At 70.9% G+C, this 57,671-nt stretch carries 44 protein-coding genes, 1 tRNA gene, 1 rRNA gene and 1 pseudogene; 22 read left to right on the top strand and 25 right to left on the bottom strand.

Translation table 11 applies throughout. From position 1 onward, the window contains the following. Positions 1 to 443: 443 nt before the first annotated feature. Together ABZ098_RS29265 and miaA are read right to left on the bottom strand one after the other, a co-directional pair. Entirely contained in the window at positions 444 to 947 is a 504-nt protein-coding gene (locus ABZ098_RS29265; RefSeq protein ID WP_356596158.1) for a hypothetical protein, read from the bottom strand. Between the two features lie 108 nt (positions 948 to 1,055). Next, positions 1,056 to 1,994 carry a tRNA (adenosine(37)-N6)-dimethylallyltransferase MiaA gene (gene miaA / locus ABZ098_RS29260; protein ID WP_356596156.1) on the bottom strand — a complete coding sequence of 313 codons (939 nt, stop codon included), beginning with the start codon at positions 1,992 to 1,994 and terminating at the stop codon, positions 1,056 to 1,058. 183 nt (positions 1,995 to 2,177) lie between these two features. Between miaA and ABZ098_RS29255 the strand changes: the two genes are divergently transcribed. Next, positions 2,178 to 2,507, top strand: coding sequence for a hypothetical protein (locus ABZ098_RS29255; RefSeq protein ID WP_356596154.1), 330 nt, complete (start codon positions 2,178 to 2,180; stop codon positions 2,505 to 2,507). Between the two features lie 24 nt (positions 2,508 to 2,531). Further along, positions 2,532 to 2,801, top strand: coding sequence for an antitoxin (locus ABZ098_RS29250; RefSeq protein ID WP_356596153.1), 270 nt, complete (start codon positions 2,532 to 2,534; stop codon positions 2,799 to 2,801). A 114-nt stretch (positions 2,802 to 2,915) separates the two neighbouring features. Here ABZ098_RS29250 and ABZ098_RS29245 read toward each other — a convergent pair whose 3' ends face one another. Continuing rightward, positions 2,916 to 3,623: a class III extradiol dioxygenase subunit B-like domain-containing protein gene (locus ABZ098_RS29245; RefSeq protein ID WP_356596151.1), complete on the bottom strand. Its 708-nt coding sequence runs from the start codon at positions 3,621 to 3,623 to the stop codon at positions 2,916 to 2,918. Positions 3,624 to 3,724: 101 nt separating this feature from the next. Next, positions 3,725 to 5,251, bottom strand: coding sequence for a tRNA (N6-isopentenyl adenosine(37)-C2)-methylthiotransferase MiaB (gene miaB, locus ABZ098_RS29240; protein ID WP_356596149.1), 1,527 nt, complete (start codon positions 5,249 to 5,251; stop codon positions 3,725 to 3,727). Between the two features lie 236 nt (positions 5,252 to 5,487). Between miaB and argG the strand changes: the two genes are divergently transcribed. After that, positions 5,488 to 6,942 carry an argininosuccinate synthase gene (argG, locus tag ABZ098_RS29235; protein ID WP_123992005.1) on the top strand — a complete coding sequence of 485 codons (1,455 nt, stop codon included), beginning with the start codon at positions 5,488 to 5,490 and terminating at the stop codon, positions 6,940 to 6,942. 436 nt (positions 6,943 to 7,378) lie between these two features. Here argG and rutA read toward each other — a convergent pair whose 3' ends face one another. Then, on the bottom strand, positions 7,379 to 8,467 hold the full coding sequence (gene rutA, locus ABZ098_RS29230) for a pyrimidine utilization protein A (RefSeq protein WP_356596147.1): 1,089 nt from the start codon (positions 8,465 to 8,467) through the stop codon (positions 7,379 to 7,381). 169 nt (positions 8,468 to 8,636) lie between these two features. Here rutA and ABZ098_RS29225 point away from each other — a divergent pair. Together ABZ098_RS29225 and ABZ098_RS29220 are read left to right on the top strand one after the other, a co-directional pair. Further along, positions 8,637 to 11,524 (top strand): annotated as a pseudogene (locus ABZ098_RS29225) (SpoIIE family protein phosphatase). Between the two features lie 98 nt (positions 11,525 to 11,622). Continuing rightward, the gene (locus ABZ098_RS29220; protein ID WP_356596145.1) at positions 11,623 to 12,093 is read left to right on the top strand and encodes a hypothetical protein; all 471 of its coding nucleotides are present in this window, start codon (positions 11,623 to 11,625) and stop codon (positions 12,091 to 12,093) included. On the opposite strand, the gene ABZ098_RS29215 is transcribed toward ABZ098_RS29220, so the two are convergent. Both ABZ098_RS29215 and ABZ098_RS29210 read right to left on the bottom strand, forming a co-directional pair. Then, positions 12,080 to 12,733, bottom strand: a complete 654-nt coding sequence (locus ABZ098_RS29215; RefSeq protein ID WP_356596143.1) for a response regulator transcription factor — start codon at positions 12,731 to 12,733, stop codon at positions 12,080 to 12,082. The genes ABZ098_RS29220 and ABZ098_RS29215 overlap by 14 nt on opposite strands. Further along, on the bottom strand, positions 12,733 to 13,680 hold the full coding sequence (locus ABZ098_RS29210; protein ID WP_356596459.1) for a HAMP domain-containing sensor histidine kinase: 948 nt from the start codon (positions 13,678 to 13,680) through the stop codon (positions 12,733 to 12,735). The genes ABZ098_RS29215 and ABZ098_RS29210 overlap by 1 nt, the downstream gene beginning before the upstream one ends. A gap of 160 nt (positions 13,681 to 13,840) precedes the next feature. Here ABZ098_RS29210 and ABZ098_RS29205 point away from each other — a divergent pair, with 160 nt between their 5' ends. The 3 genes from ABZ098_RS29205 to ABZ098_RS29195 all read left to right on the top strand — a co-directional run bounded on the left by ABZ098_RS29205 (position 13,841) and on the right by ABZ098_RS29195 (position 16,825). Continuing rightward, positions 13,841 to 14,326: a TrkA C-terminal domain-containing protein gene (locus ABZ098_RS29205; protein ID WP_356596141.1), complete on the top strand. Its 486-nt coding sequence runs from the start codon at positions 13,841 to 13,843 to the stop codon at positions 14,324 to 14,326. A 4-nt stretch (positions 14,327 to 14,330) separates the two neighbouring features. Beyond that, positions 14,331 to 15,545 carry a cation:proton antiporter gene (locus tag ABZ098_RS29200; protein WP_356596139.1) on the top strand — a complete coding sequence of 405 codons (1,215 nt, stop codon included), beginning with the start codon at positions 14,331 to 14,333 and terminating at the stop codon, positions 15,543 to 15,545. Positions 15,546 to 15,829: 284 nt separating this feature from the next. Beyond that, entirely contained in the window at positions 15,830 to 16,825 is a 996-nt protein-coding gene (locus ABZ098_RS29195) for a TAXI family TRAP transporter solute-binding subunit (RefSeq protein WP_356596137.1), read from the top strand. On the opposite strand, the gene ABZ098_RS29190 is transcribed toward ABZ098_RS29195, so the two are convergent. Further along, on the bottom strand, positions 16,815 to 18,197 hold the full coding sequence (locus ABZ098_RS29190) for a HAMP domain-containing sensor histidine kinase (protein ID WP_356596135.1): 1,383 nt from the start codon (positions 18,195 to 18,197) through the stop codon (positions 16,815 to 16,817). The two genes, ABZ098_RS29195 and ABZ098_RS29190, sit on opposite strands and share 11 nt — an antisense overlap. 381 nt (positions 18,198 to 18,578) lie before the next feature. Further along, positions 18,579 to 19,265, bottom strand: a complete 687-nt coding sequence (locus tag ABZ098_RS29185; RefSeq protein WP_356596133.1) for a response regulator transcription factor — start codon at positions 19,263 to 19,265, stop codon at positions 18,579 to 18,581. A 301-nt stretch (positions 19,266 to 19,566) separates the two neighbouring features. Here ABZ098_RS29185 and ABZ098_RS29180 point away from each other — a divergent pair, with 301 nt between their 5' ends. The 7 genes from ABZ098_RS29180 (at position 19,567) to ABZ098_RS29150 (ending at position 25,663) form a co-directional block, all read left to right on the top strand. Further along, a complete protein-coding gene (locus ABZ098_RS29180) occupies positions 19,567 to 20,343 on the top strand; it encodes an amino acid ABC transporter ATP-binding protein (protein ID WP_356596131.1) in 777 nt (258 codons plus the stop codon). Positions 20,344 to 20,404: 61 nt separating this feature from the next. After that, a complete protein-coding gene (locus tag ABZ098_RS29175) occupies positions 20,405 to 21,250 on the top strand; it encodes a glutamate ABC transporter substrate-binding protein (RefSeq protein ID WP_356596129.1) in 846 nt (281 codons plus the stop codon). 233 nt (positions 21,251 to 21,483) lie between these two features. Further along, on the top strand, positions 21,484 to 22,161 hold the full coding sequence (locus ABZ098_RS29170) for an amino acid ABC transporter permease (protein WP_356596127.1): 678 nt from the start codon (positions 21,484 to 21,486) through the stop codon (positions 22,159 to 22,161). Further along, positions 22,158 to 23,099: an amino acid ABC transporter permease gene (locus ABZ098_RS29165; RefSeq protein WP_356596125.1), complete on the top strand. Its 942-nt coding sequence runs from the start codon at positions 22,158 to 22,160 to the stop codon at positions 23,097 to 23,099. The genes ABZ098_RS29170 and ABZ098_RS29165 overlap by 4 nt, the downstream gene beginning before the upstream one ends. A 182-nt stretch (positions 23,100 to 23,281) precedes the next feature. Further along, positions 23,282 to 24,886 (top strand): FAD-dependent monooxygenase, encoded by a 1,605-nt coding sequence (locus ABZ098_RS29160; RefSeq protein WP_356596123.1) that lies wholly within the window; start codon positions 23,282 to 23,284, stop codon positions 24,884 to 24,886. A gap of 116 nt (positions 24,887 to 25,002) precedes the next feature. Then, the gene (locus ABZ098_RS29155; protein ID WP_309506048.1) at positions 25,003 to 25,050 is read left to right on the top strand and encodes a hypothetical protein; all 48 of its coding nucleotides are present in this window, start codon (positions 25,003 to 25,005) and stop codon (positions 25,048 to 25,050) included. Between the two features lie 76 nt (positions 25,051 to 25,126). Then, a complete protein-coding gene (locus tag ABZ098_RS29150) occupies positions 25,127 to 25,663 on the top strand; it encodes a cysteine dioxygenase (protein WP_356596121.1) in 537 nt (178 codons plus the stop codon). Positions 25,664 to 25,913: 250 nt separating this feature from the next. Here ABZ098_RS29150 and recX read toward each other — a convergent pair whose 3' ends face one another. Both recX and recA read right to left on the bottom strand, forming a co-directional pair. Then, positions 25,914 to 26,864 carry a recombination regulator RecX gene (recX, locus tag ABZ098_RS29145; protein ID WP_356596119.1) on the bottom strand — a complete coding sequence of 317 codons (951 nt, stop codon included), beginning with the start codon at positions 26,862 to 26,864 and terminating at the stop codon, positions 25,914 to 25,916. Positions 26,865 to 26,868: 4 nt separating this feature from the next. Continuing rightward, positions 26,869 to 27,993 carry a recombinase RecA gene (gene recA / locus ABZ098_RS29140; protein WP_356596117.1) on the bottom strand — a complete coding sequence of 375 codons (1,125 nt, stop codon included), beginning with the start codon at positions 27,991 to 27,993 and terminating at the stop codon, positions 26,869 to 26,871. Positions 27,994 to 28,338: 345 nt separating this feature from the next. Here recA and ABZ098_RS29135 point away from each other — a divergent pair, with 345 nt between their 5' ends. Together ABZ098_RS29135 and ABZ098_RS29130 are read left to right on the top strand one after the other, a co-directional pair. Then, positions 28,339 to 28,755, top strand: a complete 417-nt coding sequence (locus ABZ098_RS29135; RefSeq protein WP_356596115.1) for a hypothetical protein — start codon at positions 28,339 to 28,341, stop codon at positions 28,753 to 28,755. Continuing rightward, complete coding sequence (locus tag ABZ098_RS29130) at positions 28,755 to 29,549, top strand: hypothetical protein (protein WP_356596113.1); 795 nt, start codon at positions 28,755 to 28,757, stop codon at positions 29,547 to 29,549. The genes ABZ098_RS29135 and ABZ098_RS29130 overlap by 1 nt, the downstream gene beginning before the upstream one ends. Before the next feature lie 29 nt (positions 29,550 to 29,578). Here the strand turns inward: ABZ098_RS29130 and ABZ098_RS29125 are convergent, their stop codons facing one another. Then, positions 29,579 to 30,838, bottom strand: coding sequence for an AI-2E family transporter (locus tag ABZ098_RS29125; protein WP_356596111.1), 1,260 nt, complete (start codon positions 30,836 to 30,838; stop codon positions 29,579 to 29,581). A 124-nt stretch (positions 30,839 to 30,962) separates the two neighbouring features. Beyond that, positions 30,963 to 31,157 carry a DUF3046 domain-containing protein gene (locus tag ABZ098_RS29120; protein WP_123991986.1) on the bottom strand — a complete coding sequence of 65 codons (195 nt, stop codon included), beginning with the start codon at positions 31,155 to 31,157 and terminating at the stop codon, positions 30,963 to 30,965. Between the two features lie 80 nt (positions 31,158 to 31,237). Here ABZ098_RS29120 and ABZ098_RS29115 point away from each other — a divergent pair, with 80 nt between their 5' ends. From ABZ098_RS29115 to ABZ098_RS29100, 4 genes are all read left to right on the top strand, one after another. Further along, entirely contained in the window at positions 31,238 to 32,182 is a 945-nt protein-coding gene (locus ABZ098_RS29115) for a hypothetical protein (protein WP_356596108.1), read from the top strand. A 175-nt stretch (positions 32,183 to 32,357) separates the two neighbouring features. Beyond that, positions 32,358 to 37,283: an ATP-dependent helicase gene (locus tag ABZ098_RS29110; protein WP_356596106.1), complete on the top strand. Its 4,926-nt coding sequence runs from the start codon at positions 32,358 to 32,360 to the stop codon at positions 37,281 to 37,283. A 248-nt stretch (positions 37,284 to 37,531) separates the two neighbouring features. After that, the gene (locus tag ABZ098_RS29105) at positions 37,532 to 38,386 is read left to right on the top strand and encodes a DNA-formamidopyrimidine glycosylase family protein (protein WP_356596104.1); all 855 of its coding nucleotides are present in this window, start codon (positions 37,532 to 37,534) and stop codon (positions 38,384 to 38,386) included. Positions 38,387 to 38,418: 32 nt separating this feature from the next. Further along, positions 38,419 to 39,183 carry an SDR family NAD(P)-dependent oxidoreductase gene (locus ABZ098_RS29100; RefSeq protein ID WP_356596103.1) on the top strand — a complete coding sequence of 255 codons (765 nt, stop codon included), beginning with the start codon at positions 38,419 to 38,421 and terminating at the stop codon, positions 39,181 to 39,183. Here ABZ098_RS29100 and ABZ098_RS29095 read toward each other — a convergent pair. The 9 genes from ABZ098_RS29095 to ABZ098_RS29055 form a co-directional block, all read right to left on the bottom strand. Then, on the bottom strand, positions 39,131 to 39,463 hold the full coding sequence (locus ABZ098_RS29095) for a hypothetical protein (RefSeq protein WP_356596101.1): 333 nt from the start codon (positions 39,461 to 39,463) through the stop codon (positions 39,131 to 39,133). The two genes, ABZ098_RS29100 and ABZ098_RS29095, sit on opposite strands and share 53 nt — an antisense overlap. A 206-nt stretch (positions 39,464 to 39,669) precedes the next feature. Further along, on the bottom strand, positions 39,670 to 40,050 hold the full coding sequence (locus ABZ098_RS29090; RefSeq protein ID WP_007385114.1) for a helix-turn-helix transcriptional regulator: 381 nt from the start codon (positions 40,048 to 40,050) through the stop codon (positions 39,670 to 39,672). Between the two features lie 109 nt (positions 40,051 to 40,159). Continuing rightward, the gene (locus tag ABZ098_RS29085) at positions 40,160 to 40,705 is read right to left on the bottom strand and encodes a CinA family protein (RefSeq protein WP_356596099.1); all 546 of its coding nucleotides are present in this window, start codon (positions 40,703 to 40,705) and stop codon (positions 40,160 to 40,162) included. Next, entirely contained in the window at positions 40,702 to 41,538 is an 837-nt protein-coding gene (gene pgsA, locus ABZ098_RS29080; protein ID WP_356596097.1) for a CDP-diacylglycerol--glycerol-3-phosphate 3-phosphatidyltransferase, read from the bottom strand. Before pgsA ends, ABZ098_RS29085 begins: the two co-directional genes overlap by 4 nt. Further along, the gene (gene rimO / locus ABZ098_RS29075; RefSeq protein WP_356596095.1) at positions 41,535 to 43,028 is read right to left on the bottom strand and encodes a 30S ribosomal protein S12 methylthiotransferase RimO; all 1,494 of its coding nucleotides are present in this window, start codon (positions 43,026 to 43,028) and stop codon (positions 41,535 to 41,537) included. The genes pgsA and rimO overlap by 4 nt, the downstream gene beginning before the upstream one ends. Before the next feature lie 109 nt (positions 43,029 to 43,137). Then, positions 43,138 to 43,971, bottom strand: coding sequence for a helix-turn-helix domain-containing protein (locus tag ABZ098_RS29070; RefSeq protein WP_356596093.1), 834 nt, complete (start codon positions 43,969 to 43,971; stop codon positions 43,138 to 43,140). 245 nt (positions 43,972 to 44,216) lie between these two features. Beyond that, a complete protein-coding gene (locus ABZ098_RS29065) occupies positions 44,217 to 46,937 on the bottom strand; it encodes a DNA translocase FtsK (protein ID WP_356596091.1) in 2,721 nt (906 codons plus the stop codon). 118 nt (positions 46,938 to 47,055) lie between these two features. After that, positions 47,056 to 47,739, bottom strand: coding sequence for a response regulator (locus ABZ098_RS29060; RefSeq protein ID WP_328641248.1), 684 nt, complete (start codon positions 47,737 to 47,739; stop codon positions 47,056 to 47,058). 244 nt (positions 47,740 to 47,983) lie between these two features. Continuing rightward, entirely contained in the window at positions 47,984 to 53,455 is a 5,472-nt protein-coding gene (locus tag ABZ098_RS29055; RefSeq protein WP_356596089.1) for a HAMP domain-containing protein, read from the bottom strand. Between the two features lie 396 nt (positions 53,456 to 53,851). Here ABZ098_RS29055 and ABZ098_RS29050 point away from each other — a divergent pair, with 396 nt between their 5' ends. Continuing rightward, complete coding sequence (locus ABZ098_RS29050) at positions 53,852 to 56,605, top strand: SpoIIE family protein phosphatase (RefSeq protein WP_356596087.1); 2,754 nt, start codon at positions 53,852 to 53,854, stop codon at positions 56,603 to 56,605. A gap of 47 nt (positions 56,606 to 56,652) precedes the next feature. Here the strand turns inward: ABZ098_RS29050 and ABZ098_RS29045 are convergent. The 3 genes from ABZ098_RS29045 to rrf form a co-directional block, all read right to left on the bottom strand. Then, positions 56,653 to 56,728 (bottom strand) — tRNA-Thr (locus tag ABZ098_RS29045). Positions 56,729 to 56,803: 75 nt separating this feature from the next. Then, a complete protein-coding gene (locus ABZ098_RS29040) occupies positions 56,804 to 57,466 on the bottom strand; it encodes a DegT/DnrJ/EryC1/StrS family aminotransferase (RefSeq protein ID WP_356596457.1) in 663 nt (220 codons plus the stop codon). 114 nt (positions 57,467 to 57,580) lie between these two features. Then, positions 57,581 to 57,671 (bottom strand): 5S ribosomal RNA (gene rrf, locus ABZ098_RS29035); the annotation flags it as partial.

Genomic DNA, 57,671 nt, shown 5'->3' with positions numbered 1-57,671 from the left:
CGCAGGCCGGTGGTGCTTCCCCCCCCGACCCATGTGACTTCCCTGGCTGGTAGCGCTTGCGCCCCCAACCCGTACGGCTTCCGGCGCGAGCCGATGGGGCTTCCGCCGCGAGCCGATGGTGCTTGCCCCCCCCGACCCGTGTGACTTCCGCCGCGAGCCGATGGTGCTTGCCCCCCGACCCGTGTGACTTCCGCCGCCGACCCGTGTGGCTTTCGCCGCGAGCCTGTGGCACTTCCGCCGCAGGCCGGTGGTGCTTCCGCCCCGACCCGTGTGGCTTCCCTGGCTGGTAGCGCTTGCGCCCCCAACCCGTACGGCTTCCGGCGCGAGCCGATGGGGCTTCGCCGCCGGCCGGTAGTGTTTCCGCCGCCGACCCGTGTGGCTTCCGCCGCGGGCCGGTGGGACCGGTCGCGTGGTCCCGTCCCCGCGCCTCGGTGGGGGGTGCTTCAGCGGAGTCTGGCCACGCGCCACACGGCGAGTACGACCACCACGGCCACCAGCAGGATGTACCCGGCCACGACCCGCCAGTCCGCGCGGCGGTCGGACCCCCGCTGCGGCAGGCCCGGCCACGTGTAACCAACGCGGCGCGCGGCCATCATGCCCCAGCCGGCCGCACAGAAGCAGATCAGCAGGCCCAGCATCGCGATCACCGCGCCGCTGTCGCCGAAGTCGAAGGCCAGCGGGAAGGCGAACATCAGGGAGCCGACCGCGGCCAGCGAGACGATGGGGGCGAGCTGCCAGATCCGCAGGCGGCGCTGCGGGCGCAGCTCGACCTCGACCTCTTCGCCGCCCGGGAACATCTCCTCGGGCTCGGGGCCGTCGGCGGTCACACCGCCCTGGGTGTCGTCGGGCCCGTCGGGGCTCAGACGCTCCGCGTCCTGCTCCGGTTCACCGCTCTGTGCGGTGAGGGGCTCGGTGCCTTGTGCGGTGTCGCGAGGGCCGGCCTCCATCGCCACGCGCCCTCCCAACTCGGACTCCACTTGGTCGATCGAAGCTCGATGATGGCACGGCGCCGGAGGCCGGGATGACGGCCGGAGCGTCCCGATGCCAGGACGTGATCAGGCTGTAACCGGTCGTTCGACCAACGCCAGTGCGAGCTGCGGAAGTTCTGTGAGATGCGCCGCAGCCCCACTCAACCAATGCACCCGGGGATCGCGCCTGAACCATGAATCCTGGCGGCGCGCGAAGCGTTTCGTGGCACGGACGGTCTCGGCCCTTGCGTCCTCCATCGTGCACTCCCCCGAGAGCGCCGCGAGCACCTGCTGGTACCCGAGCGCGCGGGAGGCCGTGCGCCCCTCGCGCAACCCTCGCGCCTCCAGCTCCCGGACCTCCTCCACGAGCCCCGCCTCCCACATCCGGTCGACCCGGCGCGCGATGCGCTCGTCGAGCTCGGGCCGGGCCACGTCGACGCCGATCTGGACGGTGTCGTAGACGGAGTCATGGCCGGGGAGGTTGGCGGTGAAGGGTTTTCCGGTGATCTCGATCACTTCGAGAGCGCGGACGATACGGCGGCCGTTGCTGGGCAGGATCGCCTGCGCGGCCCCGGGGTCGGCGGCGGAGAGGCGGGCGTGCAGCGCGCCGGAGCCGCGCAGCACCAGTTCTTCCTCCAGTCGGGCCCTGACCTCGGGGTCGGTGCCCGGGAACTCCAGGTTGTCTACGGCGCCGCGGACGTACAGCCCGGAACCGCCGACGAGGATGGGCCAGCGTCCCTCGGCGAGCAGCGCGTCGATCCGGGCGCGGGCCAGCCGCTGGTACTCGGCGACGGACGCGGTGACGGTCACGTCCCAGATGTCCAGCAGGTGGTGCGGGACGCCGTCGCGTTCGGCGGGCGTCAGCTTGGCGGTGCCGATGTCCATCCCTCGGTAGAGCTGCATGGAGTCGGCGTTGACGACCTCGCCTCCCAGACGCTGGGCGAGGAAGACGCCCAGATCGGACTTTCCGGCCGCGGTGGGTCCGACGACGGCGATGACGCGGGGGGCGGGGGGTGCGCTGCTCACCGCCCCAGTCTCGCAAACCTCGGGGCACCACCTCGAACGAGTTACGTGACGGCCCGGGTCCGGCGTCGTTGCCAGTTGCGTGGTTTCCGCCGCCCTGTTCCGGGGGGCGGCGATCCGGACGGCGCAAACGGGCGCACCGGATGACGCGGGATTTCCCCCGCACGAGTAGCGTATGGAGTGGATATGGGCGTTTTCGCACGACTTCTCCGCAGGTCGAAGGCCACGGAGGAGGCGTCAACCGCCGAGACGCAGGCCGACCTCCAAGCGGCCGAGCCCGCGGCGGAGGAGGCGGCAGAAGCGAAGGGATCGACCGACGCCGAGGCCGAGGCCGGAACCGCGACCGAGGCCGAGGGCGAGACCCGGGTCGAAGTCACCGAGACCGCCGAGGGCACGGACGGAACGACGGCGACGGAGGCCGTCGAGGACGCTGCCGGCGAGGGCGTCGAGATTCCCAAGCAGCAGTCCGCCGAAGAGGCGGCCGATCATGAGGCCGGTGAAGGCGCCCGCACGTAACTGTCTCGCGTGGGAAGGTGAATGATGGGTCTCCTGGACAATGTGAAGGCCAAGCTCAGCCCGGCCAAGGACAAGGTCTCCGGCCTCGCGCAGCAGCACGGGGACAAGATCCAGCACGGCCTCGACAGGGCCGCGAAGGTCGTGGACGAGAAGACCAAGGGCAAGTACAGCGACAAGATCCAGACGGGCACGGGCAAGGCCAAGGACGCCATGGACCGACTCGCGCACCACGACGGCACCCAGGGACCGGGGGACGGCAGCGCGCCTCCGGCCTCACCGCCGCCGGCTTCCTGAACGACAGCACGGCACACCGACGGACGGTCGCGGGGCCCCACGCCTCCGGCCGTCCGCCGTTGCCGGGACCGTCCCGGAACGACTCGCCTACGGCCCTCAGGACTCCTACGGCCCTCAGGACCAGGTGGCGACCATGTACCCCACGCCGTACGGCGCGTCCTCGTACAGCAGTGAGCCGCCCAGCCCCGCCCCCTCGGCCGCGCCCGCGAGGACCTGCCAGCAGGCCCGGCCGGAGGCCTTCAGCGCGTACGCCAGCTCGGTGTCCAGCGCGCGCAGGGCCGCCACGTCGGCCTCGCCCAGCGCACGCGCGACCTCCGCGTCGAAAGGGGCCGCGCGCTCGTCGAGATAGCCGGGGGCCTTGAGCGTGCGGCAGGCGCTGGCGTCGCCCATCACCAGCAGCGCCACCCGCTCGGCCCGGGCGGCGATGTCCCTTCCGGTCTGGATACACCGCTCGGGCTCCAGAGGTTCCCCCACTCCGAGTCCCTCGATCGGGGCGTCGGACCAGCCGGTGCGCTCCAGCAGCCAGGCGGCGACGGCGAGGGAGGTCGGCAGTTCGCGCTCGGATTCCCCGTCCCGGCCCAGCCGTACCTCGACCTCCACGCCGAAACCGCGGAACGACCCACGGGTGCCCTCCGGCAGCACACCGCGCCCGCTCCGCCCGGCTGGGCCGACGACCACGAGAAGATCGGGCCGGGAGGCGGCGAGCACTCCCAGCGCATCCATGCACGCGGCACGCGCGGCATCCAGCTCGGGCGCGGCGCCCGCGGCGACCTCGGGGACGAGAAGAGGCGGGCAGGGGCAGACCGCGGCGGCGACAAGCATGATCCGGAGCCTATCGTCAGGGCCGCGGCGGCGCGGGTTCCGTGCTTCTCACCAGGTCGGCCGATCAGCAGGTCGCGCCGTCCCCGGCCCGCCCCGCTCGCTCAGTGCGCCGTGCAGCCGCCCGTGGCCGCCGGGAGCGGCTCCGGCACCCCGATCTTCGGCAGTCCGAGGAGCACGCCCGCCGACTTCGTGGTCTGCGTCGCGTTCCGCTTCTCCCACGCGTCTCCCGCGCGCGTGCGGCGCACGTCGAGGACGGCGCCCTCGGCGAGGAGGTGGTGGGGGGCCGCGTAGGTGATCTCGACCGTGACGACGTCGCCGGGGCGGACCTCCTGGTCGGGCTTGGTGAAGTGGACCAGGCGGTTGTCGGGGGCGCGGCCGGAGAGGCGGTGGGTGGAGCCGTCCTTGCGGCCCTCGCCCTCGGCGACCATCAGCTCCAGGGTGCGGCCGACCTGCTTCTTGTTCTCCTCCCAGGAGATCTCCTCCTGGAGGGCGACGAGACGCTCGTAGCGCGCCTGGACGACCTCCTTGGGGATCTGCCCGTCCATGGTCGCCGCGGGGGTTCCGGGGCGCTTGGAGTACTGGAAGGTGAAGGCGTTCGTGAAGCGGGCCTCGCGGACCACGTGCATGGTCTGCTCGAAGTCCTCCTCGGTCTCGCCGGGGAAGCCCACGATGATGTCGGTCGAGATCGCCGCGTCCGGCATGGCGGCGCGCACCTTCTCGATGATCCCGAGGAAGCGCTCCTGGCGGTACGAGCGGCGCATCGCCTTCAGGACGGTGTCCGAGCCGGACTGGAGCGGCATGTGGAGCTGCGGCATGACGTTCGGCGTCTCCGCCATCGCCGCGATCACGTCGTCGGTGAAGTCGCGCGGGTGCGGGGACGTGAAGCGGACACGCTCCAGGCCCTCGATCTTGCCGCAGGCGCGCAGCAGCTTGCTGAAGGCCTCTCGGTCGCCGATGTCGGAACCGTACGCGTTGACGTTCTGGCCGAGCAGCGTGATCTCGGAGACGCCCTCGCCGACCAGCGCCTCGATCTCGGCGAGGATGTCGCCGGTACGGCGGTCCTTCTCCTTGCCGCGCAGGGCCGGGACGATGCAGAAGGTGCAGGTGTTGTTGCAGCCGACGGAGATCGACACCCACGCCGCGTAGGCGCTCTCGCGGCGGGTCGGCAGCGTGGACGGGAACGCCTCCAGCGACTCGGCGATCTCGACCTGCGCCTCCTCCTGCACGCGCGCGCGTTCCAGCAGGACGGGCAGCTTGCCGATGTTGTGCGTGCCGAAGACGACGTCCACCCAGGGCGCCTTCCGCACGATGGTGTCACGGTCCTTCTGCGCGAGGCAGCCGCCGACGGCGATCTGCATGCCGGGCCGCGAGGCCTTGCGCGGCGCGAGGCGGCCGAGGTTGCCGTAGAGCCGGTTGTCGGCGTTCTCCCGCACCGCGCAGGTGTTGAAGACGACGACGTCCGCGTCACCGTCGGAGCCCTCGGGGGCGGGCACGTACCCCGCCTCCTCCAGCAGGCCGGACAATCGCTCGGAGTCATGGACGTTCATCTGGCACCCGTAAGTGCGCACTTCGTACGTTTTCGGAGATGAAACGTCCACTGTCGGGCCCCGGTCGCTGCTGCTGGTCATGGGTCAAGGGTAGGCGCTTGCGGACGATGCGAGGTCCGGCCTCCCACGGGCTCCGGCGGTGATCACGGGCTGCCGTCCCGCCGCGACGGAAGACGGCGGCGGGAGGCGCCGGGCGACCGTCGGGGCCGGGACTCCCTCGCGCTTGGCGATGCCCCGGACCCACGGATGACCTGAATCACGTGCGGGACGACATCAGGGGCTTTGCATGACCATACGCGGTGATGCATAATCTTCCTATGTCCAAGGTCCTCACGTCCCTCCCCGCCGGCGAACGCGTCGGCATCGCCTTCTCCGGCGGTCTCGACACCTCCGTCGCGGTCGCGTGGATGCGCGACAAGGGCGCCATCCCGTGCACCTACACCGCGCACATCGGCCAGTACGACGAGCCCGACATCGACTCGGTGCCCGGCCGCGCGAAGACCTACGGTGCCGAGATCGCGCGCCTGGTCGACTGCCGGGCCGCGCTCGTGGAGGAGGGGCTGGCCGCGCTCACCTGCGGGGCGTTCCACATCCGCTCGGGCGGGCGGGCGTACTTCAACACCACCCCGCTGGGCCGTGCCGTCACCGGCACGCTCCTGGTGCGGGCGATGCTGGAGGACAACGTCCAGATCTGGGGCGACGGTTCGACCTTCAAGGGCAACGACATCGAGCGGTTCTACCGCTACGGCCTGCTCGCCAACCCGAACCTGCGGATCTACAAGCCGTGGCTGGACGCGGACTTCGTGACCGAGCTCGGTGGCCGCAAGGAGATGTCGGAGTGGCTGGTCGCGCACCAGCTGCCGTACCGGGACTCGACGGAGAAGGCGTACTCCACCGACGCCAACATCTGGGGCGCCACGCACGAGGCCAAGACCCTGGAGCACCTCAACACCGGCATCGAGACCGTCGAGCCGATCATGGGCGTCAAGTTCTGGGACCCGTCGGTCGAGATCGCGCCCGAGGACGTGACGATCGGCTTCGACCAGGGCCGCCCGGTGACCATCAACGGCAAGGAGTTCGGCTCCGCCGTCGACCTGGTCATGGAGGCCAACGCCATCGGCGGCCGGCACGGCCTGGGCATGTCCGACCAGATCGAGAACCGGATCATCGAGGCGAAGAGCCGCGGCATCTACGAGGCCCCCGGCATGGCCCTGCTCCACGCGGCCTACGAGCGTCTCGTCAACGCGATCCACAACGAGGACACCGTCGCCCAGTACCACAACGAGGGCCGGCGCCTGGGCCGTCTGATGTACGAGGGCCGCTGGCTGGACCCGCAGGCCCTGATGATCCGCGAGTCGCTCCAGCGCTGGGTCGGCGCGGCGGTCACGGGTGAGGTCACCCTGCGGCTGCGGCGGGGCGAGGACTACTCGATCCTCGACACCACGGGCCCGGCGTTCTCGTACCACCCGGACAAGCTGTCCATGGAGCGCACCGAGGACTCGGCCTTCGGCCCGGTCGACCGGATCGGCCAGCTCACCATGCGCAACCTCGACATCGCCGACTCCCGCGCCAAGCTGGAGCAGTACGCCGGTCTCGGCCTGATCGGCACCGGCAGCCCCACGATCGGCGCCTCCCAGGCCGCCGCGACCGGGCTGATCGGCACCATGCCGGAGCTCCCCGAGGGCGGCGCCGAGGCGATCGCCTCCCGCGGCGAGGTCTCGGAGGACGAGGCCCTGCTGGACCGGGCGGCGATGGAGTTCGGCACGGACTGACACGCTGCGGGCGGACGCCCGACCGAGAGGCCGGTTCCAGTGCCGAACGAGGCACGGGGCCGGCCTCCCGGCCGTCCGCACAGGCCTCCCGAGCCGGCGCCGGGGCCACGCGCGGGTGCGCATGGACACCACAACCGACGACTGCCCCACTCGAGTCACGGCACCGGGCCCACGCGCGGGTGCGCATGAGTGCCACTGCCGACGACTGCCCCACTCCAGTCACGGCGCCGGGCCCACGCGCGGGTGCGCATGGACGCCACAACCGACGGCTGCCCCACTCCAGTCACGCGGCACGGCGCCAGCACGGGCTGCCGAGGAGAGGCTCGGACCGGACGGGCGCGGCGCCGCCGAGCCCCGGTACCCCTACCGCACGGTCGTGCGCCCCGCCACGCCCCCGCCGGAGACGGAACCTGCCGAGCCTCACAGGCCGGCCCCCTCAGCCCACCGCCACCCGCTCCCGCCCCTCCCGCGACCGCATCAACGGCTGGATCCGCGTCCGGAACTTCTCGATCCCGTCGAGGAAGTCGTCGAAGACCAGCATGATCCCCTTGGTCCCCTCGACCCCGGCGATCTCGTCGAGCATGCGCGCGACGCTCTCGTACGACCCGACGAGCGTCCCCATGTTGAAGTTCACGGCGCCCTCGGGCAGCACGATGGTGCGGGCCGTGGAGGAGTCGTCGGCGGTGGTGTCCGTGGCCGACTCCCCCGCCATGTAGGCCAGCGCCGCGCGGTCGGCGCCCGCGTGGTAGTCCTGCCACTTCGCACGGGCGGCCTCGTCGCTCTCGTCGGCGATGACCATGAACAGGGACAGCGCACCGACGTCCCGGCCGGTCTCCCGCGCCGCCTCCACCAGCGTGGCCGCGCTGTCCGCGAAAACGAGCGGGGTGTTCACGCCGCTGCCCAGGATGAAGTTGTAGTCGGCGTGGTCGGCGGCGAATCGCATGCCCGTGCCGCTCTGCCCGGCGGCCACGATGTCGATGTGCCCGTTCGCCGGGCGCGGCGACAGCACGCAGTCGTCCATCTCGTAGAACTCGCCCTTGAAGTTGCTGACGCCCTCGCTCCACAGTTCCTTCATCACCGTCACGTACTCCTCGGCGCGCGCGTACCGGTTGCCGAAGTGCTCGTCGCCCGGCCACACGCCCATCTGGGTGTACTCGCCGGGCGCCCATCCGGTGACGATGTTGACGCCGAACCGGCCGGGGGCGATGGAGTCGACCGTGACCGCCATGCGCGCCACGATCGCCGGCGGGAGGGCGAGGATCGGCGTGGAGGCGTACAGCCTGATCCGCTCGGTGACCGCGGCGAGGCCTGCCATCAGCGTGAACGACTCCAGGCAGTGGTCCCAGAACTCGGTCTCGCCGCCGAACCCCTTGAGTTTGATCATGGAGAGGGCGAAGTCGAACCCGTGCTCCTCGGCCTTTTGCACGACGGCCTTGTTGAGTTCGAAGGTCGGCATGTACTGCGGGGAACTCTTCGAGATGAGCCAGCCGTTGTTGCCGATGGGGATGAAGACACCGATGTCCATGCCGCTCCTCTTGATCGCAGACTGCCCGGTCCGACGGCACGGTACACGGCTGGGATTTCAGCAACTTCCTGTGAAACTTGGGGAGTTGGGGTGAGAGAGTGCCGAGGAACAGCCCGTCGGAAACGGTGAAGCAGGTTTCGAACGGAAACGGGAACGATAAGTTCCCTGCATGAACGCGCGGCTCGCTCTTCTCGGCACGGTCACCCCTGGTGCGACGGAGAGCGAGGTCTTCCGGCTGGCGCTCGGGCACGCGGTCGGTGAACTGGGCGCGCTCGGCGGGACCGTGCACCTGCGCGGCCCGATGTCCGCCCTGCGCCTGGTGTCGTCCGCCGGTCTGCCGCCCGCCCTCACCCGCTCCTGGGAGATCGTCGACCAGGAGGGCCCCCTGGCCCCGGCCCGCGCGCTCCAGCAGGGCAAGGGCGTGTGGGTACCGCTGTCCCAGGACGCGCCGGAGGAGGCCCCCTGGCCCGGCACCGGCCTCGCCGCGCTGCCCGTGTTCAGCGGCCGGCGCAGCATCGGCGCGCTGACGGTCCTGGCCGGCGAGCGGGGTGAACCCACCCCGGAGCACTGGGACTTCCTGCGGGACGTCGTCGCCTGGACCGAGGACCGCATGGCCCAGGCCCCGCCGCCCTCCGGTCCCCCACCGGCCGAGCCGAACCGGGAGCGGCTGCGGCACGCCCTCAAGGAGGTCCGGGTCGGCTCGTGGGACTGGGGCATCCACACCGGCGAGCTGATCTGGGACGAGGCCGCCCTGGAGCTGTACGGCACCCGTCCCGCCGACTTCAGCGGCCGCGTCGAGGACTGGATGCGGATCGTCCACCCCGACGACCTGGCGCCCACGCTCGCGGCGGTCGAGCGGGCGATCACCGGCCACGGCGTGTTCGAGGCCGAGTACCGCGTCCGGCGCCCGGACGGCACCTGGGGCTGGACGCAGGCCCGCGGCCGGACGACCTACGACGAGCGGGGCGAGCCCCTGCGGATGATCGGGGTCGGCTGGGAGAGCAACGAGTCGCGCACCGCCCGGGACGCCCTCAGCAGGGCCCTGAGACACATGAGCGACGGTTTCCTCGCGGTGGACGACGAGTGGCGGATCACCTTCGCCAACCTGGAGGCTGAACGCTTCCTCGGCTTCTCCGAGGAGGAGCTGTTCGGACGCCTGCTGTGGGACCTTCCGGCCACCCGGCAGGTCCCGGGTCTCAAGGAGAGCTGTCTGGGGGCGGGCGCCGAGGAGAAGCCCGCCGGGTTCGACGTGTACATAGCGGACTGCCGACGGCGGCTGCACGTACGGCTGGTGCCGGGGCCCGACGGCCGGACCCTCTACTTCCAGGACGTCACCGAGAAGCGCCGGCTGGCACAGGAGCGGCAGGCGGCGGAGCGGGCCGCGGCCGAGCGGGCGGTGCGGATCGCCGAGCTGACCACGGAACTCGCCAAGGCGACGACCTCCCGGGACGTGGTGGACGCGGTCGCCCGACGGGTCCTGCCGCCGTTCGCCGCCTCCGGGCTGATGGTCCAGGTCAGCGAGGGCGACCGGCTCCACCACGTCGGCGCGGTCGGCTACCCCCGGGACTTCGTGGCCCTGCTCGACAGCCGTCCGCGGTCGGTGACCGGCGACCCCGCCTGGGACACGATCGCCTCCGGCCTCCCGCTGTTCATGTCGTCCCCGCACGAGTACGCCACCCGCTATCCCGAACTGGCCGACTTCCCCGCCCGCGGCGCCAAGAGGTCCTGGGCGTTCCTCCCGCTGACGGCGTCCGGGCACACCTTCGGCGTCTGCGTGGTCTCCTTCGACCGGCCCCGGCTCCTCGACGACGAGGAACGCGCCCTGCTCACCACCATCACACCCTCGTCGCCCAGTCCCTGGAGCGGGCCCGCCTCTACGACGCCGAGCACACCCGGTCCCGGGAACTCCAGCGCAGCCTGCTCCCCCAGGCCCTGCCCGACCTGCCCGCGTGCACGGCGGCCGCCCGCTATCTGCCGGCCGGGCAGGGCGCGGACGTGGGCGGCGACTGGTACGACATCATCCCGTTGTCCGGCGGACGGGTCGCGCTGGTCGTCGGCGACGTGATGGGCCACGGCCTCCCGGAGGCGGCCACCATGGGGCGGCTGCGCACCGCGGTGCACACCCTGGCCGACCTGGAGCTGCCGCCCGACGAGATCCTCGGCCACCTCAACGACATCGTCAGCGGCATGAGCGAGGCGTCGTACGCCACCTGCCTGTACGCGCTCTACGACCCGACGACCCAGGTGTGCTCCATCGCCCGGGCCGGCCATCCCCCGCCCGCTCTGGTACGGCCCGACGGCACCGTGCACTTCCCCGCACCGGACGCCGATCCCCCGCTGGGCGCGGCCAAGCCGCCGTTCGAGACGGCCGAGCTGGAGGTGCCCGAGGGCAGTCTGCTCGTGCTGTACACCGACGGGCTGGTGGAGTCGGCGAAGCGGGAGATCGACGAGGGCATGGCCGAGCTGGCTCGGCTGCTCGGCGCCGCCCACGCCGACGGGACCGCCGTAGACCTTGAACGGCTGTGCGACAGGCTGACGGCCGGTCTGCTGCCGGCGGACCAGCAGGCGGCGGACGACGCGGCGTTCCTGGTGGCCCGGCTGCACGCGCTGCCGGCCGACCGGATGGCCGCCTGGTCCCTGCCGGAGGACCCGAAGGCGGCGAGCCAGGCCCGCCGTCACGTCCGTGAACAGCTCGCGGCCTGGGACCTGGACGACCTGTCCCCCACCACCGAGCTCCTGGTCAGCGAACTGGTGGGCAACGTCGTCCGGCACGCACGCGGTCCGGTCCGGTTGCGTCTGCTGCAGACCACCGAGCTGATCTGCGAGGTCTACGACGGCAGCCAGACCATGCCCCGCATCCGCCATGCCGCGGACACCGACGAGGGCGGCCGGGGCCTCCAGCTCATCTCGGCCCTCTCCACCCGCTGGGGCGCCCGGTACACCCCGACCGGCAAGTGCATCTGGACGGAACAGTCCCCGCGGGGTCCGGTCGAGCCGGCGGACGTGCTGTTCCTGAACCCGGCGGACTTCGACGAGGACTGGGAGACGCTGCTGTGAGGACGCGCCCGTTCGGCCCAGCTCCACGGGCCTGATGCGGGGCGCGTCCATAGATTCGCGGTGACGGCTGTTCCGGCCCCGCCCGAAAGGCACGACCCATGGCAATACGCATCTCGCTCACCGGCGCCGCGCTGGCCGTCCTGGCCACCGCCGGACCGCTGACCGGTGTCGCACACGCTCAAGGCGACCTGGACTGCGCGGACTTCGTCTACCAGGAGGACGCCCAGGCGCAGTTCGACCTCGACCGCACCGACCCCGACCGGCTCGACGAGGACCGGGGTTCCGACGACGGCATCGCCTGTGAGGCGCTGCCCCGAAGGGACACCGCCGAGGACGTGAGTGCCGCCACGCCACTCTCGACCCCGCTCGCCACACCCCCAGTCACGCCCCTCGTCACGCCGCTTCCGACGCTCGGTGTGCAGGGCGGGTCCGGAGGCAGTGTGGGCCCGGCCGGTTTCGAGCGGGCGATCGGGGTGGCGCTGGCGCTCGGCGGGGCCGGCCTCGCGGGCGCGTATGTGGTGCGCCGGCGTCGTGGCACCCACCCGCAGGCCCGCCTCAAGGGTCGATGAGCCCGGCCCGTATCGCGTAACGGGTCAGCTCCAGGCGGTCCCGCATCCCCAGTTTCTGCAGCAGGTTCGCCCGGTGCCGCTCCACCGTCTTCGCGCTGATGAACAGCAGCTCGCCGATCTCCTTCGTGGTGTGCCCCTCGGCGACGAGCTTGAGGATCTCCTCCTCGCGTTCGGTGACGGCCCGCGCGGGCAGGTCGTCACCGCGGTGCAGCCGGTCGAGGTAGGAGCGGACGAGGGCCCGCTCCGCCCCGGGGTAGACGAACGACTCGTCGCGTACGGCGGCCCGGCACGCCTCGACGAGATCGCGGTCGGCGACGGACTTGAGCACGTACCCACTGGCCCCGGCCTTGAGCGCCTCGAAGAAGTACTGCTCGTTGTCGTACATCGTCAGGATCAGTATCCGCAGGTCCGGCAGGCGCCGGGACAGCTCGCGGGCCGCCTGCAGCCCGGTCATCCGGGGCATCGCGATGTCCAGCACGGCCAGATCCACCTCACGCGCGCGTGCCAGCTCGACCGCCTCGGCGCCGTCCCCCGCCTCGGCCACCACCGTGAGATCGGGTTCCCCCTCCAGGATCAGCCGGACCCCCCGCCGTACGAGCGTGTGGTCGTCGGCGAGCAGCACCCGGGTCGGCTCCGCCATCAGTACGCCTCCGCCGCAACCGGTATGCGCAGCCGCACGTCCGTCCCCCGCCCGGGGCCGGCCGCCACCGAGAGTGCGGCCCCGACCAGCAGCGCCCGCTCCCGCATCCCCTGGATCCCGGCCCCTTCGGGCGCCCCGCCCAGCCCCTCGCCGTTGTCCCGTACGAGGAGCTCGATTCCCCCCGCGACCGGCTGGAGCCGGACTTCGGCACGGTCGGCGGCGGAGTGCCGCGCGGTGTTGGTCAGACCCTCCTGGGCGACCCGGTAGACCACCAGTTCCGACTCCTCGGTCAGCCGGGGCAGATCGCCGCCGACGTGGTGGCGCACGGTCAGTCCGTGCGTGGTGAACTCGGCCGCTAGGGACCGCAGGGCGCTGGGCAGCCCGAGCTCCTCCAGCACCCCGGGCCGCAGCCTCCGTGCGATCCGGCGGATCTCGTCGAGCCCGGCCCGGGTCGCCTCCTGCGCCTGTCCCACGTCCTCCCGCAGCTCCTCGGGCGCCCGGTCGGCGACCCGCTTGAGCTGCAACAGCACGGCGGTCAGCGTCTGCCCGACCTCGTCGTGCAGCTCGCGCGCGATGCGGTGCCGCTCCCGCTCCTGCGCGGACAGGGCGTGGGCCGCGCCGGTCGCCCGCTCGGCCTCCAGCCGGTCGAGCATGGTGTTGTACGTCGTGATCAGCGCGGCCGTCTCGGCAGGACCGGAGACGGGGGCACGCACCCCGGGGCGCAGCAGATCGGCGGCGGCCATGGCCCGCCCCAGCCGCTGCAGCGGGACGAGCCCGACCCGCAGCACCAGGGCGTTGGCGACCAGCAACAGGGCGAGCCCGCCGAGGACGACCACGGCCTCGCCGCGCCGGACCGGCGTCGACACGGTGACCGGCCCCAGCAGCAGCGCGGTGGCGACGACGAGGCCCGCGGCGTTGAGCGAGAAGATCCGCCAGAACAGCGACACGGCCTTGCCCTCGCCCCTCTCGTACGACGTCCGGGAGACCAGCGTCGCCGGGCCCGGCCGCTCGCGTATATCCGTCACGTCACCCATATCGCCACCGTACGGGGTACTGGCACCATGCAAGCCCGCACCCGTGATCACGCGAAACACAAGGGGAAGAAACGTGTCTGCTCCACGCCTGAGGTCGACGCCGCTGCCGGGGATCGGGGTCCAGTACGACCTCATGACCCGCGAGGACCGCCACCTCTCCGTGGTGGCGCACCGCGACGGTGCCCGCACGGTGAGCGTGTACCGGGCCGACGACCCCGACTCCTGCGCCCAGTCGCTGCGTCTGACGGGCTCCGAGGCGGGCGCCCTGATCGACGCGCTGAAGCCCTCCCACCACAGCGCGAGCCTCCTCTACGCCTCCGACCTGGGCCTGGTGGCCGAGCGGATCGAGGTGGCGGCCGGTTCCCGCTGGAACGGACGGGTCCTGGGCGACACGAGGATGCGCACGGACACCGGCGCGTCCGTCGTCGCGGCCCTGCGCCGGGCGGAGGCGATCCCCTCGCCCGCGCCGGACTTCCGCCTGGCGGGCGGTGACATCCTCATCGTCGTGGGCACCCGCGAGGGCGTGGACGCCGCCGCGGCCGTCCTCGGGCGGGAGTGAACGCGTGCACTCCGCTGTCCTGCTGATCGAGTTCGGCTCGATCATCCTCGGCCTGGGACTCCTCGGCCGTTTCGCCGCCCGTTTCCGTCTCTCCCCCATCCCCCTCTACCTCCTGGCCGGCCTGGCCTTCGGCGAGGGCGGCCTGCTCCCCCTGGGCGCGAGCGAGGAGTTCGTGTCGATAGGGGCGGAGATAGGAGTGATCCTCCTGCTCCTGATGCTCGGCCTGGAGTACACGGCCGGCGACCTGGTCACCAACCTCAAGGCCCACTACCCCTCCGGCCTGGTCGACGGCGCCCTCAACGCCCTCCCGGGAGCGGCGGCCGCCCTACTGCTTGGCTGGGGCCCGGTGGCCGCGGTCGTCCTGGCGGGCGTCACCTGGATCTCCTCCTCGGGAGTGATCGCCAAGGTCCTGGGCGACCTGGGCCGGGTCGGCAACCGCGAGACCCCGGTCATCCTGAGCGTCCTGGTCCTGGAGGACCTGGCGATGGCGGTCTACCTGCCCATCGTCACCGCCCTCGTGGCCGGCGCGGGTCTGCTGGCCGGCAGCCTGACCCTGGCGATCGCCCTGGCGGCGGCCGGCCTGGTCCTCTTCGTGGCGGTCCGCTACGGCCGCCTGATCTCCCGCTTCGTGTCGAGCGACGACCCGGAGAAACTCCTCCTGGTGGTCCTCGGCCTGACGATCCTGGTGGCGGGCGTGGCCCAGCAACTCCAGGTGTCGGCTGCGGTGGGCGCGTTCCTCGTGGGCATAGCCCTCTCGGGAGAGGTGGCCGAGGGCGCCCACACGCTCCTGAGCCCCCTGCGTGACCTCTTCGCCGCCGTCTTCTTCGTCTTCTTCGGCCTCCACACGGACCCGGCGAGCATCCCACCCGTCCTGCTCCCCGCCCTCGCCCTGGCCCTGATCACCGCGGCCACGAAGATCGCCACCGGCTACTGGGCGGCCCGCCGAGCCGGGATCTCCGCCAAGGGCCGCTGGCGCACGGGCGGCGCGCTCGTGGCCCGGGGCGAGTTCTCGATCGTCATCGCGGGCCTTGCGGTCTCGGCCGGCATAGAACCCTCCCTCGGCCCCCTGGCCACCGCCTACGTCCTCATCCTGGTCATCCTCGGCCCCCTCACAGCCCGCTACACGGAACCCCTGGCCACGCGCCTGACGTCCCGCCGGGAGTCCCCGAAGACCCCGGAGAGCGTGTCGCGGGTGACGGTCGGTGGGGACGGCGTCTGAGGAGGCCCGGGGTCTGGTTGTCGGGCGGGTGCGGGCCGGTGGGGGCTGGTCGCGCAGTTCCCCGCGCCCCTGGGTGGCGACGGTGCACGCACGTGCGGCCGCGGCCCCCGCCCACCGAACCGCACGCGCTACTCGGGCCGCCGCAGGCACTCAGGGGCGCGGGGAACTGCGCAAAAGACGCCCGCCCCCACCAAGCCGCACCCGAACAACCACCGCACGCGCCCAAACCGCCCCACCGCCGGAGGCACTGGTCAGCCCCCCACACCCCCTGGCAGGATCACCGCATGCCCAAGCCGTTCCCCCGCCTCAGCCGCCGCCAGGCGCTCCAGACCGCGGCCGCCACCCTCGTGGCCCTCGGCCTGCTCCTGTGGTGGCTGCTCCCCCTGGGCGAGTCCCCCCCGACCGGCACGATCACCTTCAGCACGGGCACGAAGGCAGGCGTCTACCAGAAGTACGGGGACCTTCTCCGCAAGGAGATCCACAAGGACATGCCGGACCTGAAGGTGGAACTGGAGACCAGCGCCGGCTCCCAGGAGAACGTCCGACTCGTGGCGACGGGAAAGTCCGATTTCGCCATCGCCGCGGCCGACGCGGTGGAGACCTACCAGCAGAACGGTGACCCCGGCGCCGACCAGCTCCGCGGCGTGGCCCGCCTCTACGACGACTACGTCCAGCTCGTCGTCCCCGACGACTCGGACATCCACACCGTGGCCGACCTGAAGGGCAAGCGGGTCTCCATCGGCGTCCGCAACTCCGGCGTACGGCTGATAGCGGACCGCGTGCTCGACGCCGCCGGCATCGACCCGGACAAGGACATCCAGCCGAGGGCCGAGGGCATCGACACCGGCCCCAAACTCCTCGGCCACGGCCTGGACGCGTTCTTCTGGTCCGGCGGTCTGCCCACCGACGGACTGAAGCAGTTGGCCGAACGCTCCGCGTTCCGCTTCGTCCCGATCGAACCCTCCCTCGTGGCGAAGCTGCACGCCGAGGGCGAGCCCACCCGCTACTACCGGGCCACCAACATGCCGGCGTCGGCGTACCCGTCCGTGCAGAACAACAGGACCGTCCCGACGATGGCCGTCTCCAACCTGCTGATCACCCGCAAGGACATGGATCCCGAGCTCACCGAGTGGCTCACCCGGACCGTGATCAAGAGCAGGGACGGCATCGGCCGGGACGTCCACTCCGCCCAGTTGGTGGACGTGCGCACGGCGATCTACACCGACCCGGTCCCCCTCCACGACGGCGCCCGCCGCTACTACCGCTCGGTCAAGCCGTAGGGCGGCTGCGGGGCACGGACACGGTCACCACCAGCCCGTGCGGCTCGTGGTGACCGTACGAGATCGTCCCGCCCCCCGCGGCCAGCAACGCCCGCGAGATGGACAGGCCGAGCCCGGACCCCTTGACGTTCTGATGCCGTCCGCTGCGCCAGAACCGGTCGCCCACACGCGAGAGTTCCTCGTCGGTGAGCCCGGGTCCGCGGTCGGCGACGACGACCGTCGAGGTGTCCCCGTCCGCGGCGACGGTGACCGACACGGTCTCGTCCTCGGGTGTGAACTTGAGCGCGTTGTCGATGACGGCGTCGAGGGCGCTGGACAGGGTCACGGGGTCCGCCCAGGCGGTGGTGGGCGGACAACTCCCCACCAGCCGGACCCCCTTGGCCTCGGCGCTCGGCGTCCACGCGGCGACGCGCTCGGCGGTGAGCTCCCCGATGTCGGTGATCCGCAGATCCGCCTCGGTGTGCTCGGCGAGCGCGAGGTCGAGGAGGTCGTCGAGGACCTGGGCCAGCCGTTTGCCCTCCGCCTGCACGGAGGCGATCTCGGCGTTCCCCTCGGGCAGTTCGAAGGCGAGCAGCTCGATCCGCAGCAGCAGTGCGGCGAGCGGGTTCCGCAACTGGTGCGACGCGTCGGCGACGAAGGCCCGCTGCTGTTCGAGCACGTCCTCGACGTTGTCCGCCATCTCGTTGAACGACCGCGCCAGCCGCCGGAGCTCGGGCGGTCCTCCGGCGACCGCGACCCTCGACTTCAGGGCCCCGCTCGCGATGGAGTGCGTGGTGGCGTCGAGGACCCGCACGGGGCGCAGCACCCATCCGGTCAGCCGGAGCGCGGCGCCGACGGCCAGCAGCATGGCGGCGAGTTCGCCCGCGAAGATGACGAGCCAGTCCCGCAGGATTCGTGAACGCATCGGCCCGGTGGGCGAGTCGGTGACGACGACCGCGACGACGTCGCCGTCCCGGATGACCGGCGAGGCGACGACCAGTCGGCCCCGCTGCCACGGCCACACCTGCCGGGGATCCTGGCTGCGGCGGCTTAGCAGGGCCTCGCCGAACGCGTCGCGCACCTCGCCCTCCTTGGGGAGGAACCATCCGCGGGGCGCGGTGGCCATGGGCACATCACCGTCGTAGAAGACACCGACGCGAATGCCGTACACGCTGTAGTAGCTGGCCAGTTCGCTCTCCAGGGTCTCCAGGCGCTCGTCGGAGGCGTCGGTGACGAACTGGGCGAGCGCGGCGAAGTGCGCGGTGTCGTCGATCCGGTCGACGACGACCTTCTGCTGCTGGGCGGAGGCCACACCGACGGCGAGCGGCACGCCCAGCGCCATGAGCACGGCGGCCATGAGGACGATGAGCAACGGAAGCAGACGGGTACGCACGACGCCTACGCCCCGGCCGTACGTCGGGAGGCCCGGCACACACGCGTACGGCTGAGCGGCACCGCGGCCGCACCGCGTCCCCGCGCGCCCTGGGTCGGGGTTCCGGCCTGGCCCGGCCTCAGCCGCACCGGCCCCCGGTACGACCGGTCGCCGTCGCGCGAACCGTCCCGATCCTTCGCGCCGAGCCGCCCCCTGCCGCCCCCGCACACGCGGGCACCCTGACCGCCCCGCTCACCCGCGCCCACACGCCACCGTCCCTCACCCGACCCGATCCCGTCCCCCGAGCCTCGCACAGCTCCGCGCCCCACATCTTCACCTCGAGCCTCTCGGTGACGGCCGGCACCGGCCCCCATGCGTCGGCGCGGCCCTGGTGCGGGCCGCTCACACCCCTGGGGCCACCAGCCGATACCCGACCCCGCGCACCGTCTCGATCAGCGCCGGCATCCGCAGCTTCGCGCGCAGGGACGCCACATGCACCTCCAGCGTGCGGCCGGTGCCCTCCCAGCTCGTACGCCAGACCTCGCTGATGATCTGCTCGCGCCGGAAGACCACCCCGGGCCGCTGGGCGAGCAGCGCGAGGAGGTCGAACTCCTTGCGGGTGAGCTGGACGACCGTGCCGTCCACGGTGACCTGACGGGTCGGCAGTTCGATGCGTACGGCGCCGAGGACCAGCGCGGGGTCCGCGCCGCCGGGCGCGTCCTCGTGGACGGTGCGCCGGCTGACGGCGTGGATGCGGGCGAGGAGCTCCCCCGTGTCGTACGGCTTGACCACGTAGTCGTCGGCGCCGAGGTTCAGCCCGTGGATGCGTGAGCGGACGTCGGAGCGCGCGGTGACCATGATCACCGGTGTGCTGGTGCGCTTGCGGATCTTGCCGCACACCTCGTAGCCGTCCTGGTCGGGCAGGCCGAGGTCGAGAAGGACGACCCCGAAGCCGTCGACCTCGGGGACGAGCGCCTGGAGTGCCTCCTCGCCGCTGCGGGCGTGCGTGACGTCGAAACCGTGCCGGGCGAGCACCGCGGACAGCGCGGCGGCCACGTGGTTGTCGTCCTCGACGAGGAGAAGTCTCACCCCGGCCCCCTTTTATCCATTGGACGTACTATCTGAATATGTAGTGAACAGGTACGAATGGGCGTGCGCACGCGCGCGTGCGCACCGTGCAGTCATGCTGATGGATGAGGACGGCGTCAAGAGGGTTCCGGTTGCGCCGGGGTTCCGTTACCCGGCCGATATGCCCACTGGTCGCAAGTGCTACGACACGTGTCCGATTGCTATCGGATCGTGATGCTCAGATTCCCCTCAAGACTAATGACGCTGGTCGCGTGGGGTCACTACTGTCCTCCGAAACCGAGGAGGACGGAGCCAGAGAGCGATGACCGAAGTATCGGTGGCCAAGGAAGACGCGGTCCCCACCGGCGAGCTGGTCGTCCTGAAGAGCGTCAACAAGCACTTCGGCGCGTTGCACGTACTCCAGGACATCGACCTGACGATCGCCCGCGGCGAGGTCGTCGTGGTCATCGGACCCTCCGGGTCCGGCAAGTCCACGCTGTGCCGCACCATCAACCGCCTGGAGACGATCGACACGGGTTCGATCGCCATCGACGGCAAGCCGCTGCCCCAGGAGGGCAAGGAACTGGCCCGGCTGCGCGCCGACGTCGGCATGGTCTTCCAGTCCTTCAACCTCTTCGCGCACAAGACCGTGCTCGAGAACGTGATGCTGGGTCAGATCAAGGTCCGCAAGGCCGACAAGCCGAAGGCCGAGGAGAAGGCGCGCGCCCTGCTCGACCGGGTCGGCGTCGCCACGCAGGCGGACAAGTACCCCGCCCAGTTGTCCGGCGGTCAGCAGCAGCGTGTCGCCATCGCCCGGGCCCTGGCGATGGACCCCAAGGTCATGCTCTTCGACGAGCCCACGTCGGCGCTCGACCCTGAGATGATCAACGAGGTGCTGGAGGTCATGCAGCAGCTCGCCCGCGACGGCATGACGATGATCGTCGTCACGCACGAGATGGGTTTCGCACGATCGGCCGCAAACCGCGTGGTGTTCATGGCGGACGGACGGATCGTCGAGGAGGCTGCGCCCGACCAGTTCTTCAACAACCCGCGCAGCGACCGCGCCAAGGACTTCCTGTCGAAGATCCTGCACCACTGACGTGCCACCCGGACCGACCACCGACGGCTCTCCTCTCTTCACCACCCAAAGGATGTTCACCATGAAGCTCCGCAAGGTCACCGCCGCCTCGGCCGCCGTTCTCGCCCTCGCCCTGTCCGCGACCGCCTGCGGTGGCGACAGCAAGGACGAGGGCTCCGGCTCGGGTTCCGGCGGCGGCGGCAAGATCAAGATCGGCATCAAGTACGACCAGCCCGGCCTGGGCCTGAAGAAGCCCGACGGGTCCTTCTCCGGCTTCGACGTGGACGTGGCGACGTACGTGGCCAAGGAGCTCGGCTACAAGCCCGACCAGATCGAGTTCGTCGAGACCAAGAGCGCCGACCGTGAGAACGCGCTCGCCCGCGAGGACGTGAAGTTCATCGCGGCCACCTACTCGATCAACGACGAGCGCAAGAAGAAGGTCGACTTCGCCGGCCCGTACCTGCTGGCCCACCAGGACCTGCTGGTCAAGAAGGACTCCAAGATCAGCGAGGCCACGGACCTCAACGGCCAGAAGCTGTGCTCCGTGACCGGCTCCACCTCGGCGCAGAACGTCCACGACGACTTCGCCCCGAAGGCCCAGCTGCGTGAGTACTCCGGTTACTCGGAGTGCATCGCCGGCCTCCAGAGCGGCGCCGTCGACGCGCTGACCACGGACGACTCGATCCTCGCGGGCTTCGCCGCCCAGGACAAGTACAAGGGTCAGTTCAAGCTCGCCGGCCTGAAGCTGAGCAACGAGAACTACGGCATCGGTGTGAAGAAGGGCGACACCGCCACCGTCAACAAGATCAACAAGGCCCTGGAGAAGATGGTCAGCGACGGCTCCTGGCAGAAGGCGGTCGACGCCAACTTCGGCCCGGCCGGCTACAAGAACGAGCCGGCCCCGAAGATCGGCGTCATCGTCAAGTAACGCAGGGATCGACCGGCGCGGCGTCGTGACCGCGGTTCGGCCGCGCCCCGGAAGGGGCGCGGGGAACCGCGCGACGAGCCACAGCGAGCCCGCGGCCGACCACCGACAGGCGCCGACCGTCCAGCGGAGCGTCTGCGCAGGGATCCACCGGCGCGCCGCCGCCCGCCGCGATCAGGGCGGCGGCGCGTCGCGCCCCTCATACCTCCGCCACACACCCGGAAGCGCGGGAGATCGTGTTCGACTTTATTTCAGACTATGACGACCCGAGTCTGTGGGGCGCCTTCTGGATGACGGTGAAGCTGACCTTCTTCTCCGGCATCGGCTCCCTCATCTGGGGCACCCTGCTGGCGGCCATGCGGGTCAGCCCCGTCCCGCTCATGCGCGGGTTCGGCACCGCCTACGTCAACATCGTCCGGAACATCCCCCTGACGGTCATCATCGTCTTCACCTCTCTCGGCCTCGCCGACATCTTCCGCATCACGCTGGGTGCGGCCGACGACGTGAAGGTCATGAGCTTCCGGCTGGCCATCCTCGGTTTCATCGCCTACACCTCCGCCTTCGTCTGCGAGGCGATCCGCTCCGGCATCAACACGGTGCCGCTCGGCCAGGCCGAGGCGGCCCGCGCGATCGGGCTCAACTTCAGCCAGACCCTGCGCCTCATCGTGCTGCCGCAGGCCTTCCGCTCGGTCATCGGTCCGCTGGCCAACGTCCTGATCGCGCTGACGAAGAACACGACGGTGGCGGCCGCGATCGGCGTGGGCGAGGCCGCCTACCTGATGAAGGAAATGATCGAGAACGAGGCTCAGACGGTGCTCATCGGAGCGGTCTTCGCCTTCGGTTTCGTGGTACTGACCCTGCCCACCGGCCTCTTCCTGGGCTGGCTGAGCAAGCGACTGGCGGTGAAGCGATGAGCTCGGTCCTCTACGACACTCCGGGACCCCGCGCCAAACGGCGCAACGTCCTCCTGTCGGTCGTCTTCACGGTCCTTCTCGCCCTCCTGCTGTGGTGGGTGTGGCTGATGATGGACGAGAAGAAGCAGCTGGAGTGGGACCTCTGGGAGCCCTTCACCACCGGCGAGGCCTGGACGACCTACCTCCTGCCCGGCCTCGCCAACACCCTCAAGGCCGCGGCGATCTCCATGGTGATCGCCCTTCCACTGGGCGCGGTCTTCGGTATCGCCCGCATGTCCGACCACGCCTGGGTGCGAGGCGTGGCCGGCACGGTGGTCGAGTTCTTCCGGGCCATCCCGGTCCTGCTGCTGATGCTGTTCGCCAACGAGTTCTACGTCCGCTCCACGGACATCAGCAGCGAGCAGCGCCCCCTGTACGCCGTCGTCACCGGCCTGGTGCTCTACAACGCGTCGGTGCTCGCCGAGATCGTCCGGGCCGGCATCCTCTCTCTGCCCCGGGGGCAGACGGAGGCGGCCTACGCGGTCGGGCTGCGCAAGGGCCAGACGATGACCAACATCCTGCTGCCACAGGCGGTCACCGCGATGCTGCCGGCGATCGTCAGCCAGCTCGTCGTCATCGTGAAGGACACCGCGCTGGGCGGCGTGATGCTCGGCTTCACCGAGCTGCTCAACGGCCGCCAGACCCTGGCGGCCAACTACGCCAACGTCATCCCCAGCTTCATCGTCGTCGCGGTCGTCTACATCGTGCTGAACTTCATCCTCACCAGCTTCGCGAGCTGGCTGGAGAAGAGGCTGCGGCGCAGCAAGAAGAGCACGGGGGCGGTGCTGGGCGAGGACACGGTGGAGGTCAACCCGGCGGCGGTCGGCGGCACCTTCGGGACAGGCGGCGAGGGCGGCGGCCCGAGCGGGTTCACCTTCCACGACAAGCCGCCGCGATGATCTGATGCGCAGTCAAGTGGCTTGAGGGACGCGGAGGGCAGTGGCATGATCGCCACTGCCCTCCGTCACTTGACGCAAGCACCGGCAATGGGTTGCATACGTTCTGTGATCGTGCACCCTGCCCCAACCTCCTGTTCACGTACATCTCCCGGCATTCCGCTGCGGGCAGGGGGCGCCGCGCCGTGGACCCGGTGATCATCGTCGGAGCGGGGCCCGTCGGGCTCACGCTCGCCCTGGCGCTGGCGCGTCAGGAGGTCCCCTCCGTGGTCCTCGACGAGGGCCCGGGCAAGGACGAACCCCGCCTGGCCCGCACCGCCGTACTGCACGAGGACACCGCCGCCCTCATGTCCCGGCTGACCGGGGTACCGGTCACCGAGCTGGGTGTGCACTGGGCCGGATGGCGGTCGATGCGCCGCAAGCAGGTGATGCGCGAGGTCGACTTCGAAGAGGCCGGGGAGGCTCCCCTGCACCTCGCCCAGCACGTGCTGACGAACGCCCTGCGCGCCGCCCTCGCCGGGGAGCGGCTGGTCAAGCTCGCTCCGGACAGCCGTCTCGACACCATCGAGCAGGAGCCCTCGGGCGTCACCGCGCACACGCGCGGCCCCAAGGGCACGTGGTGGCGCGGCAGTTACCTGGTCGGCTGCGACGGCCCACGCTCCACCGTGCGCAAGCTCGAGGACATCCGCTTCCCGGGCCGTACGGCCGTGGAACGCCACGCGGTCGCCGCCCTGCGCGCGGAACTCCCCTGGGAGGACCGGGCGTTGCTGCACCGGACGCCGCCGTGGCGGACGTCCGGACCGTCGGCCGGGGAGATCACCGCCCGCCCGCTCCCCGAGGGCGTGTGGCGCCTGGACTGGCTGCTGCCGCCGGGCAAGGACCTGGTCACGCCCGAGCTCCTGGTGGCCCGCGTCCGGGAGACCCTCGCGGGCTGGACGGGCGGGGCGACACCGCCGTACGAACTCCTCGACACCGGAGTCCACACCGTGCACCACCGGCTGGCCCGCCGCTGGCGCGCCGGCCGGGTCTTCCTCGCCGGGGACGCTGCGCACTGCCTCGGGGCGCTCGGCACGCAGGGGCTCGACGAGAGCCTCAGGGACGCCGACAACCTCGCCTGGAAGCTGGCCCTGGCCTGGCACCACGGGCCGCACGAGGCGCTTCTCGACAGCTACCAGGCCGAGCGGCGCGCGGTCGTCGCCGGGCGGCTGCGCGCCGCCGACCAGGCGCTGCCTCTGCTGCGCGGCGGCGGGGGGCTGCGCTCGGTGGTCCCCGGGTCGGCCCGTGGCCATGACGCGTTGCTCACGGACGGTCACTTGGGGCGCGGCCAGCTCGGCGCGCCGGGGGCGTACGCCGACTCGCCCCTCGCACCCCAACACCTCGAAGGAGAGGTGCCGGTCGACACGCCCCCGGGGTCGTCGGTCACGGATGTGCGGGTCACCGCCGAGGACGGCTCGTTCGTACGACTGCGCGATCGCCTCGGCCGCGGCGCGCTGCTCGTCGTCCTGATCGCGCCGGGCACCGGGGTGTGGGAGCGCAAGCACTGGGTGACCGCCGGCATCATGCCCCGCCTGGCCGCGGCGGTGAGCGCGCTGCCGCACTCCGCCGAACTCCTGGTGGCGGAGGAGTACCCGGGCGCGGCCCCGCACACGATCCTTCTCGTACGGCCCGACGGTCACCTCGTCACAGCGCTGAGCGGAGTCCGTCCGGCGGACCTGTACTCGGCGGCCGAGACGGCGCTCGGCGGCCCTCCCGCGAAGGCCGAGGCGAACGCGGGTGCCGGCTCGCGTTGACGTGCTCACTGTCACTGTGCGTCCACATAGTGACAGTGAGTTGAAACGGCCGTCGCCACCATGGTGTACTCCGGATCGTGACCGACACCTGTGTGCGCCTGTGGCGGAGGGTCCATATGGACCTCGTCCGCTATGCGGGCTGCGTGTGTCGCCCGTCCTGCTGAATTCGCCTCTTCCTTCCCCCGCGTGCCGCGCCTGTGCGACGGCACGCTGTCGCGAACTCTTCTCAGGACGGTACCCGTGTCTGTCTCCCCCGCCCTCCCCTCGGTCTCCTCCGCCGTCGCGCCGCCCTCCCAGGCCGAACTCCTCGACTTCGTACGGCGCACCGCCGCCGACACCGAACTGATCGACTCGCTCCCGCTCGACCCCGAGGGCCGCACCTGGGTGCGTCTGGAAGGGCCCGGCGGCAGCGAAGCCTGGCTGATCGGCTGGCCGCCCGGCACCGGCACCGGCTGGCACGACCACGCCGAGTCGGTCGGTGCCTTCATCACCGCCGCCGGTGAGCTCAGGGAGCACTCCCTCGCCGCCCGGCTGCCCGCCGACGGCTGGAAGACCCTCGAACTCTCCGACGACGTGGACCGCGACCGGCGGCTGCCGGCCGGCCAGGGCCGTTCCTTCGGACAGCACCACGTCCACGAGGTCCTCAACGAGTCCCCCGAGGTCCACGCGATCTCCGTGCACGCCTACTACCCGCCCCTCCCTCAGATCCGCCGCTACAGCCGCACGGGCCAGATCCTGCGGCTGGAGCACGTGGAGCGTCCGGAGGACTGGCAGTGAGCGCCACCTGCGCGAGCGGGACGGGCTGACCCCGGGGTCCCGCACCGGTCGGGGCCGCGCTGGACGCTGGACCACGGATCCGGGCGACGATTTCCGGGCCTGGGCGATCACGGCTATCGCGTCGGGCGCCCGGGCCACGGCCCGCGTCCAGGAGGTGCAGGTGTGGTGACGGTGCTTATCGCCTTTCCGACCGGGCGCCTCTCTCCTCGGACCGGTGGCCCGACGGGCCGACTCCCGCGAACTCCCCGTTTCAGAACCCCTCGTCGCCGAGGAACTCCGTCTCCTCCCCCTCCTCCTCCAGCGCCTGCCGGACCACCCGCAGGGCCATCCCCTCGGAGTACCCCTTGCGGGCGAGCATGCCGGCGAGGCGGCGCAGTCGCTTGTCGCGGTCGAGGCCACGCGTCGCGCGCAGCTTGCGGTCGACGAGCTCGCGGGCCGTCACCTCCTCCTGTTCGGAGTCGAGCTGCGAGACGGCCGCGTCGATCAGCGTGGAGTCGACGCCCTTGGTGCGCAGTTCCTGGGCGAGCGCCCGCCGGGCAAGCCCCCGGCCGTGGTGCCGGGACTCCACCCAGGCGTCCGCGAACGCGCTGTCGTTGATCAGTCCGACCTCCTCGAACCGCGACAGCACCTCCTCGGCGGCGTCGTCCGGGATCTCCCGCTTGCGCAGGGCGTCGGCGAGCTGCTTCCGCGTGCGCGGGGTCCCGGTGAGCAGGCGCAGACAGATCGCCCGCGCCCGCTCCACCGGGTCCGCCGGAGGCTCCCCCTTCTCGGCCCTCGACAAGGAGGGGCCGCCTCCGTCCTCACCGGGCGATTCCCCGAAGCCGCGCCGACGCTGCCGACGCCCACGGGAACCGCCCGCGCCAGATGCTCCACCGCCTCGACGCGAGCTCCGGCCGAACGCCCCGGGGTCATGCGCCACCCCGTCACCGGACTCGTCGCCGCCCGGCCCACCGTCGTCGTACGTCCCCCCGTCACTGTGGGGACGACCGCCGCGGTAGGACTGGCCGGCGCCGTACGCGAAGTCGCCGCCGAACGCTCCTTCGCCGCCGTACGGCACCGAACGGCCGTGCCCCCCGTCCGTTCCCTGCCCCGTACCGTCGCCGTACCCGTCGCCGCCCGGCCCGGCAGAACCCCCGTCGCCTTTGCCGCCCCGCCCTCGCGGAGCGTCCTCGTACTCGGCCCAGTCGGTTCGCCGTGTCACGGGATCAGCTCTTGGCGGCCGGGGCCTTGGCCTTCGTCGCCTTCGTGGCCGCCGGAGCCGGCACCTTCGCGGTGTCGTCCGCGGCAGGGGTCACCGCGGCGTCCGCCCCCGGCTCCGCGGCGGGCTCCTCGGGCCGCACGCCGACGCCCAGCTTCTCCTTGATCTTCTTCTCGATCTCGTTGGCCAGGTCGGGGTTGTCCTTCAGGAAGTTGCGCGCGTTCTCCTTGCCCTGGCCGAGCTGGTCGCCCTCGTACGTGTACCAGGCGCCGGCCTTGCGGACGAAGCCGTGCTCCACGCCCATGTCGATCAGACCGCCCTCGCGGCTGATGCCCTGGCCGTAGAGGATGTCGAACTCGGCCTGCTTGAAGGGCGGCGCGACCTTGTTCTTGACGACCTTGACGCGGGTGCGGTTGCCGACCGCGTCCGTGCCGTCCTTCAGGGTCTCGATGCGGCGGATGTCCATGCGCACGGAGGCGTAGAACTTCAGCGCCCGGCCACCGGTCGTGGTCTCGGGGGAGCCGAACATCACGCCGATCTTCTCGCGGAGCTGGTTGATGAAGATGGCGGTGGTCTTGGACTGGTTGAGCGCGCTGGTGATCTTCCGCAGTGCCTGGCTCATCAGACGGGCCTGCAGACCCACGTGGCTGTCGCCCATCTCGCCCTCGATCTCCGCGCGCGGGACGAGTGCGGCGACGGAGTCGATGACGATGAGGTCGAGGGCGCCGGAGCGGACCAGCATGTCCACGATCTCCAGAGCCTGCTCGCCGTTGTCCGGCTGGGACAGGATCAGGTTGTCGACGTCGACGCCGAGCTTGCGCGCGTACTCGGGGTCGAGGGCGTGCTCCGCGTCCACGAAGGCCACCTGGCCGCCGGCCCGCTGTGCGTTGGCCACCGCGTGCAGGGTCAGGGTCGTCTTGCCGGAGGATTCCGGTCCGTACACCTCCACCACTCGGCCGCGCGGGATGCCGCCGACGCCGAGCGCGACGTCGAGCGCGGTCGACCCGGTGGGGATGACCTCGATGGGCTCGTTCGGCCGCTCGCCCATGCGCATGACCGCGCCCTTGCCGAACTGCCGTTCAATCTGTGCGAGCGCGGCGTCGAGCGCCTTCTCGCGGTCGGTTCCTGCCATGGGTTCCACCCGATTTGCTTGAGTCGATCGCTTCACGTCAAAGACGCTAACGCCTGCCACTGACAATGCGCCCCGACGCCCGTCCAGCCTGTGGATAACTCAGGGACTTCTCCATGCAAACCATGTCGAAACGCCCCGTCGTCAGCTTCGCCGGAGCCTCCATATGAATGGATGTTCGATTTTCGTGTCAAGCGCACCACGCGGCACCCGGGACACTTCTCGCGGACCCTCGGCGGCCTCCGCCACCCACCTCCGCCACTCGCCTCCAGCTACTTCCCGCGGCGTACTTCGGGTGCCTCCGGCGGTACGACGACCGGAGGGGCCGTTTCTCGCGAGTGTTGTGCCATGGAGACCCCGACGAACATCCGAGAGACGACCTCGACCACCCGCCGGCACGACAGCGGTACGGCGCGTACCCCCGCCGTGATCGCCACCCTGTCCGCGCTGCTCCTGCCGGCGGCGTCCATCGCGGGCCAGATCGCCGCCGGCGCGCAGTATCCGGCCGTACCGCCCGGCCTCGTGATCCCGCTCGTGGCGGCAGGGCTGCTGATCCGGCGCACCAACGGCTGGACGACCGGACTCGCCCTCGGTGTCGGCCTGTTCATCGGTGTGGGCGCTGTCCTGACCCCGAACACCGGCGACCACCTCTCCTCGGGGAACACCGCGCTCATCGCCTCGACGGTCGCCGAACTCGTCGCCCTCACCGCCCTGGTGATCGCAGGAGGCGCGGCCTGCCTGGTCCGGAAGGCAGCGCGGGCCTGATGGAACCGGCCCGGACACATGCCCCCGCGGTGCCGACCCGGACGTCGGTACCGCGCGCTGTCGGTGCCCGCCGCGTGGAACGCCTCTGTCACGCGACCGGTCTCCTCCTGGTCCTCTCCGGGCTCGCGCACCTGGTGGTGTTCGCCGTGGACGGCGGCCCCTGGGACGGGCCGGTCTCCTGGCGCAAGCCGGTGACGTTCGGGGTGTCCTTCGGGGTGACCCTGATCGCGGTCACCTGGGTCACGTCGTATCTGCGCGTGAGCCGGGGGCCGCGAGCCCTGTTCCTCGCGGTGTTCGCGGCGGACTGCGTGGTGGAGGTCGGCGGCATCACCCTCCAGGCGTGGCGCGGGGTGCCCTCGCACCTGGACATGGAGACGCCCTTCGACACGGCGGTGTCCATGACGCTCGCGGTGGGCGGCGGCGTCCTGGTGGTGCTGCTGACGGTGTTCGCGGTCGCCTCCTTCCGCCACCGGCCCTCGGGTCCGGCGGGGATGGACCTCGCGGTGCGGTCGGGGTTCGCGATCCTGCTGGTGGCGCTCGGCTCGGGCGCCGCGATGATCGCGCGCGGTGTCGTCCTCACCCGCACCGGTCACCAGGAGGCGGCCTACCACTCGACCGCCCCGCTCAAGCCGCTGCACGGGGTGAGCCTGCACGCCGTCCTGATCCTGCCCGCACTGGCCTGGCTGCTGTCGCGCACGTCCTGGAGCGAGCGACTACGGCGCCGGATCCTGTACGCGGCGATCGGCTCCTACGTCACGGCCGTCGTCGGCGCCGCGGTGTGGGCCGCGGTGTAGGCCGCCCTCACCTACTGAACCCGGCGCCTTCAGGACGAGCCGTCGCCGTCGGTGGTGTCCTGCGTCTCCGGCCGCCGCCGCTCCCACAGCGCACGCACGCGCGTGAACGGTGAAGGACCCTCGCCCCGCTTCCGGTGCCCGTGCACCCGTGGGTCGTCGGTGACGGCGTACCGCTTCACGTACGCGCCGAGGAACGCCTGCAACGTGGCGACCGCGGGAATCGCGATCAGGGCACCGACCGCACCGAGGAGAGCGGTGCCCGCGATGACCGAGCCGAAGGCGACGGCGGGATGGATGTCGACGGTCTTGGAGGTCAGCTTGGGCTGGAGCACGTAGTTCTCGAACTGCTGGTAGATCACCACGAACACCAGCACCCACAGCGCGTACCAGGGATCGACCGTGAAGGCGATCAGCATGGGCAGAGCGCCGGCGAGATAGGTGCCGATGGTCGGGATGAACTGCGAGACCAGGCCGACCCACACGGCGAGCACGGGCGCGTACGGCACGTCCAGGACCTGGAGCAGGACGAAGTGCGCGACTCCGGAGACGAGCGCCATCAGACCGCGCGAGTAGATGTAGCCGCCGGTCTTGTCCACGGCGATCTCCCACGCGCGCAGCACCTCGGCCTGGCGGGCGGGTGGCAGGACGGAGCAGATCGTGCGGCGCAGCCTCGGGCCGTCGGCCGCGAAGTAGAACGAGAACAGGGCGATCGTCAGGAGCTGGAAGAGGCCGCCGAGGACCTGGGCGGAGACGTCCAGGACGCCGGTGGCGCTGTTCTGCACGTAGTTGCGCAGCCAGTCGGAGCGCAGCAGCCCCTCCTGGACGTCCACCCGCTTCAGCTCGGTGTGGAAGTGCCCGTTGATCCAGGCGATGACGGAGTCGAGGTAGTTCGGGAAGTCCTCGACGATCTTGATGATCTGGCCCGCGAGCATCGAACCGAGCAGCGTGACGAAGCCCGCGGTGACGATCAGCACCCCGAAGAAGACGAAGAAGGCGGCGAGCCCCCTGCGCATGCCCCGCGCGGCCATCTTGCTCACCGCGGGTTCGATGGCCAGGGCCAGGAAGAACGCGATGAGGATGTTGATCAGCAGCCCGATGAGCTGGTGGAAGGCCCAACTGCCGAGCTGGAACACGGCGATGAGGGCGAGCGCGAGCACCATGGCCCGCGGCAGCCAGCGCGGCATGCGGGCGTTCGGCCCGGCATCGGCGGCCGGTGGCCTGGTGGGGGGTGTCATGCCGAGCGGAGATGCGTGCTGGGCTGCCTGCCCGGACTCGTCAGTGGGTGCCACGGTGCAAGTCTCGCCCACGTCACTGACAATGGCTGCCGTCCTGCGATCTTCGTGACCGGCCAGTGCCTCTTTCGTGAGATGTTCACGCCCGCTCGGCACTTCTCCCCGGAACGTCCACGTCGTCTCAGTGGCGCTCGCCCGGAACGTTCATCACCGTGCAGACCACGCGCCACACGTCCTTGGCGTCCCAGCCGGCGTCCAGCGCCTCGTGCACCGTGCGCCCACCGAGCTCCGCCATCACGTGATCGCGCGCGAAGGTGTCGGCGTACCCGGGACCGAAGTGTTCCGCCATCCGCTGCCAGAAGACCGTCAACCGCATGACTCCAGTATCCCGCCCCTGAGGGTGGGCCTCAGCCGGGACCGCTTGCCGAGACCGCTTTCCGCCCTACGGTCTGACGCATGCCCGAAACAGGAGCTTCCCCACTCCCCCAGACGCCACCGGCGCACTCCCCGCTCTTCCGCGCCGAGCACTTCGTCTGGCTCACCGCGCGTGTGCTGGAACAGCGTCTGTTCGCGTACCACTTCCTGAACGGCGGCCCCGACCCGGTGGAGACGGCCCTGGACGCCTACCGCAACGCGGACGGCGGGTACGGCCACGCGCTGGAACCCGATCTGCGCGGCCCGGTCAGCCAGCCCCTGCACACCGCTCACGCCCTGCGCGTCCTGGACGCCGTCGGACGCTGCGGCGGACAGCGTGTGGAGCGCGTGTGCCGCTATCTCACCTCCGTGTCCACCCCGGACGGCGCCCTCCCGGAGGTCACTCCCGCCCAGCGCGGTTATCCGTCGGCCCCCTTCATGAAGCTCTTGGACGCCCCGCCCAGCGCCCTGCTCACCACCGGTCCCGTGGTCGGTCTGCTGCACCGCAACGAGGTGTGGCACGCCTGGCTCTTCCGCGCCACGGACTTCTGCTGGCAGGCGGTGGAGTCCCTCCGGATGTCCCACCCGCGTGAGATCCAGGCCGCCCTGACGTTCCTGGACTCCGCCCCCGACCGCTCCCGCGCGGAGGCGACCGCCGACCGCCTCGGCCGCCTGGTGCGCGAACAATGCCTGGCCGTCCTGGACCCCTCGCACCTCGACGTGTTCCCCGTCCCCCCCGGCTACGCCCCGGCCGAGCACCACTTCCCGCACGACTACGCGAAGACGCCGGACTCCCTCGCGCGCGCGTGGTTCACGGACGAGGAGATGTCCCGTTCGCTGGACTTCCTCGCGGCCGAACAGCAGGAGGACGGCGGCTGGCCGACCCGCCGACGTCAGTGGGCCCCCACCACCGCCCTCGAAGCCCGCCCCCTGGCGACCGTCAAGGCCCTGCAGACCCTGCGCGCGTACGGCCGCGAGGTGGGCTGACCCCACGCCGGCCCCGACCCACAACACACCCGCGCGCACTGCATGAGCCGCCGTCGGCGTCCAGGGGCGCGGGGAACTGCGCAAACGCCCGCCCCCACCCACCCCGCACCCGAACGACAACCCCACCGCCCCGACCGCCAGGGGCATTGTCAGTCCCGGGGTGCAGGATGGACGCATGGTCAACCCAGCACACCGAGCCCTGAACGGCTTCTCCCCCGCGACCCGCGGTTGGTTCACGGGTGCGTTCGACGCGCCCACCACCGCCCAGGCCGGCGCGTGGCAGGCCATCGCAGAGGGCTCGGACGTGCTGGTCGTCGCCCCCACCGGCTCCGGCAAGACCCTCGCCGCCTTCCTCGCCGCTCTGGACCAGCTGGCCTCCACACCTCCGCCCGCGGACCCGAAGAAGCGCTGCCGGGTCCTGTACGTCTCCCCCCTCAAGGCCCTCGCCGTCGACGTGGAGCGCAACCTCCGCAGCCCCCTCACCGGCATCCGCCAGGAATCCGTCCGCCTGGGCCTCCCCGAGCCCGAGGTCAAGGTGGGCATCCGCTCCGGCGACACCCCTCCGGCCGAACGCAGGGCTCTGTCCACCCGTCCCCCGGACATCCTGATCACCACCCCGGAATCCCTGTTCCTGATGCTGACGTCGGCGGCCCGGGACGCACTGACCGGGATCGAGACGGTGATCCTCGACGAGGTGCACGCCGTGGCCGGCACCAAGCGCGGCGCCCACCTGGCCCTCTCCCTGGAGCGCCTGGACGAGCTCCTGCCGAAGCCGGCCCGCCGCATCGGCCTCTCCGCCACGGTCCGCCCGGTGGACGAGATCGCCCGCTATCTCTCCCCGCAGCGCAAGGTGGAGATCGTTCAGCCGAAGTCCGGCAAGGAGTTCGACCTCTCGGTCGTGGTCCCGGTCGAAGACCTGGGCGAACTCGGCGGCTCCCCGGTGGCCGAGGGCAACGAAGGCGCGGAGCGCCCCTCCATCTGGCCCCACGTGGAGGAGCGGATCACCGACCTCGTCCAGTCCCACCGCTCCACGATCGTCTTCGCGAACTCCCGCCGCCTCGCGGAACGCCTCTGCAACCGCCTCAACGAGATCGCCTACGAGCGGGCCACCGGCGAGCCCCTGGACGAACACCACGCCCCGGCCGAACTCATGGGCGGCTCGGGCGCGGCCCAGGGCGCGCCCCAGGTCATCGCCCGGGCCCACCACGGCTCGGTCTCCAAGGAACAGCGCGCCCTGGTCGAGGAGGACCTCAAAGCGGGCCGTCTCCCCGCTGTAGTGGCGACCTCCAGCCTCGAACTCGGCATCGACATGGGTGCGGTGGACCTGGTGATCCAGGTCGAGTCACCCCCCTCCGTCGCCTCCGGCCTGCAACGCGTCGGCCGCGCGGGCCACCAGGTCGGCGCCGTCTCCACCGGCGTGGTCTTCCCGAAGTACCGAGGCGACCTGGTCCAGGCGGCGGTCGTCACGGAACGCATGCGGACCGGTTCCATCGAGTCCCTCAAGGTCCCCGCGAACCCCCTGGACGTCCTCGCCCAGCAGATCGTCGCGATGACCGCGATGGACACCTGGCAGCTCGACGACCTCCTCGCCACGGTCCGCAGGGCGGCCCCCTTCGCCTCCCTCCCCGAGTCCGCCTTCACCGCGGTCCTCGACATGCTCGCGGGCCGCTATCCCTCCGACGCCTTCGCCGAACTGCGCCCGCGCGTGGTCTGGGACCGCATCGCCGGCACGATCACCGGCCGCCCCGGCGCCCAGCGACTCGCCGTCACCTCCGGCGGCACCATCCCCGACCGCGGCCTCTTCGGCGTCTTCCTCGCCGGCTCGGACCCCAAGAAGGGCGGCGGGAGGGTCGGCGAGCTCGATGAGGAGATGGTCTACGAGTCGCGCGTCGGGGACGTCTTCACGCTCGGCACCAGCTCCTGGCGCATCGAGGACATCACCCGCGACCGGGTCCTGGTCTCCCCCGCCCCCGGCGTCCCCGGCAGGCTCCCCTTCTGGAAGGGCGACCAGCTGGGCCGCCCCCTCGAACTGGGCCGCGCGGTGGGCGCGTTCCTCCGTGAGGTCGGCTCCCTGTCCAAGGAGGACGCCCGCCTGCGCCTGCTCACCGCGGGCCTGGACGCGTGGGCCGCGGACAACGTCCTGTCCTACCTGGACGAACAGCGCGAGGCCTGCGGCCACGTCCCGGACGACCGCACGATCGTCGTGGAGCGCTTCCGGGACGAACTCGGCGACTGGCGGGTCGTCGTCCACTCCCCCTTCGGCGCCCAGGTCCACGCCCCCTGGGCCCTCGCCCTCGGCGCCAAGCTCTCCGAGCGCTACGGCATGGACGCCCAGGTCATGCACGCCGACGACGGCATCGTGCTGCGGCTGCCCGACGCCGACCTGATGAGCCTGGACCTCCTCGACCGGGAACCGGCCAGGATCGGCACGGAGTACGACGCCGAGCAGGCCCCGGTGGGCGCCGCGGACGTCGTCTTCGACAAGGGCGAGGTCGACCAGGTGGTCACCGACCAGGTGGGCGGCTCCGCCCTGTTCGCCTCCCGCTTCCGCGAATGCGCCGCCCGGGCGCTCCTGCTGCCGCGCCGCAACCCCGGCAAGCGCACCCCCCTGTGGCAGCAGCGCCAGCGCGCTTCCCAACTGCTCCAGGTGGCGAGCGAGTTCGGCTCGTTCCCCATCGTCCTGGAGGCGGTCCGGGAGTGCCTCCAGGACGTCTTCGACGTCCCCGGCCTCGTCGAGCTCATGGGCGACCTGGAATCCCGCAGGGTCCGCCTGGTCGAGGTCACCACCCCCGAGCCCTCCCCCTTCGCCCGGTCCCTGCTCTTCGGCTACGTCGCCCAGTTCCTGTACGAGGGCGACTCGCCCCTCGCCGAGCGCCGGGCAGCGGCCCTCTCGCTGGACTCGCGGCTGCTGGCCGAGCTGCTGGGCCAGGCGGAGCTGCGCGAGCTGCTCGACGCCGAGGTCCTGACCGAGCTGGAGCGCGAGCTCCAGTGGCTCACCGAGGACCGCCGGGTGAAGGACGCCGAGGGCGTGGCGGACATCCTCCGTGTCCTCGGACCGCTCACGGACGCCGAGCTGGCCGAGCGGGGCGCCGAGCCGCAGTGGGCGCAAGAGCTCGCCCGGGCCCGCCGCACGATCAAGGTCCGGGTCGCCGGCGCCGACCACTGGGCGGCGATCGAGGACGCGGGCCGCCTGCGTGACGCCCTCGGCACAGCGCTGCCGGTCGGCGTCCCGGAGGCCTTCACGGAACCGGTCAAGGACCCTCTCGGCGACCTCCTCGCGCGCTACGCCCGCACCCACGGCCCCTTCACCTCGGCGACGGCAGCCGCCCGCTTCGGCCTGGGCACGGCGGTCACCGAGGGCGCGTTGCAGCGCCTGGCCGCGAGCGGACGTGTCGTACAGGGAGAGTTCCACCCGGCGGGCATCGGCCAGGAGTGGTGCGACGCGACCGTGCTCCGCCGCCTGCGCCGCCGTTCCCTGGCAGCCCTGCGCCACGAGCTCGAACCGGTGCCGCCCCCGGCCCTCGCCCAGTTCCTCCCGCAGTGGCAGCACATCGGCAAGGGGCACTCCCTGCGCGGCATCGACGGGCTGGTGCGTGCCGTCGAGCAGTTGCAGGGCGCCTCCGTGCCCGCCTCCGCCCTGGAGAAGCTCGTTTTGCCGTCCCGCGTCACGAACTACACCCCGGCCATGCTCGACGAGCTCACCGCCGCCGGAGAGATCGTGTGGGCCGGAGCGGGCGCGCTCCCGGGCAAGGACGGCTGGGTCTCCCTGTACCTGGCGGACGCGGCCCCACTCCTCCTGCCCCCACCCCACCCCCTGGAGCTGACGGCCCTGCACCAGTCCGTCCTGGACGCCCTCACCGGCGGCTACGGCCTGTTCTTCCGCCAGATCGCCGACCAGGTCCGCGCCACCACCCACCCGGACGCCACCGACCCCCAACTGGCCGACGCCGTATGGGAGCTGGCCTGGTCCGGGCGGCTCACCAACGACACCCTCACCCCCATGCGCTCCCTGCTGGGCTCCGGCCGCACCGCCGGTTCCACCGCTCACCGCGCCAAACGCACGATCCCCCGCGGCCGCTACGGCTCCCTCACCGCGGCCGCCCGCACCGCCTCCCGCACCGGCCCGCCGACCGTCGCCGGCCGCTGGTCCCTGCTCCCGCCACGCGAGGCCGACCCGACCGTGCGCGCCCACGCCCTGGCCCGCACCCTCCTGGACCGGCACGGAGTGGTCACCCGGGGAGCCGTGTCCGCGGAGGGCGTGGAGGGCGGCTTCTCGGCGACGTACCGCATCCTGTCCGCCTTCGAGGACAGTGGCCAGGCTCGTCGCGGCTATGTCGTGGAGGGTCTCGGCGCCGCCCAGTTCGCCATGGACGGCGCGGTCGACCGCCTCCGCGCGGTGTCCAACGCCCGCGACCGCGGCGAGGCGATGCCGGAGACCGGCGCTCCCGACATCTGGGGCTCGGACCCGGCACCGACCGACCCCGCGGCCGAGGACTGGGACTGGACCCGCGCCTTCGACACCCCGGACGGCCCCGGCGGCGAAGCCGGCCCGGACACCCAGTCCGGGCCCCTGTCCCCCGCCTCCCGCGACGAGTACGTCTCACCGCGCGACTACCCACCCCAGCCCACCCCTCAGCACTGGCAAGGCACCCCCTCGTACGGCTCCGGCTTCGGCAACCGCAGGCAGAACGCCTCCGACGCCTCCCGAGCCGTGGTCCTCGCCGCCGCCGATCCCGCCAACGCCTACGGCGCCGCCCTCCCCTGGCCCGACCCTCCGACCGAGGCGGGCCACAAACCGGGGCGTAAGGCGGGCTCCCTGGTGGTCCTCGTGGACGGCGAGCTCACGCTGTACATGGAGCGGGGCGGCAAAACGCTCCTTGCCTGGCCCTCCACCACGGACACCACCGACACCACCCCCACCGAGGACCCCCGCCTGCGCCCGGCCTCCGAAGCCCTCGCGGCAGCCGCCAAGGCCGGCTCCCTGGGTACGGTCACGGTGGAACGCATCAACGGCACCTCGGCCCTGACCTCCCCCCTGGGCACCCTCCTGGAAGCAGCAGGCTTCATCGCCACCCCAAGGGGCCTACGCCTACGCGCCTGACCCCTCACCCCGCGCGAACGTCTCACTCACGCCCCCACACCCCCACACCCCCAAACCCGCACCCGCACCCGCACCCGCACCACCGTGCCCCCACGCACCCACCCGCACCCGCCGACGGCGAGCCCACCCCACAGGGGCCACCCGCACCCGACCACGATTCCCGCACGGGTGGTGCGGGTGGGACCACCCTGGCCGAAGGCGAAGCCGAGGCCAGGCAGGAATCCCTTCCCCCATGACACCCTTGACCCATGCCCGAAGGAGACACCGTCTGGCAAGCCGCGAAGCGCCTCCACACCGCCCTCGCGGACAAGGTGCTGACCCGCAGCGACCTCAGGGTGCCGAAATTCGCCACAGCCGACCTCACAGGCCGCAGGGTCCTCGACGTCACCGCCCGCGGCAAACACCTCCTCACCCGCATCGAGGGCGGCCTGACCCTGCACTCCCACCTCCGCATGGACGGCTCCTGGAAGATCTACGCGGAGAACCAGCGCTGGACAGGCGGCCCCACCCACCAGATCCGCGCGATCCTGGCCAACTCCGACCTCGCCGCCGTCGGCTACCGCCTCCCCGTCCTCGAACTGCTCCGCACCGCGGACGAGCACAAGGCCGTCGGCCACCTCGGCCCCGACCTCCTCGGCCCGGACTGGAACCCCGAGCGCGCCCTCGCCAATCTCCTCCAGGACCCCGCCCGGCCCCTCGGCGAGGCCCTCCTCGACCAGCGCAATCTCGCCGGCGTCGGCAACGTCTTCAAGAGCGAGATCTGCTTCCTGCTCGGCGTCACCCCCTGGCTCCCCGTCGGCGCCCTCCCCGCGGACCGCGCCGCCCAGCTCCCCGCGCTCTCCAAGAAGCTCCTGGAGGCCAACCGCGACCGCCCGGTCCGCAACACCACCGGCCGCCGCGGCCAGGACCTGTTCGTCTACGGCCGCGCCCCGCGCCCCTGCCTCCGTTGCCGCACCTCCCTGCGTGTCGCCGACCAGGGCGACGGTTCCCGCGAACGCCCCACGTACTGGTGCCCGACCTGCCAGATCGGCCCGGCCCCCAGCCCACGCCACAGAGCACCGGGCGGAGCACACTCCAGAACCTCACGCCGTACCACCAATTGACGATCCGTCAGAAACGCTCGTACCGTCGCTCCATGGCCATCAGCGCGTACGACCTCACCGGACACACCGCGTTCGTCACCGGCGCCGCCGGCGGCATCGGCCGCGCGACCGCCGTCCTGCTCGCCGAGGCGGGCGCCACTGTCCACTGCGCCGACCTCGACGCGTCGGGGCTGCACGACACGGCGATCCTCATCAAGGACGCCGGCGGAACGGCGCACACCCATCCCCTCGACGTCACCGACCGCGCACAACTCCATCGGGCCGTCACCGCCTGCGAGCGCCTGGACGTGCTGGCCGCGGTCGCCGGGATCATGCACAGCAGCCCGGTCCTGGAGACGCGGGACGAGGATCTCGACCGCGTCCTGAACGTCAACTTCAAGGGCGTGCTGCACGCCTGCCAGGAGGCGGCCCGCCTGATGATCGACCGGAAGACGAGGGGCAGCATCGTCACGATGGCCTCCGGCGCCGTGGACACGGGCGGCGCCGGCCTGCTCTGCTACGGCGCGGCCAAGGCGGCCGTCGTACAGCTCACGAAGACGCTGGCCACCGAAGTCGGCCGGTACGGCATCCGGGTCAACGCCGTCGCACCGGGCTGGATCCGCACGCCCATGACCGATCGCCACGACGCGGATGCCCAGGCCCACACCGAGGCCCTCATGTCCCGCATGTCACCGCTCAGGCGCGTGGGCGAACCGGAGAACGTGGCGCACGCCGTGCTCTACCTGGCCTCCGACGCCTCGTCCTTCACGACGGGCCAGATCCTCCGTCCGAACGGCGGGGTGGCGATGCCGTGGTAGCCGCCCCCGCCGCCCCCGCCTCCCCAATCGGCCCGGCCCGCCCGGCCCCCGCGGGCTTCCCCGCCCGCCACGCCTGACGCCACCTTCCGGCGGCCACCGCCCCCGCGGCCCGCGCTTTGGGCACACAGTGCACCGGCAGCAGGCTCAGCCCCCACCCACCCGCCGCGACCGCCCCTTCGAGCACCCCGGCGCCCGGCGCCAGCACCAGCCGCGCCACAGCCCACCACCACAGTGCGCCGAGCCCGAGAGCCATCCCCCGGCCTACTGTCGGCCCCGCCATGCAGCCACCTCCAGCCCGGACGCTAGACGGCCGCCCGAGCCGCGGGGAGGGCGCACCAAGGGCACACGGACGCACCGACGCGGCCGTCGCTCCAAGATGCACGAAAACCCCGACCGGCGCCTCTCCAAAACCACTGGAGAAACCCGTCCGGGGCCTCGCAGACTTCCTCTCGGCGGCCATCACTCATGGCACACCGAGCGCGAGCGTCACGCCGCTACGACGTCCACCGCTTCGCTCGGTGCCTTGATGGTCACTCGTTCCGGTGGCACACCCTTCACCGATACGGAACCCAGCATCGGGCGCACGGGCGCCGGTACGGGCTCGCTGGGGGTGGCCGCAGCAGACTGGGCCAGCTCGGCGAGGGCGAGCTCGTCGCTCACTTCCCGCATGAGCTCGGACATCCGTACGTCCAGCGCGTCGCAGATCGCGGAGAGCAGTTCGGAGGAAGCCTCCTTCTGCCCCCGCTCCACCTCGGAGAGATAGCCGAGTGAGACTCGGGCGGAGGAGGAGACTTCGCGCAGAGTACGGCCCTGGCGCTGGCGCTGCCGACGCAGCACGTCACCCAGCAGGCGACGGAGCAGAATCATCGGTGGCTCCCTCCTCGGACCGCGTAGCCGCATCCTTCACGCCCCACCGTACCGCCTTGCGCCGCGGCCGTGCGGGGAGCGATGTCGTGTTCACTCAGGGCTGCAAACATCAAAACCCCCCGTTCCGTTCCGTATCCTGTGCCCGCTCATTTCCGGTCTGTTCGCTCGCGAGCTCCTCCAGGAGGAGTGCGAGTACGCTCCGTACACTCTCCATACGAATTTCCGCGCGGTCGCCGTTCAACCGCAGCGCGGTCACTTTCCCGCCACCCGCTGCCTCGGAAGCGCCCGCGGAGGGCCCGTCGACAGCCACGTAGACCGTTCCGACGGGCTTGCCGTCCTGTGGTTCCGGGCCCGCGACTCCGGTGGTCGCGATACCCCAGTCGGCACCGAGCGCCTTGCGCACTCCGGCCGCCATCTGGGCCGCGACCTGCGGATCCACCGCACCTCGCTGGTCCAGCAGGGTGGCGTCGACACCCAGCAGCTCATGCTTCAGTTCGGTGGCGTAGGCGGTCACCGAGCCCCGGAACGCCTGGGACGCGCCGGGGGCCGCTGTGATTTCCGCCGCAACCAGTCCGCCGGTGAGTGACTCGGCGACCGCGAGCGTCTGACCCTTCACGGTGAGTAGTCGCACCACTTGGGCGGCTGGGGAATTCACGCTTCCGTCTCCTCCAACGCCGCCTTGCGCTCGGCGATTCCCTGCCTGCGCAGCACAATGGCCTGTCTCACATAGTCCAGCCCGGTCGCGACGGTCAGCACGACCGCCACAGCCATCACCCAGAACCTCGCGGTCGCCAGCCACCCCGTCAGCGCCAGGATGTACATCCCTACGGCGATGCCCTGGCTGAGGGTCTTGAGCTTGCCGCCCCGGCTCGCCGGGATCACGCCGTACCGGATGACGAGGAAACGCAGGAGGGTGATCCCGAGTTCCCTGCCGAGGATGACGATCGTCACCCACCAGGGCAGGTCACCGAGCCCGGAGAGACAGATCAGCGCCGCCCCCATGATCGCCTTGTCGGCGATGGGGTCGGCGATCTTCCCGAAGTCCGTGACGAGGTTGTAGGCGCGCGCCAGGTGCCCGTCGAACAGGTCGGTGATCATGGCGACGGCGAAGGCCGCCCAGGCGAACGAGCGCCACGCGGGGTCGTACCCGCCGTCGGCCAGCATCAGGGCGACGAAGCCGGGCACGAGGACCAGCCGGAGCATGGTGAGCAGATTGGCGATGTTCCAGACGCTGGCCTGGTTGACGGCGGCGGCCGCGATCTTCGCGCGCGCGGGCTTCGCACCGGATTCGACGTCGGCCTCCGAAACCGCTCCGGCGACGACCCCCATTCCGGGGACCACACCGGCGCGCACCTCGGCAGCCGTACCGGAGACCGCGTCCGAAGGAGTGCTCGGTGCCGCGCCGGACGCGGGGCCCGAGACCCCGCTCACCGATCCGCCCTTCGCAGCGGAGGGGCCACCTGCGGCGGACGCCGGAACTCCGGTCATCTGCCCGCCTCCTCACTACACCCGAGCGAGCCGTCGAGCGGCTCGGCCACCAGGTCGACACCTTCCGTACCGACCACCTTCGCCTCGACCATACGACCGACACTCAGACCTTCGCCGCTCGTGAGCAGCACCTGGCCGTCGGTCTCGGGTGCCTGGTGCGCGCCGCGGCCGTACACGCCCTCCTCGTCGACGGACTCGACCAGGACGTGCACGGTCTCGCCCACGCGCTCCTCGGCGCGCTGCGAGACGAGTTCCTCGGCGAGCCGGGAGACACGCGCGAGCCGCTCTGCGACGACGTCCTCGTCGAGCTTGTTCTCGTACGTCGCGGCTTCCGTGCCCTCCTCGTCGGAGTACCCGAAGACACCGATGGCGTCCAGGCGCGCGCCGTTCAGGAACCGCTCCAGCTCGGCGAGGTCGGCCTCGGTCTCGCCGGGGAAGCCCACGATGAAGTTGGAGCGCACGCCGGCCTCGGGGGCCTTGCCGCGGATGGTGTCGAGGAGCTCCAGGAAGCGGTCGGTGTCGCCGAAGCGGCGCATCGCGCGCAGCACGCCGGGGGCGGAGTGCTGGAAGGACAGGTCGAAGTAGGGCACGACCTTGGGCGTGGAGGTGAGCACGTCGATCAGGCCGGGCCGCATCTCGGCGGGCTGGAGGTAGCTGACCCGCACGCGCTCGAGGCCGTCCACCTCGGCGAGCTCGGGCAGGAGGGACTCCAGCAGACGGATGTCGCCGAGGTCCTTGCCGTAGGACGTGTTGTTCTCGGAGACCAGCATGATCTCCTTGACGCCCTGCTCGGCCAGCCAGCGCGTCTCGTTGAGGACGTCCGAGGGGCGGCGGGAGATGAAGGAGCCGCGGAAGGACGGGATGGCGCAGAAGGAGCAGCGCCGGTCGCAGCCGGAGGCGAGCTTCACCGAGGCGACCGGGGAGCCGTCCAGACGGCGGCGCAGGGGTGCACGGGGGCCCGAGGCAGGCGCGAGGCCGTCCGGCAGGTCGGCGGGGGCGGGAACGGCCTCCTCGGCCGGGCCGTGGCCCGGCAGCGCGACGGACGCCGCCGACTCCTGCCGCTCGGCCGGGCTGATCGGCAGCAGCTTGCGCCGGTCGCGCGGGGTGTGCGCGGCGTGGATGCCACCGCTGAGGATCGTCTGGAGCCGGTCGGAGATGTCGGCGTAGTCGTCGAAGCCGAGCACCCCGTCCGCCTCGGGCAGCGCCTCGGCGAGGTCCTTGCCGTACCGCTCGGCCATGCAGCCCACCGCCACGACGGCCTGGGTTCTGCCGTGGCCCTTGAGGTCGTTGGCCTCCAGGAGGGCGTCGACGGAGTCCTTCTTGGCGGCCTCGACGAAGCCACAGGTGTTGACGACGGCGACGTCCGCGTCTGCGGCGTCCTCCACGAGGTCCCAGCCGTCCGCCTCCAAACGGCCTGCGAGCTCCTCCGAGTCCACCTCGTTGCGGGCGCAGCCAAGAGTGACGAGTGCGACGGTACGGCGTTCAGGCATGGGCTCAAGACTACTTCGTCCCACTGACACCCCACGTCGAAGGGGTTGGCCGATCTTGGCCAACCCCTTCGCGACGGAATCCGAACGGATACGGAATCCGAACAGATGCCTAGCCGACCTGTGGGTCGCCCTTGGTGTACGTCAGGCGCTCCACGGCGCCGGGCTGCCAGTCGTCGTCGATCTCCTTGCCGTTCACGTACAGCTGGATCGCGCCGGCGTCACCGAGGACGAGGTTGATCTTGTCGCTGTCCTGGAAGGTCTTGCTGTCGCCCTGCTTGAGCAGTCCGTCGAAGAGGGTCCGGCCGTTGTGGTCCTTGGCGAGGATCCAGCTCTTGCCGTCGGCGGCGCTGACCTGCACGGTCACCTTGTCCTGGGGAGCCGCGGCGATGGCGCTGTCGGACGGCGTGGGCTTCGGGTCCTTGGTGGTCTTGTCGGCCTTGGGCGTCGGCGACTTGCTGGTGGTGGGCGTGGTGCCGTCGGCGACCTGTGTCGTCCCGCCGTCGTCGCCCTTGAAGGCGGTGAACCCGACGAAGCCGACCACGGCGACGATCGCGGCGACCATGGCCGCGGTCCAGTTGGGCCCGCGCCGCTCCGGACGGATGCGTTCCGCCTCGAACAGCGGGGCGGCCGGGGTCGGAGCCGGACGGCCACCGCCGTGATCGGCGGCGTACTGGTCCAGCAAGGGGGCCGGATCCAGGTGGACGGCCTTGGCCAGGGTCCGGATGTGGCCCCGGGCGTACACGTCGCCACCGCAGGGGGCGAAGTCGTCCGCCTCGATGGCGTGCACGATGGCGATGCGGACCCTGGTGGCGTTGCTGACGTCGTCGACGGTCAGCCCGGCCGCGATCCGCGCCTGTTTCAGGGCGTGGCCGACGGAGAGGTGGGCTTCCTGCGGGTCGTCTTCGAACGGACGCTCGTCTTCAGGGGAGTTGCCGATGGACACGGGGGCGCCTTTCGAGCGTTTAAGCCACCTGTGCTGGAGGTTCAGTCTAGGGGGGGTGCGAAAGGGTGGGGCAACCGGGCGGTGGGACTTTGTACGCCATCGGAATGGCCGAACACGCCGATGGTGGGGCAGCAGCTTTTCGCTTCCCTCAACTTGACGTACGCCGAAGGGAAACGGTTGCTCGATGATCCCTTACGGGTGAGTCACGATCGAACATCGGTGGCCGCACCCGCTCCGGGCTCCCTCTAAGCCTCCCCGCGGATCACCGCGAGCACTCCGTCCAACTCGTCAGCCTTCACAAGAACGTCACGAGCCTTCGATCCCTCGCTGGGTCCGACGATGCCGCGGGACTCCATCAGGTCCATCAGCCGCCCCGCCTTCGCGAACCCGACCCGCAGCTTGCGCTGGAGCATGGAGGTCGACCCGAACTGCGTGGAGACGACCAGTTCGGCCGCCTGGCACAGCAGGTCGAGGTCGTCGCCGATCTCCTCGTCGATCTCCTTCTTCTGCTTGGTGCCCACGACGACGTCGTCCCGGAAGACCGGCGCCATCTGGTCCTTGCAGTGCTGGACGATCGCCGCGACCTCTTCCTCGGTCACGAAGGCGCCCTGCATACGGGTGGGCTTGTTGGCGCCCATCGGCAGGAACAGTCCGTCGCCCTTGCCGATCAGCTTCTCGGCACCCGGCTGGTCGAGGATGACCCGGGAGTCGGCGAGCGAGGAGGTGGCGAAGGCGAGCCGCGAGGGCACGTTCGCCTTGATCAGACCGGTGACGACGTCCACGGACGGCCGCTGGGTGGCGAGCACCAGGTGGATGCCGGCCGCGCGCGCGAGCTGCGTGATCCGCACGATCGCGTCCTCGACGTCCCGCGGGGCGACCATCATCAGGTCGGCGAGCTCGTCGACGATCACCAGCAGGTACGGGTACGGCTGGAGCTCGCGCTCACTGCCCTCGGGCGGTTTGACCTTGCCGTTCCTTATGGCCTCGTTGAAGTCGTCGATGTGCCGGAAGCCGTACGCCGCCAGGTCGTCGTAGCGGAGGTCCATCTCCCGTACGACCCACTGGAGCGCCTCGGCGGCCCGCTTGGGGTTGGTGATGATCGGCGTGATCAGGTGCGGGATGCCCTCGTAGGCCGTCAGCTCGACGCGCTTGGGATCGACGAGGACCATGCGCACGTCCTCGGGGGTCGCGCGCACCATGATGGAAGTGATCAAGCAGTTAATGCACGACGACTTACCGGAACCGGTGGCTCCGGCGACGAGCACGTGCGGCATCTTCGCCAGGTTGGCCATCACATAGCCGCCCTCGACGTCCTTGCCGAGCGCGACCAGCATGGGGTGCTCGTCCTCTGCGGCCGCCGCGAGCCGCAGCACGTCACCGAGGTTGACCATCTCCCGGTCGGTGTTGGGGATCTCGATGCCGACCGCGGACTTGCCGGGGATCGGGCTGATGATCCGCACGTCCGGGCTGGCGACGGCGTACGCGATGTTCTTGGCCAGCGCGGTGATCCGCTCGACCTTGACGGCGGGTCCGAGCTCGACCTCGTAGCGCGTGACCGTCGGCCCGCGCGTGAAGCCGGTGACGGCGGCGTCGACCTTGAACTCGGTGAAGACGGTCGTCAGCGAGGCGACCACGGCGTCGTTGGCCGCGCTGCGCGCCTTGCCGGGTCCCCCGCGCTCCAGGAGATCGAGGGAGGGCAGCGCGTAGGTGATGTCGCCGGACAGCTGGAGCTGCTCCGCGCGCGAGGGCAGTTCGCTCGGCGCCTCGGGTGCGGGCTTGGTGAGGTCGGCGACCTCGACCTTGAGCTTCTCCTGCTTCGGGCGCGCCTCCTGCTTGGGCCGCGCGGCCGGGACCGGAGTGGGTACGGGGGTCGTCTCCACCCGGTCGCCCACGCTGACGCCGTGCGTGAGGTCGGCGACCAGCGGCGAGGGCGGCAGGCCGTGCATCACGACGCCGTCCAGATCCGCCGCGGCGGCCGCGGCGATGTCGACGGCGTCCATCTGCCGGTCCATCGCGGGCTGCGGCACCGCGGACCGCCTGGGGCGCCCACGACGCTGCGACAGGGCCTCCTGCTCCGCTCCGTCGGGGTCGTACGACTCGGGCGCGGGGCCTCGCTTGCGTCCGCGCGCGGGCAGCGCCTCGCGCCACTGCTCGTCGTAGCGCTCGTCGTCCTCGCCGAGTCCGTCCACCGGGTCGGGGAGGATCCCGAGCCGCACACCGAGCTCCCGCAGCCGCCGCGGAATGGCGTTGACCGGCGTGGCCGTGACGACGAGCAGCCCGAACACGGTCAGCAGCACGAGCAGCGGTACGGCGAGGACCTCGCCCATGGTGTACGTCAGCGGGGTCGCCGCTCCCCAGCCGATGAGGCCGCCGGCGTCCCTTATCGCCTGCATGCCGGCGCTGCGGGCGGGCGAGCCGCAGGCGATGTGGACCTGGCCGAGCACGCCGATGACGAGCGCCGACAGGCCGATCACGATCCGGCCGTTGGCCTCGGGCTTCTCGGGGTGCCGGATGAAGCGCACGGCGATGACCGCGAGCAGTATCGGCACGAGCAGGTCGAGCCGGCCGAAGGCGCCGGTCACGATGATCTCGACGAGGTCGCCGACGGGGCCGCGCAGGTTCGACCAGGTACCGGCGGCCACGATCAGGCCGAGGCCCAGCAGCAGGAGTGCCACGCCGTCCTTCCGGTGCGCGGGGTCGAGGTTCTTCGCGCCCTGCCCTATCCCGCGGAACACCGCGCCGACGGCGTGGGCGAGGCCGAGCCAGATGGCGCGGATGAGGCGGAGGATGCCACCGGTCGGGCTGGGCGCCGGCCTGGGCGGCACGGCCTTCTTCGCCGCGGCCTTCCTGGCGGGCGCCTTCTTCGCCGGTGCCTTCTTCGCAGGGGCCTTCCTCGCCGGCCCCTTCGCGGGAGCGGCAGCCTTCTTGGCGGGCTGCTTCTTGGCTGCGGAGGGACGTGAGGCCATGGGTGTGAGATTACCGGTGGAGACGACCGGGGACACGTGTGCCCGCTGCTTCACCCGTTCGTGTCGCTTCTGAGGAGGTGTCGAACTGACGCGGACTCAAAGGGTCCTTCGGCGCGCGTCAGTTCTGCGAGGGCACCGACGGCGAACTCCCGGTGCCCGGCTCCAGCGCGTCCAGTGCGCGCCGCAACCCCGTGAGTTTGCGTTCGAGATGGGCCGCGGTGGCCACCGCGGCCGCGTCCGCGGACTCGTCGTCCAGTTGCTTGGAGAGCGCCTCGGCCTGTTCCTCCACCGCCGCGAGCCGCGCGGACAACTCGGCGAGCAGACCCGCCGGCTCCTTCGCGTCCCCGACCGCCGCCTTGCCTCCGCCGCCCTCCAACTGGAGCCGCAGCAGCGCCGCCTGCTCCCGGAGCTGGCAGTTCTTCATGTAGAGCTCGACGAACACCGAGACCTTCGCGCGCAGCACCCACGGGTCGAACGGCTTGGAGATGTAGTCCACCGCGCCCGCCGCGTACCCCCGGAAGGTGTGGTGCGGACCGTGGTTGATTGCGGTCAGGAAGATGATCGGGATGTCCCGGGTCCGCTCCCGCCGTTTGATGTGTGCCGCGGTCTCGAAACCGTCCATGCCAGGCATCTGGACGTCCAGCAGAATCACCGCGAAGTCGTCCGTGAGCAGCGCCTTGAGCGCTTCCTCCCCGGACGATGCCCGCACCAGTGTCTGATCGAGCGCGGAGAGGATGGCCTCCAGCGCCAGCAGATTCTCCGGCCGGTCATCGACCAGGAGGATCTTGGCCTTCTGCACCATGGCCCGCCCTCCTCGCCCCGGATGTGCACCGGGTGCCGCCCCTGGGGACGACTCCCTTTCGCCGCCCGTCCTTGTGCCGGTCATCGTAGCCGCACCCTGTCTGTCGCCACACCCTGTCACCGTGATGTCACTGTGCACGTAGCAGAAACGTAGCGGGAGACCAGAAGGTTCCCCGAATCCCGTACTTCTACACGGCATCGGGCACACTGAGTCAGCAACTCCGCGTGAACTTCGCTGATTCCCATCACTCCCCCCGCATCCACTGTTCCATGACCGACAGCAGATGATCGGGGTCGACCGGCTTGGTCACGTAGTCGGAGGCCCCCGACTCGATCGCCTTCTCCCGGTCGCCCTTCATGGCCTTCGCGGTCAGCGCGATGATCGGGAGCCCGGCGAACTGCGGCATCCTGCGGATCGCGTTCGTCGTCGCGTACCCGTCCATCTCGGGCATCATGATGTCCATCAGGACGACCGCCACGTCCTCGTGCTGTTCCAGCACCTCGATGCCCTCACGGCCGTTCTCCGCGTAGAGCACCGACAGTCCGTGCTGTTCGAGAACGCTGGTGAGCGCGAAGACGTTGCGGATGTCGTCGTCGACGATCAGCACCTTCTCCCCGCCGAAGCGGATGCCCCGGCGCGGCTGCGGCGCGGCCTGGTGCTCCACCGCCGACCACTGGTCCGGCTGTCCGATCCGCTGTTCGAGGGCCGGTGCGGTCCTGCGGCGGCGCCGGAAGAGCGCCGCCGCACCGTTCTGCGTCTCCTGGTACGACCTCACCTCGGCCGGCGTCTCGACCTCGACCCCGGTCGTCGCGTTCTCCGACGTGGACGCCACCAGGTCGCCGGCCTCCAGGGCGGGCATGGACTGCTGGTAGCCCTGCGGCGGCAGTTCGCTGGGGTGCAGCGGCAAATACAGCGTGAACGTCGATCCGCGCCCCGGCTCGCTCTGCGCGTGGATCTCTCCGCCGAGCAGTTGCGCGATCTCCCGCGAGATCGACAGCCCGAGTCCGGTGCCGCCGTACTTGCGGCTGGTCGTCCCGTCGGCCTGCTTGAACGCCTCGAAGATCACCCGCATCTTGCTGGCCGCGATACCGATGCCGGTGTCGGTCACCGAGAACGCGATCAGGTCGGCGTCCGGGTCGCGCAGCGAACCGGCCTCCAGCAGCTGCTCCCGGATCGCCACCGGCACATCCCGTCCGGCGGGCCTGATGACCAGCTCGACGGCCCCGGAGTCGGTGAACTTCACCGCGTTGGACAGCAGGTTGCGCAGCACCTGGAGCAGCCGCTGCTCGTCGGTGTGCAGCGTGGCGGGCAGCTCGGGCGAGACCCGCACGGAGAGGTCGAGGCCCTTCTCCGCGGTCAGCGGCCGGAAGGTGGCCTCCACGTAGTCCACGAGCTGGACCAGCGCGATACGCGTCGGGGACACGTCCATCTTGCCCGCCTCGACCTTCGACAGGTCGAGGATGTCGTTGATGAGCTGGAGCAGGTCGGAGCCCGCGCCATGGATGGTCTCGGCGAACTCGACCTGCTTCGGGGTGAGGTTGGAGTCCGCGTTGTCGGCGAGCAGCTTGGCGAGGATCAGCAGCGAGTTGAGCGGCGTCCGCAGCTCGTGGGACATGTTGGCCAGGAACTCGCTCTTGTACCGCATGGAGACGGCGAGCTGCTCGGCGCGCTCCTCCAGGACCTGCCGCGCCTCCTCGATCTCGGTGTTCTTGACCTCGATGTCGCGGTTCTGCTGGGCCAGCAGCTCGGCCTTCTCCTCCAGCTCGGCGTTGGACGCCTGGAGGGCCTTCTGCCGGTTCTCCAACTCGGCCGACCGCTCCCGCAGTTGCTCGGTCAGCTCCTGGGACTGCTTCAGCAGCACTTCCGTCTTGGTGTTGACGGAGATGGTGTTGACGCTCGTCGCGATCATCTCGGCGATCTGGTTGAGGAAGTCCTTCTGGATCTGCGTGAAGGGTGTGAAGGACGCGAGCTCGATGACACCGAGCACCTTGCCCTCGAACAGCACCGGGAGGACGATCACTTGCGCGGGCGGCGCTTCTCCGAGACCGGAGGAGATCTTCAGATAGCCGCTGGGCGCGTTGTCCACCAGGATCGTGCGCTTCTCCTCGGCGGCCGTCCCGATGAGCGCCTCACCCGGCCGGAACGACGTCGGCATGGAGCCCATCGAGTAGCCGTACGACCCGAGCATCCGCAGCTCGTACTGGTCCTCGGCCTCGGTGCTCATGTCCTTGCCGTCCAGGAGCGGCATCGCGACGAAGAACGCGCCGTGCTGCGCGGTCACCACCGGCGTCAGCTCGCTCATGATCAGCGAGGCCACGTCCTCCAGGTCCCGGCGGCCCTGCATGAGCGCCGAGATACGGGCCAGGTTGCCCTTGAGCCAGTCCTGCTCCTTGTTGGCGATCGTGGTGTCGCGCAGGTTGGCGATCATCTTGTTGATGTAGTCCTGGAGCTCCTGGATCTCCCCGGACGCGTCCACGTCGATCTTCAAGTTCAGGTCGCCCCGGGTCACCGCTGTGGCGACCCGCGCGATGGCGCGTACCTGACGGGTAAGGTTTCCTGCCATTTCGTTCACGGACTCGGTCAGGTCGCGCCAGGTGCCGTCGACGTCACGCACGCGTGCCTGGCCGCCGAGCTGTCCTTCGGTACCCACCTCGCGGGCGACGCGGGTGACCTCCTCCGCGAAGGAGGACAGCTGGTCGACCATCGTGTTGATGGTGGTCTTCAGCTCCAGGATCTCGCCGCGGGCGTCGATGTCGATCTTCTTGGTCAGGTCGCCCTTGGCGATGGCCGTGGTGACCATCGCGATGTTCCGCACCTGACCGGTCAGGTTGGACGCCATCTGGTTCACGGACTCGGTGAGGTCCTTCCAGGTGCCGGCCACACCGGGCACCCGCGCCTGGCCGCCCAGGATGCCGTCCGTACCCACCTCGCGGGCCACCTTGGTGACCTGGTCGGCGAACGAACTCAGCGTCTTCACCATGGTGTTGAAGGTGTCGGCGAGCTGCGCGACCTCACCGCGCGCCTCGATCGTCACCGTCCGCGTCAGGTCACCGTTGGCGACCGCGTTCGCGACCTGGGAGATGTTGCGCACCTGCATGGTCAGGTTGTTGGCCATCAGGTTCACGTTGTCGCTGAGGTCCTTCCAGATGCCCGTGACACCCGGAACGTGCGCCTGGCCCCCCAGGATGCCCTCGGTGCCCACCTCACGGGCCACCCGGGTCACCTGCTCGGCGAAGGACGACAGCTGGTCGACCATCGTGTTGACGGTGGTGACGAGTTCGAGGATCTCGCCCTTCGCGTCGACGGTGATCTTCTTCGAGAGATCGCCCTTGGCGACCGCTGTCGTGACCTCGGCGATGTTGCGCACCTGGATGGTCAGGTTGTTCGCCATGAAGTTCACGGACTGGGTGAGGTCCTTCCAGGTGCCGGAGACACCCTGCACCTCGGCCTGCCCGCCGAGGATGCCCTCGGTGCCCACCTCACGGGCCACCCGCGTCACCTGGTCGGCGAAGCTGGAGAGCTGGTCCACCATCGTGTTGAGGGTGTTCTTCAGCTCCAGGATCTCGCCGCGCGCGTCCACGTCGATCTTCTGCGACAGGTCACCCCGGGCCACCGCGGTGGCCACCTGGGCGATGTTGCGCACCTGAGCAGTAAGGTTTCCTGCCATTCCGTTCACGGAATCGGTCAGGTCACGCCACACACCCGCGACACCGGGCACCTGCGCCTGTCCGCCGAGACGCCCCTCGGTGCCCACCTCGCGGGCCACCCGGGTCACCTGGTCGGCGAAGGCGGACAGCTGGTCCACCATCGTGTTGATGGTGTTCTTCAGCTCCAGGATCTCGCCGCGCGCGTCCACGTCGATCTTCTGCGACAGGTCACCCCGGGCCACCGCCGTCGTCACCTGGGCGATCTGCCGCACCTGAGAGGTGAGGTTGCCACCCATGAAGTTGACGGAGTCGGTGAGCTCCTTCCAGGTGCCGGAGACCCCCGGCACGACCGCCTGACCGCCCAGGCGGCCCTCGGTGCCCACGTCCCGGGCCATCCGCGTCACCTGGTCGGCGAAGGCGGACAGCTGGTCCACCATCGTGTTCACGGTGTTCTTCAGCTGGAGCATCTCGCCGGAGACGTCCACGGTGACCTTCTGCGACAGGTCACCGTTGGCCACCGCCGTCGTCACCTGGGCGATGTTCCTCACCTGTCCGGTGAGGTTCCTGAACGCGGTGTTGACGGAGTCGGTGAGGTCCTTCCACGTCCCCGCGGCCCCGGGCACCTGCGCCTGACCACCCAGCTCACCCTCGACACCGATCTCGCGCGCCACGCGCGTGACCTCGGCACCGAACGCGGACAGCTGGTCCACCATCCCGTTGACGGTGTTCTTCAGCTCCAGCATCTCGCCGGCCACGTCGACGGTGACCTTCTGCGACAGGTCACCGTTGGCCACCGCGGTCGTCACGGCGGCGATGTCCCGCACCTGGGTGGTGAGGTTCCGGAAGACCGTGTTCACCGAGTCGGTGAGGTCCTTCCACGTCCCCGCCGCGCCCGGCACGTTCGCCTGGCCGCCGAGCTGTCCCTCGGCACCGACCTCGTTGGCCACGCGCGTGACCTCGTCCGCGAAGATCCGCAGCGTCTCGGTCATCTGGTTGATCGTGTCGGCGAGCTGTGCGACCTCGCCGCGTGCGGAGACCGTCACCTTCTGCGACAGGTCACCGCTGGCCACCGCCGTCGTCACCTGGGCGATCCCGCGCACCTGGGCCGTCAGGTTGCCGGCCATGAGGTTCACCGAATCGGTGAGGTCCTTCCACACCCCGGCCACACCCGGCACCTGCGCCTGGCCGCCGAGCTCGCCCTCGACGCCCACCTCGCGCGCGACGCGGGTCACCTCGGAGGAGAAGGACGAGAGCTGGTCCACCATCGTGTTGACGGTGTTCTTCAGCTCCAGCATCTCGCCGGCCACGTGCACCGTGACCTTGCGGGACAGGTCACCCTTGGCCACCGCGGTCGTGACCAGCGCGATGTCCCGCACCTGGGCCGTCAGCCGGTACGCCATCGTGTTGACGGACTCGGTCAGGTCCTTCCAGGAGCCCGACATGCCACGCACGCGTGCCTGTCCGCCGAGCTTGCCCTCGGTGCCGACCTCGCTGGCCACACGCGTGACCTCGTCGGTGAACGTCGAGAGCTGATCGACAAGGTTGTTTACAGTCCGCCCGACCTTCAGGAACTCCCCGCGCAGCGGATGCCCCGTCCCGTCCGGCGCCTGGGTCCTGAGCTCCATACGGGGTGACAGATCGCCCTCCGCCACCGCGGACAGCACCCGGCCGACCTCGGAGACGGGCCGGACGAGATCGTCGACGAGCGCGTTGGAGGCATCGATGGCGGACGCCCAGGAGCCCTCACAGGCGCCGGTTTCCAGCCGTTCTGTGAGCTTGCCCTCACGGCCCACCATGCGCCGTACCCGGGACAGCTCACCCGTCAGATGGAGATTGCGGTCGGCCACCTCGTTGAAGACCGCCGCGATCTCCGACATCACGCCGTCACCGGACACGGTGAGCCGCTTGCGGAAGTTCCCGTCGCGCATCGAGACCAGCGCCGTCAGCAGCCGGTCCAGGGCAGCCGTGTCCACCGCGGTGGTCCCGCCCCGCGGTTTGCGCCCGCCGCTCGGGGACTGTCCACCCTTCGCGCGCGTCCTAGTGCCCCGCGTCGCTGCGCCAGACTCCACTGTGTCCCTCCCGCAGGGGTCGACCGTTACTGCTGTGCTCGGGTGCTACCGCGCGCCACACCGGTGGCTGCCGCGTGCTTCTGTTTACTACAGCGATATTTCAGCCAGGCATGCGAAGCCGCACCACGGGCTGCTGCCCGTAGTACGCGCAAGCCACTCGGCCTGCCCGAACCTTCTTCAGGAGCTTGCCCAGTGTTTCACCCCGGTTGAACCCGGCCATAACAGTTCGGCAGCTTCGCACATCGTCCGCACACCCTCCGGACGGAAACACTGCAGACCGGCATCCGCATGGCCGTCGAAGGTAAGTAACCTTGCATGCGGCTGTCCAGCCGAGCCGGTCCGTCCGGCCTGGGCGGTGGCACGAGCACGAGCGGGCATCGGAGGGCGGCCGCACACATGACCACCGGACTGATCCCCGGGGGACAGAACCCGGATCCCCGGCCGACGGGCGGTCTGCCGCAGCAGCGGCACGAGCCGGTCGGCCAGGCAGCCCTGCACGTCGACAACCGGTCGAGGAGTTCTGTGATCACCGCGCGCGCGGCCGCCAGCTTCGAGCCCCTCGGACGATCGGTGGCGACCGCCCGCTCCTTCGTCCGTGACACCCTCCAGGGCTGGGGATTCGCCGACATCGTCGACGACGCGGTGGTCCTCACCAGCGAACTCGTCACCAATGCCGTGGTGCACGCGGGTACCTCCGCCGACGTCCTGTGCCTGCGCAGTGACGACGGCGTACGGATCGAGGTCGCCGACCGCTACCCCGAGCGGGAGATCCCCCTCCAGGGCCAGGCCGTCAACATGGGCAACCTCGACCGCGAGGGCGGCCGCGGCCTCCAGCTCTGCGCCGCGCTCGCCGGCCGGTGGGGCGTCGAGTACACCCCGACCCACAAGCAGGTCTGGTTCCAACTCGACCTGCCCGAACGTCCGGTGGGCACCCGCACGGCCGGCCCGTCGCTGCCCGCGGACCTCCTCCCGCTGGCCGACGGCCGTGTCCGCGTCGCCGTCGTCCAGATCGACCGTACGTGCGCCATCACCTCGTGGAACGAGGACGCCGAGGAACTCTTCGGCTACGCCGCCGAACAGGTCATCGGCAAGCCCCTGACCGACCTCGCGGCCTGGCCGCACACCCCGGGCACCAGCACCGGAATCGCCGAGGCCCTTCAACTCTCGCGCTGGGAGGGCAGCTACGGCATAAGGGCCGCCAACGGCCGCGTCACCTCGGTCTACGCCTCCCACCTGCGCGTCCGCGACACCGGCGGCGAGCCGTCCACGGTCTGCCTCCTGGTGCGCGACCACGAGCGAGCCGTACTCCAGACGCCCTTGCGCGGCCCAGCAGCCGACACGACCACGTCCGCCGACGGCCAGAGCACCGACCCCTTCGAGGTGTTCATCGGCTCCCCGGCCCCGGACGACCTCGACGGCCTCCTCCAGCGCACGGTCGAACGCGCGCGCGACATGCTCGACGGCGACTCCGCCTTCCTGCTCCTCGCGACCGACGACGAGACGGAGCTGGAGGTCCGCGCCTCCACCGGCCTGCCCTCCGCCCGCCAGCGCTTCGCGCGCGTGCCCGTCGAGGCGGGCCCCGGCAGATACGGCTCCGCCCGCATGCCGGCCGTCCACGACGACCTGTCGGCCGTACCGGGGGCCGTACCGCTCCTGAGCGGCACCGGCATGCGCTCGGTCGTCACGGTCCCGCTGAAGGTCGAGGGCCGCCTCACCGGCTCCCTGGGCGTGGCCGCGGAGAGCCCCGGCAGATACTCGAACGAAGAGGCCCTTCGCCTCCAATTCGCCGCCGACCGCATCGCGTTGGCCGTCGAGTCGGCCCGCCTGGGCGAACTCGAACGCCTGCGCCGCGGTTCCCTGAGCTTCCTCGTCGAGGCCTCCGACCTCCTCGCCGGCACCCTGGACCGCGACCAGACACTGGCCCTCATGGCCCAGATGACCGTCCCGACCCTGGCCACCTGGTGCGCCGTCTACACGATCGCCGACCAGGCCTCGGATCCCTATCTGTCGTACGTCCTGCACGAGGACGAGGAACTCATCGACGGCATCAAGTCGCTGTTGTCGAAGATCCAGCCCCCGGACCCGGTCCCCACCCCCGGCGCCCGCGTCTGGTCGGCCCCCAGCGAGGCGGCCCACCAGGCGGCCCTGCGCAGTTCCAGGCGCAGCCTCGGCCTCAGCGGCGGCCCCACCCACCAGATCGCCTCCGGAATCGGCCCCACGCTCGCCACGGCCTCCGCGGTCGGCGGCGAGACCGTCGTCCTCCCCCTGGTCGCCCGCAACCGCGTCATCGGCATGCTCACCCTCGGCAAGCCCGCCGACGAACACTTCCGCCAGGAAATCCTGGAACTTGCCGAGGACTTGTCCCGCCGAGCCGCCCTCGCCCTCGACAACGCCCGCCTCTACTCCGAGCGCACGGCCATCAGCCAGTCCCTCCAGCGCAGCCTCCTGCCGCCCGAGCTGCCCGAGATCGACGGCGTCGAGGTCGAGGTCATCTACCGCGCGGCCGGCGAGGGCAACGAGGTCGGCGGCGACTTCTACGACGTCTTCCCCATCAGCGACGGCGCTTACGGCTTCGCCATCGGCGACGTCTGCGGCACGGGCCCGAACGCGGCGGCGGTGACGGGCCTCGCGCGGCACGCCCTCCGCCTCCTGGCCAGGGAAGGCCTCAGCGGCCCGGCCGTCCTGGAGCGCCTGAACTCCGCGATCCTCGACGAGGGCGCCCGCAGCCGCTTCCTGACCCTCCTCTACGGCGAGTTGTGGCCGCAGGAGGACGGCAGCGCCCGCCTGAAGGTCGTCTGTGCCGGCCATCCGCTCCCGCTCCGCCTGCGCCAGGACGGCACCGTGGAACCGGCCGCCGAACCCCAGCCCCTCCTCGGTGTCATGGACGACCTGGAGCTCTACGAGGAGACGGTCACCCTCGACCCGGGCGACGTCCTCCTCTGTGTCACGGACGGCGTCACCGAACGCCGGGAAGGCACCCGCATGCTGGGCGACGACGGTCTCGCCGACGTCCTCACCACCTGCACGGGCCTGACGGCCGGCGCGGTCGCGGCCCGCATCATGCGCGCGGTCGAGCGCTTCGCCTCCGACGCGCCGTCCGACGACATGGCGATCCTGGCGATGCGAGTCCCGGGCCTGCAGAACGACTGAGAGAGCGCACGAAAAAGGCCCCGCCCGAATGGGCGGGGCCTTTTGGCTGGAGCCCCCTAACGGAATCGAACCGTTGACCTTCTCCTTACCATGGAGACGCTCTGCCGACTGAGCTAAGGGGGCCTGTCGCTTTTCGAGGTTTCCCTCGGCGGCAACGGAATAGATCATACCCCGAACAGACCCGTGCTCCCAACTCGCTCAGAAAGCAGGCTGAAGCAGTCCCCCGAGCGCATTGCACGCGGCCACGATTCGCTGCATGTCCCGTTTGGTCAGCGAGGCGTCCACGGGCAGCGCGAGCGTCTCGTCGGCAGCCCGCTCGGTCTCCGGAAGCGCCACACAACGCCGGAATTCAGGCAACCGGTGCACGGGCGTCTTCACCGGCACCCTGCACCCAACTCCCTTGCTCCGCAGCGCCCGGGCGAACGCGTCCCGGTCCGGCCGCCCGTTACCGGGCACCCGCACGACGTACTGCTGATAGGTATGTCCGTCCCCGCCATCGGGCGTGCGCACCCCGCGCAACTTCCCGTCGAGATAGCAGGCGCGTTCCCGACGTTGAGCGATCTCGTCGTACGGCGCCTCGGACTCGCCCTCCTGCAACACCAGCAACCCGTGCCGCCGCCCGACCGCGAGCAGCGCCGCCATGTCGGCCGGCCGCCCGAATCGGTGTACGACAACGACGGCCGCCGTCCGCGGAGTTATGGCCGCTTCGACAGCGGACGCGTCAAGGCAGTAACTGACCGGATGTATGTCCGCGAACACCGGAAGCGCAGCGGCGAGTGTCACCGCCTCGGCGACCTCGACGTTCCCGAAGGCCGGTACGACGACCTCGTCACCGACTCCGACGCCGGCGGCCCTGAGCATTGCAGCAGTACCCATGCTGTGGATGGTGGTGGCGCAACGTGAACTTCAAGTGACGCACAACAAAAAAGGGTTGGACCCCGAACCGAAGTTCAGGATCCAACCCTTTCAAGAATTGTTCGGCGGTGTCCTACTCTCCCACAGGGTCCCCCCTGCAGTACCATCGGCGCTGTAAGGCTTAGCTTCCGGGTTCGGAATGTAACCGGGC

Origin of the sequence: Streptomyces sp. NPDC006335 (genome assembly GCF_040612795.1) — a bacterium.
Lineage (GTDB): Bacteria > Actinomycetota > Actinomycetes > Streptomycetales > Streptomycetaceae > Streptomyces.
Note: the sequence above shows the minus strand (reverse complement) of the source record. Positions and strands in the feature narration are given on the sequence as shown.

Excerpts from the sequence above, each read along its gene's own strand:
- ABZ098_RS29115 (WP_356596108.1), top strand. The coding sequence starts at position 31,238 with ATGCCCGAAACAGGAGCTTCCCCACTCCCCCAGACGCCACCGGCGCAC.
- ABZ098_RS29040 (WP_356596457.1), bottom strand. The coding sequence starts at position 57,466 with ATGCTCAGGGCCGCCGGCGTCGGAGTCGGTGACGAGGTCGTCGTACCG.
- rutA (WP_356596147.1), bottom strand. The coding sequence starts at position 8,467 with ATGGACATCGGTGTCTTCATCCCCATCGGCAACAACGGCTGGCTCATC.
- ABZ098_RS29110 (WP_356596106.1), top strand. The coding sequence starts at position 32,358 with ATGGTCAACCCAGCACACCGAGCCCTGAACGGCTTCTCCCCCGCGACC.
- ABZ098_RS29175 (WP_356596129.1), top strand. The coding sequence starts at position 20,405 with ATGAAGCTCCGCAAGGTCACCGCCGCCTCGGCCGCCGTTCTCGCCCTC.
- ABZ098_RS29250 (WP_356596153.1), top strand. The coding sequence starts at position 2,532 with ATGGGTCTCCTGGACAATGTGAAGGCCAAGCTCAGCCCGGCCAAGGAC.
- rimO (WP_356596095.1), bottom strand. The coding sequence starts at position 43,028 with ATGCCTGAACGCCGTACCGTCGCACTCGTCACTCTTGGCTGCGCCCGC.
- ABZ098_RS29135 (WP_356596115.1), top strand. The coding sequence starts at position 28,339 with ATGGAGACCCCGACGAACATCCGAGAGACGACCTCGACCACCCGCCGG.
- pgsA (WP_356596097.1), bottom strand. The coding sequence starts at position 41,538 with ATGACCGGAGTTCCGGCGTCCGCCGCAGGTGGCCCCTCCGCTGCGAAG.
- miaB (WP_356596149.1), bottom strand. The coding sequence starts at position 5,251 with ATGACCAGCAGCAGCGACCGGGGCCCGACAGTGGACGTTTCATCTCCG.
- ABZ098_RS29195 (WP_356596137.1), top strand. The coding sequence starts at position 15,830 with ATGCCCAAGCCGTTCCCCCGCCTCAGCCGCCGCCAGGCGCTCCAGACC.
- ABZ098_RS29165 (WP_356596125.1), top strand. The coding sequence starts at position 22,158 with ATGAGCTCGGTCCTCTACGACACTCCGGGACCCCGCGCCAAACGGCGC.
- ABZ098_RS29265 (WP_356596158.1), bottom strand. The coding sequence starts at position 947 with ATGGAGGCCGGCCCTCGCGACACCGCACAAGGCACCGAGCCCCTCACC.
- ABZ098_RS29215 (WP_356596143.1), bottom strand. The coding sequence starts at position 12,733 with ATGGCGGAGCCGACCCGGGTGCTGCTCGCCGACGACCACACGCTCGTA.
- ABZ098_RS29180 (WP_356596131.1), top strand. The coding sequence starts at position 19,567 with ATGACCGAAGTATCGGTGGCCAAGGAAGACGCGGTCCCCACCGGCGAG.
- ABZ098_RS29060 (WP_328641248.1), bottom strand. The coding sequence starts at position 47,739 with ATGGTGCAGAAGGCCAAGATCCTCCTGGTCGATGACCGGCCGGAGAAT.
- ABZ098_RS29065 (WP_356596091.1), bottom strand. The coding sequence starts at position 46,937 with ATGGCCTCACGTCCCTCCGCAGCCAAGAAGCAGCCCGCCAAGAAGGCT.
- ABZ098_RS29095 (WP_356596101.1), bottom strand. The coding sequence starts at position 39,463 with ATGGCGGGGCCGACAGTAGGCCGGGGGATGGCTCTCGGGCTCGGCGCA.
- ABZ098_RS29245 (WP_356596151.1), bottom strand. The coding sequence starts at position 3,623 with ATGCTTGTCGCCGCCGCGGTCTGCCCCTGCCCGCCTCTTCTCGTCCCC.
- ABZ098_RS29255 (WP_356596154.1), top strand. The coding sequence starts at position 2,178 with ATGGGCGTTTTCGCACGACTTCTCCGCAGGTCGAAGGCCACGGAGGAG.
- ABZ098_RS29090 (WP_007385114.1), bottom strand. The coding sequence starts at position 40,050 with ATGATTCTGCTCCGTCGCCTGCTGGGTGACGTGCTGCGTCGGCAGCGC.
- ABZ098_RS29220 (WP_356596145.1), top strand. The coding sequence starts at position 11,623 with ATGGCAATACGCATCTCGCTCACCGGCGCCGCGCTGGCCGTCCTGGCC.
- ABZ098_RS29050 (WP_356596087.1), top strand. The coding sequence starts at position 53,852 with ATGACCACCGGACTGATCCCCGGGGGACAGAACCCGGATCCCCGGCCG.
- ABZ098_RS29105 (WP_356596104.1), top strand. The coding sequence starts at position 37,532 with ATGCCCGAAGGAGACACCGTCTGGCAAGCCGCGAAGCGCCTCCACACC.
- argG (WP_123992005.1), top strand. The coding sequence starts at position 5,488 with ATGTCCAAGGTCCTCACGTCCCTCCCCGCCGGCGAACGCGTCGGCATC.
- recA (WP_356596117.1), bottom strand. The coding sequence starts at position 27,993 with ATGGCAGGAACCGACCGCGAGAAGGCGCTCGACGCCGCGCTCGCACAG.
- ABZ098_RS29130 (WP_356596113.1), top strand. The coding sequence starts at position 28,755 with ATGGAACCGGCCCGGACACATGCCCCCGCGGTGCCGACCCGGACGTCG.
- ABZ098_RS29120 (WP_123991986.1), bottom strand. The coding sequence starts at position 31,157 with ATGCGGTTGACGGTCTTCTGGCAGCGGATGGCGGAACACTTCGGTCCC.
- ABZ098_RS29100 (WP_356596103.1), top strand. The coding sequence starts at position 38,419 with ATGGCCATCAGCGCGTACGACCTCACCGGACACACCGCGTTCGTCACC.